We start from the raw sequence: 43,094 nt of genomic DNA on the forward strand, positions 1-43,094 counted from the left end.
TCCTCTGTCGTCTGCGCATATGTAAAATTTGCCACGAAAAGAAGCACCATGAAAATCCACTTCTTGCACATAATAAACGGTTTATTAACTATAGTAGCAAGCTAAGTATTTTTTGCAACAAAGTCAAATTAATTCGGTAAAAAATAAGTTAGATTTTTATGAAATTTTAAGGTATAACCTCTGTTTCTCACATTTGATTCGTTAGGTTCGAAAAATAAAAGGATAGGAGAGGAGCTTTACCACTGATAAAACACAGCTAATTCAGCTTTTTTACATTGGATATAGCTCCGGATATTGTTTAGGGAATTCGGTAAATGGTCCTAAAAATCGTATCTTGTGAACCTTTGTAAGCGTTTTTAGATATTCAAATCATGTCAAAACTTATCAATTTAACTGTCTTTAGAGAGTTCTTAAAATCCAGCTTTGCAGGCGGAATTATACTTTTTTCCTGTGTTATTCTGGCATTGATCGTAGCAAATACATCATTGTATGCCAGTGTAATGGAATTTCTGAACCGGGAAGTAGGCTTTGAGAGCGATCATATTCATTTAAAATATTCGTGGTTGTTGTGGCTCAACGATGGTTTGATGGCGATTTTCTTTTTACTGGTGGGCCTCGAGATAAAACGTGAAATTGTAGAGGGTGAACTCTCATCGCCAAGTAAAGCAATTCTGCCCATTTTGGCTGCGGTTGGTGGGGCGCTTTTGCCTGCCATCATTTATTTTGCATTAAATCAGGGAACCGATACTGCAAACGGCTGGGGAATCCCTATGGCAACGGATATTGCATTTGCTTTAGCAGTTATCACGCTTCTGGGAAATAAGGTACCTGCCAGTCTTAAGATCTTTTTGGCTGCGCTAGCGATTGTTGACGACCTACTTGCCATATTGGTTATTGCGATCTTTTATAGCAATGGTATTCATGCGACCTATTTATTTATTGCTTTAGGTATATTTCTATTTTTGATCGTGTTAAATAAATTGGGCGTTAAAGCGATATGGGCTTACCTGATTCCGGGACTATTTATTTGGTACTTTGTTCACCACTCGGGTATTCATGCAACAATAGCTGGCGTGCTGGTGGCCATGACGCTGCCGACAACACCGGATGCGGAAGAATCTCCCTTGGAAAAACTTGAGCATCTATTGACCAAACCTGTCAATTTCATTATCATTCCTTTGTTTGCATTTGCGAATACGCTTATTCCAATCCATGGGGAAATGATTGGTGGTTTGACTTCAAAATTGGGGATCGGTATTATCCTTGGCCTAATCGCTGGTAAATCAATTGGGATATTTTTGATCTGTTTTATTGCTAAAAAATTGAAGATTGCGCAATTACCGGAAGGGGCTGGCTGGAAACAGATTTTTGGTGTAGGTTTGTTGGGGGGAATCGGTTTCACGATGTCGATCTTCATCTCGATACTATCTTTTGATGATAGCATGCTGATTGAAGAAGCAAAGTTCGCGGTTCTGATCGCTTCTTTATGCGCTGGCTTGCTAGGCTATGTTGTTTTGAGCGCAGTGTCAGCCGCAAAGAAAACAGCGGTTATTGATTAGATTTTGAATAGATAGCAGTCGTATGCTTGGCTTACGGGAATGTGTAGGACAGTTGTTTTTGGTCAAATTAATTACTGATTCTCTCATGGATTATTCCTATCTGGACATCTATTTGAAAGCGGATAACGAGCTATAGGTATTAATTTTAGACTTTTATGAATTAGATTTAGTAATTTAGGGCACAACAATAAAAACAATACGTTGAGATTTGATGAATTTGGCTTTGTTCCAGCTTTGGAAGAAGGTTTAGAAAGTATGATGTTTGAGGAGGCTACGCCGATCCAAGAACAGACCATCCCGATTATTAAAGAGGGAAAAGATATGATTGCCTGTGCACAGACAGGTACAGGTAAAACAGCAGCTTATATGTTGCCGATCCTCGATGCAATAGCACGGAATTCAAGGGAATCTATCCTCGCTATTATCCTTGTTCCGACCCGGGAACTTGCTATGCAAATTGACCAGCAGATTATGGGCATGTCTTATTATACGGGTGCAACATCCATAGCCATTTATGGTGGTGGTGATGGTATGGGGTATGAACAGCAAAAACGGGCCATACGAGAGGGGGTAAATATTATTGTTGCTACGCCGGGAAGGTTGATAAGCCATCTTACCTCCATGAAGATTGATCTCTCTCATTTAAGGCACTTTGTTTTGGATGAAGCCGATAGTATGCTGGATATGGGATTTCAAGACGATATCTTACGTATTGTAAGTTATCTACCGAAGAAAAAGCAGATGCTTTTGTTTTCGGCGACGATGCCGATGAAGATCAGGTCTTTTGCCCGAAAAATTCTGCAAGAGCCTGTGGAAGTCAATATTGCCATTTCTAAACCTTCGGAAGGGATAGATCAACGTGTATATCTTGCCTATGATCAACAGAAAATGGAGCTTCTAAAGAATATACTGAAGGATCCCAACTATGTATCTGTTATTATTTTTGCATCCCAAAAAACTACAGTCAAACTTCTCGCTCAGGAATTACAGAAGCAGGGGATTGATGCGGAGGGTTTCCATTCGGATCTCGAGCAGTCGAAACGGGAAGATATCATGGCCAGATTTCGGTCTCGTCAGGTACGGGTACTGGTAGGGACAGATGTGATATCTCGCGGTATCGATGTGGTGGGGATCAGTTTGGTCGTTAATTACGATGTTCCACCGGATCCGGAAGATTACGTACACCGTATTGGACGTACTGCGCGGGCAGCAACTACAGGAACAGCCATTACCTTTGTCAATGAGAAAGACCAAAACCGTTTCGCTCAGATTGAGAATTTAATAGGTTATCCGATTGAACAACTTCCATTGCCAGAGGGGTTTGAAGCGGGACCTACTTACAATCCTGCCAAAAAGAATCCACAGCATAAGAAGAAGCGTTTCAATAGGAATAAAAATAAAAACTATCAGAAAGCTAAAAGAGCCTGATCTTAAAATACAAAGCCCCCATATGAGAAAAATATGGGGGCTTTGTATTTGAGTATATACTGTATTCAACTATTATTCAACAGTCCATACGGCCAATTCATATCCGTCAGGATCCTGGAACTGAAATCTTTTTCCTCCGGGAAAGCTAAAAATATCTTTTAATATAGTCCCGCTAGCACGGATAATCTGATCACGCGTAGCCTGCAGATCGTCGGCATAGATAACGACGAGAATACTGCCATTTATGGGGTCACCAAGTGTAAAACCACCATCAACATATTTTCCGCCAAAAGCCGTATATGCTGGCCCATAATCCGTAAACTCCCAACCGAAACTCGTTGAGTAGAATGCTTTGGCACGTTCAAGGTCGCTTGATACAAACTCAAGGTATTGGATCTGCTGGTTGACAAATTTGTTTTCTGTACTGCTATTGCTCATAACGGAACTATCTATTTAATGTATATATAATAAATTGCTTGACCGGTTGTGCCGGTTTTGGAATTAAAACCCGAACCGTCTCATAAATATAAGGCTTTGTTGAAAATGACACACATTTTTCTTTTCAACATGTTTTTTCGGGGCTACCTGTTTATCGGGGCTACCTGCTTGGCAAAAGGAGGAAACAATATTCATTTCCCAATCTTCGTTGGACTGGGAAATGAATGGAGGTTGTTAAGCGCTCTTTTTACTGCTGATCCAATACTGCAATAACACAGATGAAACAACCAAAAACAGTCCAACATAGAAGGATAGGTTTAATTCTCTTGCTTCATTAAGAAGTAAAAAAGCAATCAAAATAGCATATACTGGCTCAAGATTTAAGCTTAAGTTCAATGTAAATGCTGATATCTTCTTTAAGATTTCTGTAAATGCGAGATAGACTCCCACAGTGCAACATAAAGATAGGATGATCAGATAGAAAATATCCAGGGCATTGGGAATGAAAGTGCTGATTGGATAGTGCTGAATGTAAAAAGGAAGTAGACATGCCAGCCCTATTGTTCCACCGATCATTTGATAAAAGTTAATGCATATTGCATTGTACTTTTTGGTCAATTTTTCATTGTGAACCGCATAGAGTGAGGCAAAAGCCGGAGAAATTATCCCTAAGACTATGCCAAGCTGGTGTGAGGTATCGAAGTGAAATATCAGTGCTATCCCACACAACGTAAGTCCACTCAACAGAAGTTCAGACAATCTGAATTTCGTTTTATTGATCATCGGTGCAAAAATAGCGGTAAAAAAACTTGCCATACAGTAGCAGATCACGCCGATGGAAATGTTTGAATATTTGATGCTAGCATAGAATAATAGCCAGGATGCTGTCAATAGTAGCCCATTTTTTGCAATATGCAGTTTCTCTTTGAACGTAAAATCTGTAGGTATTTTATACCATTTTAGAATAAAAAATAGGATAACGGCAGCTAAAAATACACGGTACCATGTGAGTATCCCCTCGTTGAGTGAAATCACTTTTCCAAATACGCCAGATAGTCCCAGGCACAGCACAGCAAGGTGCAGCATGAAATATGAATGTTTCATAAGAAATTGTCTTCCAGTTCCGTCCATTAAGGACGAAAGGTTTTAAATAATAAAATTGATTGTAAATAAGAAGCACAGAAAATCGGTCCATTTCTGATATTGGGCTTCAGTAATATAGAGAAAAAATATTACGCTATTGGAGGAGGAAGACAACTCGTTCTATTCATCATATTTGTATTTACCCGAAGATAGGAAATTTTGGGCGCAGCTGCAAAAAAGGAATGAAAAAACCCCTAGAAAGTCTTTGGTTCTAGGGGCATATATTTAGTCAGTTGCCTTTATTTTGTGATTCTATGGCGTATTTGGCGGTAAAGTATCTGTTCCGCCACCCAGTGCACGGTAAAGATCTATGGCTGCGTTGAGCTTTTCCCGTTTTACTGTAATACGTTCCAAATCATTTTGTAGCGCATTGTTTTGGGCAGTTATCACTTCCAAATAGTTTGCCATCCCACTTTTATAAAGTAAGGCTGCATCAGCGGTGGCTTTGGCGAGGGCATTTGATTTGGCATGGATAAGTTGCAGGCGCTGTTCCGTATGTTTGATTTTTGCCAAGGCATCCGAAACTTCTGAAACTGCAACCATAACCGACTGTTTAAACTGCAATGCTATCTTTTCGCGTTCGATGACCGATATCTCATAGTTTGTTTTTAAAGCACCTTTCTGAAAAATTGGCTGTGCAATATTCCCCGCTATTGTTTTCACAATCGAACCTGGTAGATCAAACCATTTGTTAAATTGAATGGAGTTTGTACCAATGGATGGTGTCAAGCTTAGGGAAGGGTACATCGCTGCTTTGGCGAGTCCTATTCTGCTTGTAGCAGCCACAACCGCGTATTCAGCTGCTCTGACATCTGGTCTGCGGCTCAAGAGTTCGGCCGGCACCCCTGTAGCAAGTCCGTCTCCAACAATCGTATCATCTAAACTTGCTGTACGTTGAATGCCCTGGGGGAAACCTCCGCAAAGAATGCTCAGTGCATTTTCTTCTACAGCCATGTTTTGATGGGCTAGGGGAATCAACAATTCAGCAGTTTTCTTCTGAGCTTCGGCTTGCTCCACGGCAAGCGAACTGACCAGTGATGAGTTGTATTGCAAACGTATCATATTCAGTGTGCTGTCGCTCAATTGAACATTTCTTTGTGCAATCTTAAGCTGCTCATCCAAAGCAATCAGATTATAATAGGACTGGATGACCTGTACAATCACCCGGGTTTTCAGAGCCGATAAATTTTCCTTTTGGCCAAAAAAATTGGCCATAGATTCCTCTTTTTGCATTTTTACCTTTCCCCAGATATCGGCTTCCCAAGACAATCTGAGCGTGGCACTATAATCGTCCATATAAGGTGTCCCGATAAATTGGTCACTCAGCGAGCCATTCAAGGAGTTGCTCGATAACCAGGTTCTATTCGCTCCAACGCTTAAATCAGCTGTTGGCAGTAACCCTTTCTTAGACTGCTTGTACGCGAGTTCCAATTGTTGCATGTTGAGGAGTGCAACATTGACGTCTGTATTGTTGGATAATGCCTTCTCAATGAGTGAGGTCAACAAGGGATCCTGTACAAAGTTACGCCAGGATAGTTGTAGCGTATCAGATGTTACGACAACCTCGCTGTTTTTGAAATTTTCGGGCATTGCTATCTCCTGACCTGTGTATTTTTTCCCCACGCTGCATGCGGACAACAACAGGGTAGTGCTTGCAAAAATTGTTATATAGTGATGAAATCTTTTCATTTTAATCGTTTGTATTGTGTACTGTATTGTCCGTAAGCTTTTTACCCGAAACTTTTTCTTGCAAATATTGGAACACCAGGTACAGTAATGGTATAATAATTACCCCAAGGATAACACCGCTTAACATACCCATTGCTGCTCCGGTACTGATGGAATGGTTACCTGTAGCCGTTCCGCCGGTCGCAAACATCAAGGGGACCATACCCGCAATGAAAGCCAATGAAGTCATCAAGATTGGGCGTAGACGAGCTCTTGCGCCTTCTAAAGCCGAATCAATGAGTGAGGAGCCTGCTCTTCTCCGCTGTAAAGCAAATTCAACAATCAAAATGGCATTTTTTGCCAAAAGACCGATGAGCATGATCAAGCCGACCTGGACGTAGATATTGTTGTCCAATCCAATGGCACGTGTTCCTAGGAAAGAACCGATCATACCTGTTGGGATTGATAACAGGACGGCAAGGGGCAATAAATAACTTTCATACTGTGCTGATAGTAAGAAATATACAAATAGTAAGCTTAATGCTAGGATAAGCACAGTCTGATTGCCCGAAGACTTCTCTTCCAAGCTAAGTCCCGTCCATTCGTAGCTATAGTCTCCCGGTAACTTAGTCAATACATTTTTCTCCAATGTTTCCATGATCGCACCATTACTGATACCAGGCGTACTAACCACGTTTATCGTGAGTGAATTGTATAAATTATAACGGGTTACCGACTCAGGACCATAAACTTTACGAAGTGTAACCAAAGTGTTCACCGGAACCATTTGGCCAAGATTATTCTTGACAAATATTTCGTTGAAGGCTTCTTTATCGGTTCTATAGATGCCATCTGCTTTAACTGCTATCCGATAGAATTTACCGAAACGATTGAAATTCAATGATTGGTCACCCGCAAAGTAAGTTTGAACGGACGAAAGCATTTCACTGACATCTACGCCAAGTTGGGCAGCTTTGTCTTCATCTACTTCTAACTCCATCTGTGGATAATCTGCTCTGAACATGGTATAGGCAAACTGTACCCCTGGTTGTTTCATAATCTGCGCAATAACGGAGTCAGACATTGCTTTGAGCTCTACCGGTGATTTACCAGCTCTGTCCTGCAAAACGAGTTCCGCGCCATTCATCATACCATAACCATCAACAGGAGGGGAGCGAAAGGCCATTGCGTTACCTTCTTTGACACTGGATAATTTTTGTGAGATCACTTGGTGAATCTGATCGATATCGTTCATCTCACCACGTTTCTTTTTATCTTTCAGACGTATGAATCCTGTTGCATAGGCTGCGCTGGAGTTGTTACCGATCATATTGAATCCAGTAATACTTGTATGGCTTTCAATAGAAGGGATATCGGCAAGTAGTTTTTCGATTTTTTCTACTGCTTTTGTGGTTCGATCAAGTCCCGTTCCTGGGGGCATTTCCAAACTGTATACAACAAAGTTATCATCTTCCATTGGTACAAAACTTTTGGAAGTGCTTGTCATGAGGTATCCGGCAATGCCAATTGTAGCCAGGATCAAAAGTGCCGAAATCCATTTTTTCTTTGCCAGGAATTTTAATGAACCAACGTATCGGTTGGTCATGTTTTCGAAGCCAGCATTAAACGCTTTGAAAAAACGTTGAGAAAATCCTGTTTTTGGGGTCTGCCCATCGTGATTTTCGGCGTGCGTATTTTTAAGCAATAATGCGCAGAGTGCCGGTGTCAGTGTCAATGCATTGATCGCAGAGATCACAATGGCGATAACAAGGGTATAGGCAAACTGTTTATAAAACATGCCCGATGAACCTGTCATAAATCCAATGGGAATAAAAACTGCACACATGACCAAGGTAATGGAGATTACAGCCCCTGTGATTTCACTCATGGCACTATGGGTAGCCTGCTTACCGGTTAAGTTGGAAGTCTCCATCTTTCCATGTACTGCTTCGACAACGACAATTGCATCATCGACAACGATACCAATGGCGAGTACTAAGGCAAATAACGTCAATATATTGATGGTAAAGCCAAACACCAGCAGGAAGAAAAAAGTACCTACGATGGCTACCGGAACTGCGATTGCTGGAATAATAGTCGACCGTATATCCTGCAGGAACAAAAATACAACGAGGAAAACCAAAATGAAGGCTTCAATCAATGTCGAACGTACTTGTGCCGTACTTTCATCCAAGCGTTCTTTGGTACTGATCAATTTAAAAATCTTGATCCCAGGAGGGAAAGAGCGTTGTGCTATTTCAATCTGTTTATCGATTCCGATTTCAATTTCATTGGCGTTGGAGCCTGATGTCTGGAATATACCAATGGTAACTGTATTGAGGCCGTTATTTTGCGAATTACCACTATAACTGATCGAGCCAAACTCGATACGTGCCACATCCTTTAAGCGTACGATCTGAACGTCATTGTTTTTGACGATAATGTTTTCATACTGTTCAGGAAGGTTCTTTTTCCCTTTATAGCGTATGACATATTCCAGTGGTGCTTTTGATTCTTCCCCTAATTTTCCAGGTGCAGATTCCAAACTTTGTTTGGAAATTGCAGCAATGACTTCTTGTGGCACAAGTCCATAACTCGCCATTTTTTGCGGATTCAACCATACACGCATCGAATAGTCTTTGGAACCGAATACCATAGCCTGACCAACGCCAGGTACACGCTTGATCTGTGGGATCAAGTTGATGTTCACATAATTCTGTAAAAATAGTTCATCATATTTTTTATTATCTTCTGTATAGATATTAAATATCATGATCATACTATTTTGTTGCTTGGAGGTCGTTAATCCCATTCGGACAACTTCCTGTGGCAGGATAGGAGTAGCCTGTTGTACTCTGTTTTGCACATTAACGGCTGCCTGATCTGGATTTACACCTGCTTTAAAGACAATGCGTACAGAGAATGTACCGTCATTACTTGCAGTAGATGTAATGTATTCCATGTCCTCCACACCATTGATTTGCTCTTCAAGGGGTGTAACAACTGATCTCAATACTGTTTCGCTATTTCCTCCGGGATAGCTTCCGGTAACTTGAACCGTGGGCGGGGCGATATCCGGGAATCGCGTTTGAGGCAGCCTAAAAAGACCGATGACCCCCAGTATGACAAATATGATAGATATAACAGTTGCCAAAACTGGCCTGTCAATAAATTTCTTTAACATTTTAGTTTAAATTTTATAAAGCTTTTAGTACCGTTTTTTTCCAAAAGTGAATACTGAATGTATAGGCTTGTTGCCTTGCCTTTCTTTGAGCAGTTCAGCTTTTGCTATACCTGCTATCCTTGTTACATGGTGGATTTTTTAGTCGGTTGAACTTGCATTCCATCATTAAGCATATCAATTCTATTCATAACGATTTTTTCACCAGCTGTGAGTCCCGATTTTAGTAAATAGGCGTTAGCGGTATTTCCTGCAATTTCAATCTGTTTCATGGAAATTTTATTTTTCTCACCAATAACATAAACGAAATAGCGGTCTTGAATATCCTTGACAGCGGCCATAGGTACCAACAATACGTTTTCATGCGCTTTTTTCAAGATTACTTTTGCTGAGCCACCCGAACGGAGAATTTTTTCGGGATTGATGAAACTTGCTTTAAGTGCCATGCTTCCTGTTGTTCTGTCGATGTTACCACTGGCTAACTCTACTTTCCCCGAATGGTTGTATGCTGTTCCATCAGCCAGTAAGAGCGTTGCTTGTTGATTGGATGATTTGTTATTCTGATCTTTGATAAAGGCTATAAAGTCGGCCTCACTCAATGAAAAATACACATTTACGGTATTGATTTCAGATAGCGTTGTTAAAGGTGTCGCATCTGCTGCGGTAATTAAATTTCCGATCCGATTAGGAATACGGCCGATATAACCACTCACTGGCGCATTGATCAACGTAAATTTGGCATTTATTTGAGATGAACCGAGTGCAGCTTGTGCTTGTGCTACCTGTGCTTTAGCTGCAGCATAATTGGCCTCTGCAGTTTTTAACTGTAATTCGGTATACACTTTACCTTCAACAAGTGGTTTGATTTTTTCAATCTCCAATTTAGCGTTTTGTTCTGCCGATAAAGCAGCTTGGTAAGCTGCCTTGCTGTTGTTTACTTGTTCGTTGTAGACATCAGCTTTTATTTTGAAAAGGGGTTGACCCTGGGATACATAGTCTCCTTCTTTGACATAAATCTGCTCGAGATACCCCGTTACCTGCGCTTTGACATCGACGTTGACGGTCCCCTCTAATGTACCAGGATATTTTTTTTCGGTCTCCGCGTGGGTAGGAGATAATTCGATAAAGTCAACAGTAACTGCCTGCTCTTGCGGTTGTTCTTGGTTGCCTCCACAGGACGATAATAATGCTGCTGCTGTAATAAGTGTAAGGAAAGGTTTTAAAGTCATCGTTCTTTGTGCCATTTTATCATTTTATAATGAAACAAAGAAAAGAATTCTTTTAAGCCGTAAGGCAAAGAAATCTACCGAGACGTTACAATTGCTTACTGAAACGTATCAGTGATGATCTGAATTTTACGATATTAAATGGTCCGATCCGATTGTGTTGGAAATATTGGTCTTACCGATTGACATCCCCTTCTTCATCGCGAAAAACTTACTTTACCTTTCTGACGAAAAAAGGAGTAAGCGGATCAGTTTTAATATTAATAGTCTAACCAATTTTTTAGCAGTTGAGCCTTTTCTCTGCTCACAAGGATTTCCACTTGATCGTTATTTTTAATTTCTATTTTTAGTTTTCCGTTGAAGTGGTTATGTAATCTTTTGATCGCATCTATATGCACAATGAATTGCCTGTTGGCGCGAAAAAATACTTTTGGATTTAATTGCTGTTCGAGTTCTTCCATTGTTTGAGGGACAATTTCGACAGTGCCACATTTGAGTTGCGCATGGGTAAGTTTAAATTCGGAGTAGAAGTATAATATCTCTTCAACAAGAACGGTTTTATAGCCGTCTTTGAATGGAATTAGAAAGCGTGAGCGAAAATCTTTCGGATAGATAAAATCCAATAAACCTTGAAGCGGTTGTTGGTTGATCTGGAGATCTTTTTGATAGTCAAGTTTTTGGATGGCGTTTTCCAGCTCTGTTTTTTCTACAGGCTTAAGCAAATAATCTATGCTATTGAATTTAAAGGCCCTCACAGCGTATTCGTCAAATGCTGTTGTAAATATGATTGGGCAATCTATTTTTATAGTCTCTAATATTTCAAAGCTTAAACCATCGGATAGACGAATATCCATCATCACCAGGTCGGGAAGTTCATTGCCATTGAACCAGTTGATGCTATCAGCGATATTATCCAGCACATCTAAAATAACGATGGATGGCTTTATTTCCTTCAAAAGTCGTTTTAAACGATCGGCATTGAGTTTTTCGTCCTCGATGATTAATACTTTGGTTATATTCATTATGCTTGCGCTAAAAGTGGGAGGATAACGTTAAATGTTTTGCCATCATTCTTTATTTGCAGTTTTAAGTTGGATAGCAAATCGTATCTCTTAATGATGTTTGAAATCCCGATTCCCGATGATTCGGATACATTCTCAATAGGGATTAATATATTTTCAACAACAAGTTGATTCTGGGAGTTGGTGTATACCTTTATTTTCAGCGGTTTTTTCTTATTTGTCTGATTATGCTTTAATGCATTTTCTACCAATAATTGTAAGGTAAGGGGAGGTAATTGGCAATTGCGTTTGGCGGGATTGACGTTTATTTCGAAGTTTACGCCATCGCCAAATCGGTTTTTGATGAGAAATATGTATGAATTTAGAAAGTTGAGTTCTTCTTCGAGTGAGATAATGTCCTTTTTGGAATTGACAAGAAGGTAGCGATATATTTTGGAGAAGTTTTCTGCATATTCATAGCCTAATTGTTGGTCTTCGAGGATGATTTCTGAGAGCACGCTCAGGTTATTAAAGACAAAATGGGGGTCGATCTGTAATTTTAACGATTGAAGTTCTGTTTCAAGAATGACCTGATCGAGCTTTGCTGCGCGCATGGATTCATTCTTCCAGTTGGTGATCAAATGACTACCAATATTGATCCCCATTATCATCAACGCAATCAATACACTGATTGTAATGTTTTGAATCATCCCCCTTTTTTCCTCCAAAGATGGGGCTATAGTAACATTTTGAGGTCCAAAATAATATTTGGAAATCAGGTACTCCAGCAGTAAATTGATAAAGAGTACTGCAAAAAGGTTGATGACGGTTTCAAGTAGAAGTCGCTCTGTCGGACTATCTTTCCAGGTTAAGAACTTATTAAGCTTGTCATGGACAATGATACTAAATTCGGAAATGATAAAGCTGTAAATGATCGTAAATGTCCATTCACCGAGTATTTCGAACATATTCCGTTTAAAATAGCCATCCCAGCAAGTCGAGAAAGGATCAATAATATAGGCGACGAGATAAATAAGCAGAAAGGACAGAAAGGTAAATATCAGCCTTTTTTTATTTGTACTAATTAGAGTCTTATCGTTTTTATAGATCGCTATATCCTGCATTCTTTTAACTTATATGTATCGGTGAAATCTATGCAAATTTCGTAATTCCTTTTAGTATTGGACGACAAATTTCTGCTGAAGCGTATAAAGCCCCGACTGAAATATCAATTTGATGTACTCAGACGTATATTGACGAAGGTCGATAGATTATCTTGCCTTGGCATATCAGAATATACTTTTTTATGAAATTCGGATGTTCTGTTTTTTAATGGATTGTAAATCTTGTTGTTATTGGTTTTTTGTTATCGGTTGATCTAACAGTGTCAAAGAATGACTTTGGAGATGGGGTTCGTTTTTAGCTATAAACAGAAAGGCTTGACATCATTTCGTCAAGCCTTTCTGTTTTATTGAGGTAACTATTTTTTCGATGTGTTATCCTGTAAATTATTTTGGCTCTTGATGTGTTGTTGGTGTATGGATAATATCGAAATAGATTGTTTTGTCATTAGCGTTTGGATAAACTCTATACGTGAATTCTTTCTTCGTTAATACGGTAATATCAACCACACGAGTAAACAATGTTTCACCAGCAGCATTTTTAGCAACAATTGTTCTCGTTTTACCATCTGCAGATACGGTCCAGTCGCCGTGCATTTTGGGAGAATTGTCAAGATTGAACATTGTAAATGTACCGTCAGATTTGAAATAAGCAAATCCTACAAAATTTGACACGTTAGCATCTGTTAACACTACACTTTCTCCTTTATTATTCTTTGCGTTTGTTGTTTCCCAGGGTGTACTGGCTAATATTTCACTTGGTGTAAGCTGTGGTTCAACAACAGTTTCGTCATCTTTACTGCAGCTCATCGCTACTAACGTGCTTAAGGCGATACATACCGCTAATGCAATTTTTTTTAAATCTCTCATTTTATAAAATTTATATGATGTCACAAAAGTAATCGCATTGTTTCAGCTGCATTTGTCTCTTTTATTCCAAGGTTTGAAGGATTTATAAATTGAATGAGATCGCGTTGTAGAAGAAGGTTAAACAAAAGAAAAAGCTTGCTTTTAATTTGCTTTGAAGTATGCTTCACATGGAAACAAATTAAAGGTGATGGAAGAATGCGCTTCGGATAAAAATAAAACAGGGGACCCTAAAGCCCCCCATCTACCAGATATGTATAATAAAATTAGAAAATTGCTTTTTTTACAGCATTAGTTGTTGCTCCATCCACCACCTAATGAACGATACAGGTCAACAACTGCAGAAAGCTCCGCTTTTTTTACCTGAGCAAATTCGAGCTCACTTTGCAAGATATTGCTTTGTGCTGTAATTACTTCCAAGTAAGTGGCCATTCCTGTTTCAAATAAAAGATTGGCGTGCTTCGTTGCTTCCTTTAGACGCGTCGTTCTATCCGAAGTAATTTTTTGTTTTTCTTTCAATTTTTGAATTGAAATTAAAGCATCGGAAACTTCTCCAGCTGCTGAGATTACTTTTTGCTTGAAGATCAATACGTTCTTTTCTTGTTCGACACGTGCCAGTTCATATTGAGTTTTCAATTCCTTCCGCTGTAAAATTGGCTGCGTAATACTTCCTGTAATTGCCCCAAATAATGAAGCTGGTAAGTTGAACCAATTGCTTGCCTTGAATGCATTTACTCCTGCTTCGGCGCTAATAACCAAGGAAGGATACATCCGTGCCTTTGCGTATTGTTGATAAGCTTGTGAAGCTGTAATAGCCAGTTCAGCTTGTTTTACATCCGGACGATGACTTAACAAATCGGCTGGGACGCCAGTTGCTAATTCTTCGGGGAATTGAATATTCGACAATTTCTCCGCTATTTTAATTTCCTGCGGGAGTTTTCCGCTAAGAATTTGAATGGCATTTTCCTGAATACGGATCTGTTGTTCAAAGTCTGGGATCAAGGCAGCTGCAGACAATCGCTGCGCATCGACCTGTTCCAACGCAAGCAGCGTAATGTCACCAACTTCATATTGTTGCTGGACAATGCGTAAAGTTGTATCGCTCAATTGCAAGTTTTGTTTGGCGATATCACGCAATTGATAAAGCATCAGTAGTTGATAATAACCTTGTGCAACTTGTGCAATTAATTGGGTTTGAATTACTTTTTTCGCTTCTTCTGTCTGTAGATAGGAAGCTAAAGCAGCGATATTTTGGTTTTTGATTTTACCCCATATGTCGGCCTCCCAGGATAAACCTAAGGATGCCGTATAATCTTCCACATGGTGTTGGCCTAAAAACTGCCCCAGGCTCAATCCATTCATACTATTATTGGATGGGTTGGTGCTATTTCCGCGGATCTGTAGTTGGGCCGTGGGAAGATAGTTAGCTTTTGCTTGTTTCAGGCTCAGTTGAGACGCTTCTATATTTTTTAGTGCCAGTTGCATATCTAAGTTATGTTGTATCGCACTATCGATCAAGGTTTGTAAGACTTGATCCTTAAAAAAATCACGCCATGGAATAGAACCTATGCTAGTTTCCTGCGGAGCTTTAGCCTGGTCACGGTACTGTTCGGGTAAGTTGGGGGCAAGGTGTTGATTGCTGACCAACTTATCTGTTTTGCAAGACCATGCGACAAAAGATAAGATGAAAACCGTCAGTAATTTTGATTTACTATTCATATATTTAAATGCTGTCATGATATGCTAATTGTTTGTATGCACGGGTATTTCCAACGAAACGGCATTGTTTTCATGTTGTTTTTGCTTTGGAGAGCCTCCTATTTTCTCTTGGATAAATTGGAAGAAAATAAAGAGAATAGGGATAATAAAGAGCCCTAAAACTACTCCAGTGAACATCCCGCCCGCAGCGGCAATACTGATTGAGTGATTTCCTTGCGCTGATGGACCTACCGCTGTCATCATTGGAATCATACCAACGATAAAAGCTAAAGAAGTCATAATAATAGGTCTCAAACGTAATCTCGCTGCTTTAAGTGCGGCACTAGGAATTGATAGTCCCTGTTTGCGCCCTTGGATGGCAAATTCTACGATCAGAATGGCATTTTTGGCCAATAATCCAATCAACATAACGAGTGCGACTTGTACATAGATGTTGTTGGCAATATCAGTGAAGCTAATTGCTGCGAAGACCCCAAATATACCTGTAGGAATGGAGAGAATAACCGCCAATGGAATGATATAGCTTTCATATTGTGCCGCAAGCAGAAAATAAACGAATATCAGACAGAGAATAAAAATCAATGTGGATTGGCCTCCGGAGACAATTTCTTCTTTAGTCATACCTGAGAACTCATAAGTAAATCCGGTCGGCAATTGTTGTTTTGCAACTTCTTCAACTGCACGGATAGCATCCCCGGAACTATATCCTGGTTTTGGTATCGCATTTATTCCAATCGAATTGAATAAGTTGTAACGAGATGCTGTTTCCGGACCATATACACGTTCTAATTTGACTAATGTATTGATGGGAACCATGTCTCCCAATCTGTTTTTTACAAAAATACCGTCCATTGAAGTTGGTTCACTTCTATCCTTGGCATCAGCTTGGACCATCACACGATAATACTTTCCAAAACGATTAAAATCTGAGGCTTGGGCACTACCAAAATAGGCTTGCATAGTCTGTAAGATGCTTTTTGTGCTTACGCCAAGTTGTTCTGCTTTGATATCATCTACCTGGAGTTCATATTGTGGATAATCCGCTTTAAAGGTTGTGAAAGCCATCATAATTTCTGGACGTTTCATCAATTCGCCAATAAACTTTTGGCCTATGCCACTGAATTTTCCGAGTTGTCCACCGGTCCGGTCCTGCAGTACCATATCCAGACCATCCACGTTACTGAATCCTGGGACAGTAGGGAAGGTAAAGACAAAGAAATTTGCGCCTTTGATATTTGCCAATCGCTGATTGACATCGGCCATAATAGCATTGATGTCTTTTATCTTACCACGTTCTTCATGTGGTTTAAGGAGGATAAATGCAACACCTGCTGATGGACTTGTGGATTGTGTCAAAATATTGAAACCAGCAAGTACATTTAAAGTTTTGGTAAAATCAGCATGTTGAAGTTGTTTCTCCGCTTCGGCCAATGCTCCAGAGGTACGATCCAAAGAGGCCCCTGCTGGCATAGATAAGGATACAGCAATGAATCCTTGATCCTCTGATGGGATGAATCCAGTAGGTGTTTTACGGATCATAAATACAGTCAAAAGTAGGGTAATTCCCAATCCTGCAAATGCAACCCACTTATAACGGATCAAGAAGCGTAAACTACCTAAATAATTCTTCGTCAACCGATCAAATCCAACATTGAATCCAGCGAAGAAACGCTCTTTGAAATTAAGTTTCTTGGCATCAGCATGACCATGATGCGTTGGTTTTAAGAAGAGCGCACATAACGCAGGGCTTAGTGTCAAGGCATTGATTGCTGAAATAACGATTGCAATCGCCAAGGTGAAAGCAAATTGTCTATAAAATACCCCGGTTGAACCTTCCATAAAGCCGATGGGAAGGAATACGGCAGACATCACCAATGTAATCGAGATGATGGCGCCTGTGATTTCACTCATGGCAGATGTCGTAGCAAGCTTAGGCGGGAGATTTTCATGCTCCATCTTGGCATGAACAGCCTCCACAACCACAATCGCGTCATCGACGACAATCCCAATGGCTAGTACCAGAGCAAACAAAGTCAGTAGGTTGATTGAAAAGCCGAAGAGCTGCATGAAGAAAAATGTTCCCACGATGGCTACCGGTACCGCAATCGCTGGTATCAATGTCGATCTAAAATCTTGAAGGAATAGAAAGACAACTAAAAATACCAGTATAAATGCTTCAACTAGTGTATGTTTTACTTGGTCAATAGATTGATCAAGTGCATCTTTTGTGTTGTATAAAACGAGATATTTGACACCTTTTGGAAAGCTTAAAGAGGCTTTCTCCATGAATTTTTGAATGGCAATCTGAATTTCATTTGCATTCGAACCTGCAAGCTGCATTACCCCAATATTCAATCCTGCTTTACCGTTGATGCGGGTATGACTCGCATAGGTATAAGATCCCAGTTCGACACGAGCGACGTCTTTGAGTTTTAGTACAGAACCGTCTGTATTGGAGCGGATAATAATATTTTCGTAATCACTTGGCTGGTTGAGTTTACCTTTATATTTGATTACAAATTCAAAAGCTTCACGGCTGCTCTCTCCGAATTTACCCGGAGCAGCTTCGACGTTTTTATCTTGGATGGCGGCCATTACTTCCTCAGGCGTTAATTTATAGATCGCCATTTGATTTGGATTGAGCCATACGCGCATGGAGTAGTCTTTGCTACCACCAAATGGCAATGCTTGTCCAACCCCAGGTATCCGTTTCAGTTCAGGAATAATATTGATCTGGGCGTAATTGGTAATAAAGGTCTGATCGTATTTACTCTGATCTTCCGTATAAAGATCCAATACCATGATCAAGCTGTTTTGCTGTTTTGCCGTGGTGATCCCGGCTTGTACAACCTCAGCCGGCAATTGGCTGGTTGCCTGAGCCACACGATTTTGGACGTTTACAGCAGCTTGGTCAGGGTCTGTACCAAGTTTAAAATATACCGTAATCATTAACGAACCGTCGTTACTGGCGGTAGAGCTCATGTAGCTCATATTTTCAACACCGTTGATTGACTCTTCGAGTGAGGGGGCTACGGCACGAAGGACCGTTTCGGCATTTGCCCCAGGATATAATGCCGTTACTTGCACTGCGGGCGGTGCAATATCGGGAAACTGCTGCAATGGCAGTTTGAGGATACCAATCACCCCCAATATGACAAGTAATATGGAGATAACGGTAGCAAGTACAGGTCTTTCTATAAATTTCTTAAGCATGTGATTTTCTAATATTATAATGAATTGATGCTATCTCTTGATAAGGCTTGTGGTGTAATTTTCTGACCATCCTGAAGCAAGTCAATGCCTTTGTAGACAATTCGATCTCCGGCATTTAGTCCTTTACTTACCAGATAGTTTGCACCACTTTTTCCAATGACAGTAATAGGCTGTTGAACAACTTTATTTTCTTTACCAACGGTATAAACGAAGATTTTATCCTGCATTTCAAGGGTAGCAAGCTGCGGTACCAATAATGCTTGTTCATACTTCTTCTGTAGTCTTACACGCCCCGTATTTCCATTGCGTAAAACTCCCTCCGGATTGTTGAACGTTGCACGAAGTGTAATCGCACCGGTATTTTTATCAAACTGCCCGTCCACCATATCTATTTTTCCTTTCTGATCATAAATTGTCTGATCCGAAAGAACTAGGCTGATCGGAGGGAGGTTGTGAAGCTTTTGTTGTAAGTTGCTCCCTTCTGTATTGTTTTTGAATGCAATAAAGTCATTTTCTCCCAGTGAGAAATAAACATGAAGATCTCTTACATTTGACAATGCTGTAAGTGGTTGTGCGTCTGTAGGACCAACCAAACTCCCTTGCTTGCGCTGTAATCTACCGATGTATCCTTCGGCTGAAGCCCGTATTAGGGTATATCCGACATTGATTTTTGCGGTTTCAACGGCCGATAGTGCCAATTGTACGTTTGCTTTAGCGGCATTACGCGCACTGATAGCTGTTTTTAGCTGGAAGTCTGTCAGTACTTTGGTATTCACCAGCTTTGTTTTCTTTTCGACTTCTAACTCCGCATTTTCCAGACTAGCTTTTGCTGCCAGCAAATTTGCCTTCGCTTGGTTTAATTGTTCCTGATAGGGGCGGTCGTTTATCTTGAAAAGTGCTTGACCTTTAGTTACTTTGGCTCCTTCATCGACATAGATGTTTTCCAAAATTCCCTCTACCTGAGGTCTGATCTCAATATTGGCGGAAGCTTCAATAGTCGCTGGATATTCCTGGTAAACGGTCTCGTTACCGTTCTCGATGGTAACGACCGGAAGGTTAACTGGTGGTGGATCAATGGGTTTACTTGTTCCGGTTGAGCAACTGTATAGAAAGATTGCACTCAACACATATGCTGTCTTTACGATATTAATTCGTTTAACACTGTTAAGTGCTGGAACGTAAATCTTTTTAAGACTTGGTGATAAATTTGTTTTCATGTGATATTAAAAATTGAAGTTTTGGTGTATTTAACGGTGTTAGATTTTTTAACGTTGTATTTTTTGCTGTAAAAAAATTTAGTCAGTCAGGGAGCGTGTGATGCCGTAAATAGCATCCTTTAATACTTCTTGATTGGTATTTTCGCCATTACCTTGGTTTACCAGATTGATCGAAATCAATCCATGTATAATAGACCAGTAGGTGAAATACTTTCTACAGATCAATTCTTCGGATGGATTTTTCTCTTTCATGATTTCACGGATGACATCACTTATCAATTTCCCATGGGATTCTGCACATTTATACGTTTTTTCAAATCCACAACAGGCAGTTCCCACACCGAACATTAACTGATATAATTCCCGTTCTTCGAAGGCGAAATCCCAATAGCTAAACCACATTGCTTCCAATTGCTTCTCCAGATCGGTTTCAGTTGATTTGGCTTGCTTTACTTTTTTGGCAAGCAGGAGATAGCCTTGGTTGGCAAGTTCCATCAAAATGGCATCTTTATTGGCGAAATACTCGTATATCATGGGGGCAGTATATTCAATGATATCTGCAATTTTGCGCATACTCAGGGCTTGCCATCCTTCTTCTTTGACGATTTGGAGCGCAGCATCTAGAATATTGGTTCTATTTTCATCTTTGAGCCGTTGTATGCGTTCTTTACTACCCATGCTAATGTGTAAATAATTTAACAGTGTTAGGCAAAAGTGATACTTTTAATTTTATTTATTGACATCTAAAAGTCATTAAATAAAAAGGCCTTATTTTTTCGGTTTGGAAGAAGCGTTTTCAGGGCTTGCAGCAAGGGTTACAATCTGTTTTATGCGATTCTTTTCTTTCTCAGTTAGGGGAAGTGCCTGTTCGATGATAGGGAGAATTTCCGTACTTTTTTCCGATTGTAATAACAGGTCGATGAAACCAAGATAGGTGCGGATAAGGTCTGTTTTAATGCCGAAGAAAATGCGTGGATCTACAATATATAATTCCTGTACTAATGCTAACAATAGGTTTTTTCTTTTTTTATCCTCTTCCGAGTTGTTGTAGGCGGGTAGTAGGCCCTTTCTTTCAAGATCTGTTAATTTTACAGCGACAGCGTGCTCAAGTACATATTTTTTTTGCTTTCTATCGAGTAAATCACGTAATTCAGCAAGTAAATTTCGATAAATAACTTGTTTGGCTTTCCCCGAGAAAAGATTATCTTCTGTAGATAGGAGGATATCTTGTTGTTCGAAATGATCAAAGAAAGTAGATTCCACATAGACAGAGTGGTGGAAATTGATCGCGTTATTATTGAAACTGCTAAGTACTTTGGCAATTTCCTTTTTATCACTATTAAGAAAATAATAATAATATCGATCACCAATTTGCTGGTTCCAGCGAATGTAATTGATGGTGAAATGATAAGAAGTATCACGATCCGGGCTATAGCCTGTCCACGAAAGCTGGTCTGTCTCCTGGATTAAATGATCATAAACCAACAGCTTTCCATTGACGCGTATGGCGTAATCCCTTTCCTTATTCAAGTAAAGAAACCAACCGAATTCTTGTGCGAGGAAATTGTTAAAGTCATCGCTTTCAAAAACAGTAGCATTAAGTCCAAAAACGCCTTCAAAAGTAACTTGTGTTCCTGTATTTTTATGTCCTACCGGCGAGCTTTCACTGATATCGTATTGCTCTTTACTTTCGCGATCGATTTGAATTCGGTAGTTTGAGAAATATTCATCCTTCTGAAAAACAGTATTCCAAATTGCACGCGTTGCAAAAAGCGAGAAAGAAAATCGGCCCTTTCCCTTTTTTCCTCTTGTATAGGAGCTGCGTTTGAGGCTGTTCTTTTTTATAGAATCCAAAAAGTTTCCAAATGAGGAAGAAAGTGTCTCTAGGGGTATGCCTTCACCATTGTCCTGTATGCTTATACGATTAATGTAGCCTAATTCATTACTGTCTATGGAGAGTTCGATCTGTGTGGCTTTTGCATCAAATCCATTCCAGATATATTCAGCAATGGCATGTTTAGGGTCTTTGGGAAGTCCTGCAGATTCGATACTTTGGTTGGTTATTTTTGTGCTCCTCTTCATCGTAAAGGCGGTTTAGCTTAAAACTTGTAAAAAAGATGGAAATAATTTGGTCGATTAATTCCATTTCAATGTACACTATTTTTTAGATCTCTTGATTAAAAATGTGAAAAAATAAGCAAGTCCAAATAGATAATAGGATCGAAAAGAAGACAAATAAAATTGAAACTACTTCGATTCTCAGGTTCAATTGAGCGTTTGCCGCCAATATATTCATAAAAAGGAATTGGAAAGCCCAATCTGTCATTTCCATCGGATGGACTATCGCATTTAGCGAAGAGAATGGTGGCCGCAACTGTCATTACACTAAAAATTACCCAAGTTTTCTTTGGGGAATTTGAAACTATCTTCATGGTTACTGGGCTTTAAGTAGTTTAAAATTACATAATATCATGTGGAGATGTATACTTTTCATTCGTATACATATGGCCATTGACGGCTAAAGTTGATGTGTTGATATAGAAGTTGCTTTTTTGGTAGAAAATATACCTAAATTTAGTCTATGCTTATAGAAACTTTAAAAAACCTTTTCCGACGGGACTTAAACAGGCTGCGTGATGAAATTTCTTTGTACAAACAGGAAGGAAATATATGGCTTATTGAACGTGATATTTCCAATTCAGCTGGCAACTTATGTTTACACCTGATCGGAAATCTTCAAACATATATTGGTACTGAAATAGGCAAGACTGGGTATATCAGAGATCGAGCGGCTGAGTTTTCGTTAAAAGACATTCCTCGAACACGATTATTAGATCAGATAGATGATACGATTGATGTGGTTACACGTTCTCTGGATCTGTTGTCGGAGGAGAACCTTCTTGAGATATATCCCATACTCGTGTTTGAGGAAAAAACAACAACGCAGTATTTGCTTGTTCATCTGACCACCCATCTAACTTATCACCTTGGCCAAATAAACTATCACCGGCGACTGCTGGATCAACCTGAGGTATAGTTAATGTATTGGTAAACCTATTCTTGTTCTACAACATAGGAAACAAATTTATAGTATGGACATAAGAAAAGCGGTATTATCTGATGCTCCGGATCTCGCAACCTTGACCGAACAGCTGGGTTATCCAGCCGATATTGAAGGAACGAAAACTATTTTGGAGGATCTGTTGCGGAAGCAGGAGTATGCTGTATTTGTGGGGATTATTGACAATAAAACAGTTGGCTGGATTCAACTTCATCAGGTCATCAGTATGGAGACTGGTGTTTATGTAGAAATCATTGGCTTGGTTGTCGATGAAGAATATCGAGGTCGGGGGCTAGGCCGATTATTATTGCATGCGGCATCCGATTGGTCTAGGTCCCTCGATTGCTACCGTTTGCGTGTAAGATGCAATATCATTCGGACCGAGAGCCATAAGTTTTATCAAAATAGTGGTTTTATACTAAAAAAGGAGCAGAAAGTTTTTGATTCTTTGCTTTAAAAGGTGAACTTTAGCCCAATTAGATATCGAGACCATCAAACATTCTACCTGTATCGACTGTTGATTTCTCGAAGACCCGACTTAGATAAAATGAGAAGAATCTTTACATTAATTGCCTGTTGCTGTGTTTTTAATTCGCATGCACAACGTATGGACAGTATTACCACGGTGATCGCACCTGAATATGACCGAGTGGGTTTACTGCATCGATTTTGGCTTGGAGATAGTTACCGTAAATTATATAATACTCCTGTTAAGATGCGTGTGATGGATCTCGCTACAGAGCGGGGCGGGCTTCAGATTGTTAAGTTGGGTGGTGGCATGCAGACACAGTCACTTCGACTGGTAGATTCTATGGGTAGGGAGTGGGTTCTTAGGTCTATTCAGAAATACCCTGAACGTAGCCTACCGGAAAGCCTTCGAAAGACATTTGCAAAAGATATAGTACAAGATCAGATTTCGATACATCATCCATTTGGTGCATTGACCGTTCCGCCATTTAATAAAGCCTTAGGTATTCCTTCAGCTTCGCCAGAACTGGTTTTTGTAGGAGATGACCCTAGGTTCGGCGAGTATCGTGAGGTATTTAAAAATAGGGCCTACATGTTTGAGGCGCGCACCCCTTTTGAGGATCAAAAAACAGATAATAGCGCAAAAGTAATGCGTAAAGTGTTGGAAGACAACGATACGCAAATTGATCAGAAGCTCACACTACGTGCGCGGATGCTCGATTTTACGCTTGGGGACTGGGATCGTCATCAGGATAATTGGCGTTGGGATCCCGAAAAGGAAAAAGGTAAAAAGATCTATACTCCCGTCCCAAGGGATCGGGATAAGGTATATTATAAAACTTCGGGGGTATTTCCCACATTACTTTCCTATCAATGGCTGAAGGCTCATTTGCAACCCTTTAGTCCACATATTCGAAATGTGCCCCATTGGAATTTTAATGCGAGTACTTTTGATCATTTTTTTCTCACTCATCTTACAGAGGATGAATGGATTGACGAAATACAGTTTGTTCAGAAAACACTGACGGATTCGTTGATTCATCAAGCGATGTTAACGATGCCTGATACAATTGTGAAAATGAGTGCGAATGAATTGGAAACAAATATTCGTTCAAGAAGGGACGAGCTGATGGAAAGCGGACTGACCTATTATCGATTTCTTGCGCGTGTCGTTGAACTACCATTGTCCGCTAAATCTGAATTTGTGGATGTCGATTACAATAAGGATGGCTCGGTCACTGTCAATATCCACAACAAGAAAAAAGATGGTACCGAAGGACGAAAATTGCTAAAACGCACCTTTGTACCTGATCAGACCAAAGAAGTTCGTATATATGGCATATCGGGCACTGACGAATATAAGTTACATGGATCGGGCAAATCGCCCATAAAGATCCGGCTAATTGGGGGGGATGGACAGAATCTATATCGTACAACTGATAAATTTGCCAATGGTAGCAAAGTTTATATCTATGATGGTAAAAATCAGGTGCCGGGTGCTATGCAGGTTGATGATGCTATTCATCTGAAGTTGAGCAAAGACAGCGCTGTCCATAAGTTTGACTATGAAAATTTTATCTATGACCGTAAAGGGGTCGTTTTTAACCTAGATTATGGGGTTGATCGTGGACTTATTTTTGGACTGGGGTATATGATCGAGAATCAGGGGTTCAGAAAGAAGCCTTATGCCTATCGGCATCAGTTTCTAGGCAGTTATTTGACCGGTCGCGAATCATTTATGTTTGATTACAAAGGGAATTATAAAGATCTCATTGCAGGGCATGATCTTTATATTCATCTTTCGTCCCTTGGTCCCAAAAACCTGAGTAATTTCTTTGGATATGGAAACAATACTATTTTCGATAAATCGGATTCAAAGCGCATTTCGTATTACCGAAATCGATTTGATCTTGTGAGCGGTGACATTTTTCTGGAAAAGTACCTAGAACCTAAATTCAAGGTGTTCTATGGATCTTCTTCCGAATATTATACGAGTAAAGAATCGAATAATGTTGGACGTTATTTTGAGGAATTCCATCAAAAATATCCATCGGAACCTATCTATGGGAGTAATTTCTTCACTGGGCTTACTGGCGGGATAGATTATGATACACGTGATAATATGGCCAATCCTAAATCTGGAGTACACGTACATACCAGGCTGGGCTGGAATGCTGAAATTGGAGGGGAGGGCCGCAACTATACAAAATTGCAGCATTCCATGAGTTTTTATAAAACGGTTGCCGATAACTATATTACTTTCGCAAATCGTGTGGGATTTGATGCGGTATGGGGAGATCCCTATTTTTATCAGCATGCGCAAATTGGAGGGGAAATGAGCTTAAGAGGGTATAATTCCCGACGGTTCACTGGGAAAACAGCGCTTTATAATAATTTTGACATGCGATTAAAATTATTTAGCTACTCTTCTTATATCGTCCCAGGAACAGTCGGGGCAATTGGTTTTTATGATGTCGGAAGGGTATGGATGAGTCATGAAAATTCCAATGACTGGCATATGGGGTACGGCGGTGGAATTTATTTTATGCCTGGAGACCTGCTCACTATTCAGGGGGTAATTGGTTTTAGTAAAGAAGCAACATTGCCTTATCTTCGGGTTGGACTTTCTTTTTAAAGACCTAAAATGAAGCTTTTTAAGTGTGAAATGAAATGAAATCGGAGATCAAAAAAAAATTAGATAAGAATTTTTCGGAGCGTGGACTACGAAATAGCAGCATTGATTTGTCTGTGCTAAAACACTATAAGAGTTACGCAAAAACTTTTGCCGACATTCATAATGGTATAGCTGTACTGAGTGACCTGACAGCGAACTGGAGTTATACATATTTAGGGACAATTGCGGAGCGACTTCATCTTCCTGCAGATGAAAAGAAACTGGAAATAAACGGTATTTGGGAAGATTTTCTTCTCGAACGTGTTTACCCCGACGATTTGGCCATCAAGCATGCTTTGGAGCTTCAATTTCTTGACTTGGTCAAAAAAATGGATCTGGCGGAGCGATTTAATTATCAAGCAAACAGTGTCCTGCGGGTCGAGGGGAGAGAGGGGCAAATCATGCAGCTGTCCCATCAAATTTTTTACTTGGACACCCCGGGACCGGAATTTCCACAGTTGGCTTTATGCTGTTATACCCTATTACCAGAAACTGAAACATCAGTCAATCTCCGAAATTATATTCTCAATCAGGTAACGGGCGTGGTTCATCACCTGGATGGTTATGGCGCAAAAACTTCGATTAGCACACGCGAGAAAGAAATTTTAAGCTGTATCAAGGAGGGAATGATTAGCAAGCTAATTGCCGAAAAACTAGGTCTGAGTATAAATACAGTTAATCGGCATCGGCAAAATATACTCCAAAAGCTTCGTGTACGAAATTCATATGAAGCAGTGAGTGTGTTTAACAAGATGCAGCGGGATCATACTGACTAGATTTAAGACAACGCCCACCTGAGGCAGCCTTATAGATGGGCGTCGGTATTTTTAGTTTGAATTATTCTCTTTCAGCCATTTGCTTCGACGTTGGTCTGCAAGGTGTTTGATCGTAAAATAATCAAATTTGGCCTGAAAGCCATTGCCGTCTGGTGAAGCTGCCATTAGACCGACCATAACAGGGTGATTATCCTGTAGCCAGGCATTTCTCATCATAATATACTCCTTGTCATCAAAGGAATAGAAAAATTCTACAGCATCTAATCGACGTATCGCTTTGATCCAGATGTAGGAGATTTCCTTATCGATCGGAACAATGCTCCAATCACTTGTTTTATGCGTAACGACTGTACTTAAATTGTATTTTCCGTCAACAAATTCGATTCCTGCTTTTATATAGTTTTCATGATCAATGCGTAGCATAATACCTGCTTGATCGAACCGGGTTTGATAGTTCGCCGAGATCTTCGCCTTGACTTCAAACTCTCCCCCGCGTAGCGTATAGAAAAAGGGCGCGTCATCTACTGTAAATCCATAATGAGAGATACGCCAATAATCGCTTTTAGGCGTAACAAACATCGAAAGCGAATTGTCTTTGATGTTCCATTCTGTTGGTTCGTTAAACCAAAGCATCTTATCCAATTTTTGTGCACTGGCCCGTATCGTAAGCAATGGAAATAATGAAGCTGCTAAAAATGTCTTTATAGTTTTCATGTTTTTGTTTTTGTGATGATATTCATTTTTCATCAGCAAAGATATTTAAGCATAGCACAGGTTTTCAATACTGATAAATAACCATGATTTCAATAATTCATCCTATTGTAATTTATTTGCAATTTAATTGCATTTAATGTTTTTGCTACATAGTTGCAATAGTGAAAAATACTATCTTGGCTGAGTTGACTTTTAATCCATTGTAGTACCGAATTGGTAAAGCTAACAGGATCGATTTCAATTTTAAACAATATAAGCAACAGTAGTATGGAATTTTGGGAACGTAATTTTATAGAGAAGCAAGAAATGTGGGGGTATGAAGCCGCAAAGTCTACAACGTTTGCAGTAGGCTTTTTTTTGGAACACAACATCAAAAATATACTGATTCCTGGGTTCGGCTACGGTCGCAATGGTCGCCCTTTTTCGGAAAACGGAATAAAAATTACAGGCATTGAGATCTCGAAAACGGCAATAGAGCTCGCCCGGAAATCCTTTGGGGCAGATACGGTTATCCATCATGGTTCGGTTAATGAAATGCCTTTTGATCAGGATATATATGAGGGTATATTTTGTTACGGGCTTATTCATCTATTGGATGCTGAAGAACGTAATGCGTTAATCCAGCATTGTTTTGACCAATTGGCTGAAGGAGGTTATATGATTTTTACGTCCGTATCAAAGCAAGCAAGCATCTACGGAAAGGGGGAGGCCATAGGCACTGATCGATTTGCAATGTTTGGTGGAGTACATATGTTCTTTTACGATGTTGATTCCATTCATGCCGAATTCGACCCCTATGGATTAATGGAAATTAGGGAAGTGGAGGAAAATTTTCCATTCTACTTCATCATTTGTCAGAAAAGGATTAATATTTAATAATGTATATATGAAAGATGATAGAAGCTATGAGGTAATTATTGTTGGGGGAAGTTATGCGGGGCTTTCTGCAGCGATGGCATTGGGACGTTCCTTGCGGAATGTGTTGATTATCGATAGTGGGCTACCTTGTAATCGACAGACGCCGCACTCCCATAATTTCATCACGCATGATGGTGAAAAGCCGCTCAGTATAGCGAAAAAAGCAAGGGAAGAAGTTCTGAACTACCCGAGTGTCAAGTTCCAGAAAGGGCTTGCTGTGAGCGGCACGAAGACAGCTACAGGGTATGAAATAACCACCGAAAATGGGGACGTTTTTCAGGCTAAAAAGCTCATTTTTGCGACTGGTGTGGAAGATATTATGCCTAGTATACAAGGATTTTCAGCCTGTTGGGGAATTTCGGTTATCCATTGCCCATATTGTCACGGTTATGAATTTCGAAAAGGAAAAACTGCTATTATGGCCAATGGAGAGCGTGCACTTCATGTAGCGGGATTGGTCAATAATCTCTCGAACGACTTAACGCTATTGACTTCGGGTAAGGCTAGTTTTGATGTTAAGCAGAAAGCAAAACTGAAGTTACACGGTATTTCGATTATTGAAGAAGAAATAGGTAAAATCCAGCACAAGAATGGATGGGTTCAGCAGGTACAATTAAAAGACGGTCGTGAACTTGCCTTTGATGCTGTTTATGCGGCCATTCCTTTCAGGCAACATTCGGCTATTCCTGCCGCACTAGGTTGTGAAATAACGGAACAGGGACATATCAAAATAGATAATTTTCAAAAAACTTCACTTGCAGGAGTTTTTGCCTGTGGAGATAATTCTAGTATGATGCGTTCGGTGGCGAATGCTGTTGCGACAGGAAACCTAGCTGGAGCAATGGTTAATAAAGAACTTGTCGACGAGGTTTTTTAGTGGCCGCATTGATCGGTTTTCCGGCTGTGATCGCACTTTGTTAATTTATCAGGAAGTTTATATCACAAAAACTTCCTGATGCGTAAATGCTGTCTTTAAGCGTGTCCCTAGTTCGATGCTTGTCTTAAAAGAAATTCAAATGGACCGTTCTTAAATTTTTTTGTCCAAATTTTGCTAAAATAATAGCTGCCGATAAAATAGGTCGATGATAGGAAGAGAATCATCCCTGGTGATAAGGTTGCTTGTTGGTCGATTACTTGATGAAACACCCCCTTGCTGGCCAAAAAAGAAAATAATAAGATGCCCAATGTTAAATGGGATATATAATGCGTTAATGTCATCTGGCCAGTTTTCGCGAGACAGTTGACAAATGTATTGGGAGTAATAAAGCGGCTAATGTACATGAAGGTGCTAATAAGTAGCAGGCTAAAACCTATTGTACTGATTAAAAATGGAAGTACCGGAGGAAGATAATCCGCATTTAGAAAGGAGTAAGCTGTTATGCCAATGAGGTTTTGAGGAATACATTGTGCAATTTGTACTGCCAGGTATAATACCAATCCTATGAGAAACAGTTTTTTTTGAACGATGACGTTGGTCCAGTCCAGTTTACCCAGGTACATACCGATCATGAAATAAGACATCCATGGAAAAATAGAATTCCAGCCATTATATAAAGAGTTTCTGATAAAACCCTTTAGGCTCCAATTGTCGATATAAGTTAGTGTATCAAAATTCCATCCAGTTTCATAAGGAATTAAAATGAGCAAAAGATGAAAAATGATCGCGAAGAAAACTGCTCCATATATGTAGTATTGTTTATCAACGAATAGCAAGAAGGAGGCGATAAACATGTAAAATCCATAAAAGTGAAGGATATCTGCAGGCCACCAAATAGATAATAATAATCCGAGAACAAATAGAAAACCTGCTTTTTTCTGCACAATAGTCTTTAGTTTAACTTGTTCTTGCGGAGAAGCGTAAATAGATTTTTCTGTTCGCAAAGTAAGTCCCATGCCTGATAGGACAACAAATATTGTACTCGAATTACCGCTAAAGAGCGTGAGAAACTGACCTAGCCAACTGGTATGTTGTGGATCTCCAAGAACGAGATTAAAATTGACGATATACATCCCAAAGATTGCGTAAGCTCTCAGGATATCAAATCCTAAAAATCTGATTTTTTCTGCCATGATAGTTGATTTTCAAAATGTACTGCAAATTTTGAAAGATGTACTGGTTTGGCATTTGACTTAAATCAAATAATTAGATTTTTGTGCGGACCCTGCTTAATGTTTCCAGGGAAATTCCCAGATAAGAAGCAATATAGGTAAGCGGTATATGGCGTATGAAATCTGGTTGCTCCTTAAGGAGTAGCTTATACTTTTCCATGGCGCTGAGGGTGTGAAATTCAAAAAGACGCTTTTCTAACCACATTGTATAGTATTCTGTCATTAAAAGATCGAGTTGAATGAGTTGAGGATGATTTATTTTGAGATACTGAAAGGCGTTTTTATCCATACACGAGACAGTAACGTCTGTAATTGCCTGAATAAACTCCCTGCTAGGCTGATTCGAAACATAACTGCTAAAGGCGACTGCGAGATCATGTTTAAAAAGTAGCTCAGTCGTTACTTCTTTTTTCTCATTCATATAGTATTTCCTCGTAATACCTTCCTCTATCCAAAAACTAGTCTTACAGACCTCACCTTGATATAAAAGAAATTCGCCCTTTTTGTATTTTTTGGTTTTGGAAATGGCCTGTAATGCTGAGTCTGTTTCCGCATCAAAACCGTCAATTAAAGTATTGATTTTTTTTAGATGCTCATTCATTTTGGCTGATTTGAGTGATCGAAAGTTGCTGATGTTACATTTGTTGAATCCGTTCGGTCCGACCGGCTGTTTCTCTTCCCCATTCTGCGATCGACTCAAGTAGTGGAACAAGTGTTTTCCCGAATTCTGTCAGTTCGTAATCTACTTTCAAAGGAGCTTTGTCGGTATGTACTGTACGCTTTACTAAACCATCAGCCTCAAGTTCCTTTAATTGTAAGCTTAATGTACGCTCTGTAATTAAGGCGCATTCTTTTCTCAGTTCATTATAGCGTTTTTTTTCAATTAAATGAATCAAAATCACTGCCTTCCACTTGCCGCCTATGTATTTCATAGTCAGGCTGGTACTGCATGGGTATTGTTTGTTGTCTATCAAATACATCTGTTACTATCAAGTTTGACCGTTATTGCAAATATATAACACTATATTTAAGTTTGCAACTATAAAAAATATAGTTAATTTAATCTTGTATGTTATGGCTTTTTTAGAAATTGCAAAGCAACGTTACACAACGAAAAAGTATAATTCAGAAGCGCTAATTCCGGAGGAGAAAATCGCTGAATTAAAGGAAATAATCCGATTGAGTCCATCTTCCATCAATAGCCAGCCATGGAAGTTTTTCTTTGTTTCTTCTGCGGACATGAAACAAAAACTCGCTGCCGCATCCTATTGGAACGCACAGAAGATAAATGAGGCAAGTCATCTGGTTGTGTTTAGTGCACTTACCGATGTAGATCGCTTTGAAGAGCAAATCGCAAACACGCTTCCAGAGGGATCGATTAATTACTATAAGCAATTTTTGCAGTCGAAAGGGGAGGTCCATGTTCAATCCTGGATGAAGCAACAAGTGTATCTTTCTTTGGGATTTTTCCTTGCAGCCTGTGCTGCAAATCATATTGACGCAACCCCAATGGAAGGAATTGAAAATTCCGTCTACGATGAAATACTGGAACTCGATGGCTATCAGACGCTGTTTGCAGTTGCTATTGGCTATCGACATGTGGAGGATGCAAATCAGCCTGCCATTACCGCAAAATCACGCTTGACAATTGCAGATATAATTGAAGAACTCTAGGTAAAAAAAGATGAAACCACTATCGGTTTCATCTTTTTTACATTAGTTTAAACTTATCTTTTTGCCCTGTTCGGGGAAAATATAATTTACTTTAAGTGGATTATTCTTGAGCAATTCGTTTTTAATGATTTCAGGGTTGTTACCAGTTGGTTTTCGGTGTGTGACCACTATGCTTAGCCCTTCCAAGTTTTTCAGTCCCGTTTTTTCTTTGAGCTTTAGCAGTTCTTCTAACAACAAACTGGGGGTTAGGTGACCAAAGAGTAAATTTTCCGGTTGATTATTTGGAAAGGAGACTTCAATCAATATACTGTTTAATTGTTTGTTTTTGATCAGTGGGGCAATGGTATTCCAGAGCTTATCTAGCTGATCGGATTTTTCCACCCGATCGGCACCGGTATCACCAAGGTAAAGGAGATAGTGGTTGTCGTAGTGGACGAGGGCAGCACTACTTTTATATGGATTTACATGGCTCAGCTCGTATGCCGTCAAAGATAATGTCGTATTTGGTACTTGCGTTTCCAGCCCCTCTTGTAAACTGTTGTAATGATACTTTCCTAGTATGGGTTTTTGGCCCTGGTCGCCAAAATTGATCCAGGTATCCGTGATAAAATAGTGATTTTGTAGAATTTGAAGGACCGGATCAATAGCAAAAATGTTCTTTTTGCTATCGGCAGGAGAATTAATAATAAGACCCGATAAATGATCGAGATGTCCATGGGAAATGAAATATCCCTTTATTTGGTTATGTAAAATTGTTTCGACCGAACCATTTAGACTTTTCAATGCAATGGCTTTTCTGATGCCTGTATTTATGGTTCCGGCATCGAGGCAAAGGAAGGCCGTGTCTTTTGGAGTTCCTACTAAATAAGCAGAAAGATTGTCTTCTTGTTCGCCACCATATATTCCCAGCGGGACAAGGTCAAAATGCTGTGCATGACAGGTCATGGTCACAAGAAATGTAAAAATGGAAAGCGCTAGTTTTTTCATGATTATTAAACTAAAAACCCATCCTTTATTATAGGATGGGTTCAAATTTACACTATTTTTTGTTTATTGGTTGAATCGGTAACGTACACCCAGCTGAATTCTCCAGCGTGAAGTTTCATCCACACTGTTCGAGAACGTGTTGGTTAAAGGAATCTGATTTGTTGCATCTAAATACGGGAATGAGAATGTTGGTTGTCCCTGAGCATTCGATCCTTTGTAATTTAAGATACCGTTTGCTTTGTTGGCAAATTGGGCAACTCCCCAGCTTTTGTTGATCATATTACCGAAATTAAATACATCAAAAGTAATCTGCAATTGATGTTTCTTTCCGCTGGTATTTAAAAACACATCTTGCGCGATACGAATATCCAGTGTTCCGATCATTTTTCCTACCAATGCGTTACGTTTCGCGTATTGGCCTCTGTGTGCATTCAGGTAATTGTCCTGATTAATGTAGCCGTTCAATTGAGACCATAGTTGATCAGCTGTCCGAGTGTCTTGCGCATTGTCGCCAACAAGAGCAATTTCAGCTTTACTATTCGGGATATAGATCAAGTCATTGCCCGACAAACCATCATTATTCAGGTCACCGCCATAGGTATAGGAATAACGAGGCCCATCCTGTAGTTGATAAAATAAGGAGAATGTCGTTCCTAAATGATCCAGGTATTCTTTACGGTAAGAGAAGTTGGCAATAAATCTATTTTTAACCAGATAAGTTGAATAAGAAAGATCGGCACTATTTGGATTGCCCGAAACATAACGATCACGCCACATTGACTGCGCAATAGATCCTCCATCGTTCACAGATCTTGAATCTGTATAGGTATAACCGATATTTGCAAAGAAACCACCTTTGAATTCTTTCGATAATGTTCCTGTAAGGGTGTAGCTATAGCCTTTTGATGTATTGGACATCACAATAGCGTCGGAAATGTTAGGATTTTCAGGAGTCGGTTGTGCGGCGCCATAGATACGTGGTGTTGTATAGCGCATACGGTTATCGGCACCAGCTAAAGCTTTTCCGTCCGTCGTATTTAGATTGACGTTACGGAAATAAACCGAATTGATATCTTTCGAATACATGGCTTCAAAAGTACCAATAACACCGCCCGGTAATTTTTGGTCAACGGCAAGGTTCGTTCTCCAAAGCTGCATAAATTTGAAGTTATTATCCGTTACCGCCAAGTTATAACTGGAGTTGTTGGCTGCAGTTTGGTGGTTCACGTTGCGATAAGCATCCACATCAGGTGTAAACGGTCTATTTGTTGGATTATTGATGGATTCAGAACCAAACATGACACCATTATTGCCGGCCTGATTAGAAATCCATACTAATGGCGGACGACCTGTAAAAATTCCCGATCCACCACGTACCTGCGTTTGATTTGTTCCATTGACATTCCAATTAAATCCAATTCGCGGCGACCAAAGAATTGCACTCTTTGGATATTTTGATACATCGATCTTTTCACCTTGATCAAAATTTAACTTGGTTACATTATCATTTTTCAGATCATTGGGAGATGATATGTTCGTCAAATCGGCTCTCAATCCAGCAGTCAATTTAAAATGCTCATTTACAGCATAGGCATCCTGTGCATATAGGCCAAACATACGTGCTGAAATCTCTGCATAAGGAAATGATCCATCAGGTAAAACAGAATACTGGATTTGGTATTTGGTTGCGTTAGAAACATTATTTTTTGCAGAGTTGTAGAAATCATCTAAACTGGCAAATGTATAGGCTCCATAATAGTTCGGGGCAAATCCATTGGTGGTTTTGTAGTTTTCAAAATTGGCTCCCAATGTAATCTCATGTTTTCCGGCATAAATATTAAAGTTGTTTGTAGCTTGAAATACCTTCGTCTTTAAACTATTAAATGCTGTAAATGGTTCGTAACCAAATGCTGTCATGCTACTACCGTCGGGGTTCATGATGTCTACCAAAGGAAATGGCTGACCACCTTTGGATTCCCTAAAATCGTTCATGACATTGTAACCTACGGTCAATGAATTTGAATATTTGCTACTGATACGTGTGCGTAATTCTAAATTCACATTGTCCATGTTGTTGTTTATACCGTAGCCTGCTGAGCTGAAAGGTAGGCCAAGGTTGGACGGTTGCCGATTATTTTTTGGCGCACCACTATTGGATGGTAGGATGTCGCGATAGGAACGAAAGTAGAAATATTTGGCGCTTAAAGTATTTTTTTGATCGATATTGTAATCTAATTTAACGGAAAATTTGTCACTGCGTGTATCTAAAGGATAATCTTGATAAGATCCAGGATTATAGCCGATCGATTTTAGGTAGTTGGCTAGATCATCAAGTTTCTCCGCAGATACGGTTGAAACATTCGGCCCCGTATTTCCTCCACGTGAAGCTATAAAATTTGTTCCTGGGTCTGTTCTTCGCTCAAGCTCACCGCTTGCAAAAAAGAATAGCTTGTTTTTGATAATTGGCCCCCCTACGGTAAAACCATAGCCTTTCAAGCTGAAGTTGTTGACAGGTGCTCTTAACCCGGCCGAATTGTATTTGTTGACTAAATTTTGATTTCTGAAATAATAATTTAATGAACCTTGTACTTCGTTTGTACCACTTCTTGTTACAGCATTAATTGCAGCGCCGGTAAAACCATTTTGTCTGACGTCATAAGGAGCGATGTTTACTGAAATCTCCTCAAAGGCGTCCATATTGATGGGTTGCGAGTTTGTTTGACTTCCGATAGTTCCCTGTAATCCAAAAGCATTATTGAATAGCGCTCCGTCGATCGTAAAGTTATTTGCAAGGTTGCTTCTCCCTGCAAACGAAGGATTACCGTATTGCATCGAAAATTGAGGCGTCAGTTTGACAAAATCTGTAAAGCTTCGATTGAGTGTAGGTAGATTTTGAATCGCTGTTCGGGAAATGTTTTGTGCTGCACCTGTTCGGCCGGAGTTGAAGACTTATCCCTGTCTCGTTCCTACAACGACAGCTTCATCCAGCACTTGCGATGCGGACTGCATCTGAATATCTAATGTTGAGCTTTGTCCCAAAGCTAGTTTCTCGATCTGTTTGATATTGGGTGAATGACCCAGATAAGTTACGGTGATTTGATAAGGGCCACCAATTCTCATATTGGGGAGATTGTAGCGACCGTCACTTCGCGATGAAGTAACGTACTTTGTCCCAGAAGGTAAATGTATGGCTTCAATTGTCGCCCCATTGATTGGCGAATTTCCCTCTCTGACGGTTCCATTCAGAGCAGAGGTGGTTTCATTTTGCGCATAGGTAAGTGATGTACCAATTGTGCTTAGCAAAATGCTGGTAATCAAATGTTTTCTCATTTGTTTTGTAGCTGTTTAAATGACTAGGTGATTTTTAAACCGCGATAAAGGTAGGAGAGTATTATTGATTTTGTGTTAAGTAAATATTATTTAAATATTTCCACAATCGCTGCTATATGAGGCCTTCATTTGGTAATTATATAGGTTATCGTTTAATGGTTGATGATAGGTTATTTCACTGGTTGATGGCTATTTTTTAATTTTAATTGTGCCATTGCGATAGAGGTTTAAGGCGGCCGTCAGAATACTTTCGATTGTGTCTATCGGAAGATCTTCCTGTGGATCAATAGGCAATGTTTTCATCCGAAGACGCTGACCTGCTTCCAGTTGTACCTGGTCCAAATGTTTACCTTCAACCATCAGTAGGTACGGAAATGTAGTCCGTTTGTCGGTCCAAAGGTAACAGAATGCTTTTTTTCTATAGCAAAAGCAAGGCATACCGTACTTTATGGTCTCACTCACATCCGTATCCTGTTGAAGGATAATATGTCTTAATGCTAAAAGACAGCTTTTATTTGGTTCTTTCTGGTTCAGATAGAAATGTTGGATCTCCTGCATATGAATGATGTGTTGCAAATAAAGATACAAGACTTATCCTTTTTTATATGATTTAGTTACAATTTTCTTTTGTTGTTTAGTATATTCTGACCTATTTTGTGTGATCGAATTATCGATTTGCTTATGACCATAAATTTTAGAAATATAGAGTATTTGAAGAGTGGAAATAAAGTGCAAAAAAAAGCCTATCGGTTACTGAGGGATTATCAGATTATTAACCGTCTTGAGGGCTACAGTCCGATTGTAGTTGGTACGATACCGATTCAGGTAGATATTGATGGGAGCGATATAGACATTATTCTGTGTGTAGATGATTTTGATGCTCTTGAAGAAAAGCTGTCTCTTAATTTTTCGCAGCATGCACATTTTCGGTTACAGCGGGCTACCGGTCATGTAATCGTGTGCAGCTTCTCGATTGAGGAACAGCTTTTTGAAATTTATGCGACGGATAAAGCAACTGAAATTCAGAATGGATATTTACATATGCTTAAAGAGCATGAAATCATTCAATTGAGGGGGGAAGAATTCGCTGAGCAGGTCAGACAGCTCAAAAGGAGCGGGGTAAAAACTGAGCCGGCATTTTGTCAGCTATTGGGAATTGAAGGCGATGCATATACAGAACTTCTAAAGTATAATCCAGCAGATAATTCGATAAACTATGAATGATTTTAATCTAAAATAGTATGAATCCCCTAATTGAACAATTTAAAAAATATGGCTATCTCAATGAAGCGCTTGAGAAAGCGGTAGAAAATAGAACTCGTTATTTTTTTAAGAAAAAGGGTGAGCATTTTTTGAGGGAAGGGCAGCATTTATCAAGCTATTTTGTTTTGCGTAAAGGACTGATTCGTGCTTATTTCTTAAAAAATGGACGTGAAATGAACAGTTGGTTTGGTGAAGAAAACCAGATTTTTGGATCGATTTTGCCCGTTTATACTGAAAAGCCCTCTTTTGAAAATATTCAGTTTTTGGAAGACTCCGAGATCTATGCAATTTCTGTGGACGATTTGAATGAATTGTATAGGATTTATCCTGAACTAAATCTTATAGGCCGAAAGATTGCTGAGGAGGTTTGTATTATTCTTGAAGAACGGATTATGTCCCTGCATACCGAATCTGCAGTAGAACGATATCAATCTCTCATCCGCCTACAGCCAAATTTGTTAAATAGAATTAATCTTGGCCATATTGCATCATATTTAGGAATTACACAGGAAACGCTTAGCCGGATACGGCGATAAGTACACGATTTTGATATAAGTCAAAAAATGCCCCTTATATAGCGATTATCTTTGCTTTAGAAATTTAAACTATTGAAAATGAATTGGATTGCATTGATTATTGCTGGCATTTTTGAAATTGGCTGGCCGCTCGGATTAAAAATGGCTCAACAGCCAGATTCAAATAAATTTGGTTGGATTCTATTAGCTATTGTCTCCATGAGCATTAGTGGCGGATTATTATTTTATGCTCAAAAAGCTATTCCTATAGGTACAGCATATGCCGTATGGACAGGTTTAGGGGCAGTGGGCACATTAATGGTCGGAATCTTTTTTTTCGGAGATTCGGCCAATGTATTTAGACTCCTGTCTGCAACATTGATCGTCGCAGGAATTATTGGCTTAAAGATTTTTTAAAAATACTGGAAATGTTATTTATCGCAGTCTACATAAAAAAATAGAATGTGCGCTCAATTTTCTTCAATTGGATTGTTAAAAATATATAAAATCTATTTTTTTTAGTCTAAACTCATTAGAAGAGAGTAGGTTGGGATGATTTTTGCTGCGCAATTAAATTATGAGGCAAGAACTAGCTGAAAAAATAGAATTGTATAGTAAAAGGTACGGCCTATTTATGCGACCGGAGTATATTAGCTTTGCTCGGGATACAACAAGGCTGTTGCTTCGCAACGAATGTCTCCGTGAAGGTGATATAAAAGCTTATCAAGACTATATTGCCTCACATTATCCCGAAGATCTTCCCTGGGAAATGAAACAATTTCAGGAAGCGACCAAAGCATTGGAGCGCATGAGTAAGGAGACGGCTATTGCATGGGTGAATGCGCATCGAATCAAAATTTTTGAATCCGACATTTTTATCGATGATGAAGATTCAATTCTGCGCCCCATTCAATCAAAAGATGAAGACATGTTTCGCTATAATTTTAACGCCTTGGAAGAACTTATCTACAATCACCAAAGACCGGACGACTTATTTCGGCGGAATAGAGATTGTTTTTGGATAGATACAAGAATTGACTGGCGGTAGTTTACTGCTAATTGAAGTGTGGTTTCCCAAGAGCTATCTCGTTCTCCGACGAATACCTCTTGGGAAACTTTTTTATTATTTGGATTCTGCGACAAAAATTTCATTTTCTTGTCCAATGACCACAGTAGGAAACTTTTTGTTGAAGTCAATCGCAATATCTCCTTTTCCCTTTTCGCCGTCTCCGTTGGAATCCCAATCTAATGTTACGTAGTATTTTATGGGCTCAGCGTCACTGACTTTAGGCTGGATGAGCTTAAGGTGATTTTTAGGTAAATCGAGTTTGAGATCAAAAGGTATTTGGTTCGCTGTAAAACTCTTTTCCAGAATCATTGTAGCTGGTACATCTGCTATCTGGGCCGAAACTGCATACAGACGAATCTTGCCCGTTGGATTTTTAACTGCAATAGCATTTGTTGATTGAATTTTTACGGAAAGACCAGTTGTATCCGTATTCATTTTTTTCGTATTTAATGTTGTTGAACAACTGCTTGCAGCGAGTGCGACAGCAATTACTGATATTGTAAGTTTTAACATCATATTTTTTTTGTTTGTTTTGTTTTAACTGTTAATGAACCAAAATTGGATAATTTACAATTTGAAGGATATCCCGACATTTGCAATCCCAAGGTAACCGAATCCAAATTCGCCATAGACACCTAGTTTATTGCCATAACGAATGGCTATCGGTGTAAATTGATAGGATAGCGCACCGAAGCTTTCTCTATCTTCTTTTTGTCTATTGTTAAATTTTGCATAGCCCAAACCTCCTTTTCCATATAGTTCAAGTTTAGTTTTATTCAAATAGCTATATCGCATATTCAAAAGCCCCCCAAAAACATTCCATTTTGAATCCCCAAGATCATCTTTGTAAGAAACCGTATTTTTACCATAAAATCCGTCGATGCCTATAGACAGTCTTTTGTTTAAATTACGTGAATACCCGGCAGTAAATGTGCCAGTTCCGCTGGAATGTTCTACTTCTCTTCCGAGTAAACCCATAAATATTCCCTCACCGAGCATTGTACCGATCTCTTGGACCGGAATAAGTCCATACCCCACTCGAATTTCTAATTTTTTTTGCATGTTTTCTTGCCCATATCCTTCCAACGAAATCAAGGAGACTAGGACGATGAATATAATTTTCTTCATTAATATAGTTAAGTCAGGATTTTATGTGACTTACTATAGGTAACGTTTTTGAAATTTAATTCGCTACAATTTATTTTACATAGTATTTTATTTCTTATTTAATTCATATTTTGATTTTAAATTCTTTTTAACATACTAAAGGCTTGTGAAGTTTTTGGGGTGTATAAGGCATCTTTTTCAAATCAAGGTGCAGATCCTTTATTAAGGACTGAATGTCTAGCGATGGGAGAGCTTAACTCCTGACGGATTTCATTGGCAAAGACAGTCGACAAAAGGCGGGGATTGAAAGCGGAACAGGAAGATAATAGGAGGGTTAAAGCGGGATGATGGGGCTGAGGCTATTGCATAAAAAAAAGTCCTTAGCATTTGCTAAGGACTTTTTTATTATAAGGTTTTTATTTTTAGGTTTCTAAATGAAACACCTCTGGACCAATCCTGTAGTGCTAATTTCCCACTAATATGTTTACCAAACTCTGGATAATCTTTGAAATTACTATGTTTTACCAAATCTTTCCATTTAGCGGAATTAAAATCCATTTCAGCAGTGATTTTACCATTCAGGTAGAACGTTACCTTTCCGTCTTTCTGAATAATACTGGATTCATTCCAATCATCCTGTGCTTTAATATTGACAAAGTTCTGCTGCGGTAGAAATGTATAAAGACAGCCGGAACGCTTTAGCGGCTTATCAAAATCAGGATGGGAATCTGCTAACAATTGATATTCTGGTCCTGAATGGTAGGTCGCATTGATATCCGGTCTTTCCTGTACATTGACAAAAACGCCACTATTTCCCTCTTTTTCGAGCTTCCATTCAAACTTAAACTCATAATTTTTATACTCTTTGTCCGATACTAAGTCATATTTTTGGCTTTCCCTGTTTGGATTGCAGTAAATAGTCCCATTTTTAACGACCCAGGCTGTAGGAGCATTTTTACTATTATTGTAGGTATGCCAATTGTTAAGCGTGGTACCATCAAATAGAAGTTGCCAGCCGTTACTTTGCTCTTCTTCTGTTAATGTATTCGGACTGCTTTTTTCATTTTGACAGGAGAGTAAAATACAGCCCATAAAGACCGATAAGATGATTTTTTTGAAAAGGTTTAAGTTTATCATTGTTTTTATTTGTATAAGTGTCTCTTTAATAAGTTTTCCCATTTAATATGTATCCCCTAAAATAATTTTTAATATGAACTTTTGGCGATAATTTCATGTTACTTTGCAAATTTGTTACATAGTACTTCTGCTAATACTCATTCGGAGGTTCACCTATTCTCCTATTCATTTATGAATTTTTAAAACATTCTTTTCCGTCATTTTATAGAATAGACTGGTTCAAGCCCTCTATGTTTTTTGGTCACCTTTCAAGTATAAATGACAAGTTACACATTATAATGATTTGATCACATTTTCAGCATAGTCATTCTCATTTTGATAAAATAACCTTATCAAAATGATAGGATTCGCCAATGCTATTTTGTGGCTTATTTTTTATAACATCTGAATAACAGTGTGTTATGATGTTTTATGGCATAGTGGAACATTGTTTGGCTTATTGGGACAAATGAATGTAAATATGAAAACAGGACGGAAAAGAAAAGTATGTGGCAAGAGTCCTCCGAGAGGGACGATCGGTAAAGCTGCTGGTATGTAATTGAGTTTAACAAAATGAAATCGCGATTCACTAATAAAATTTAACAATGGTAATAACAATCATACTCGTCATAACTGGAATTTTGTTCTTCTGGTTATTCTATAAAATGGTCGATTTTTTCGGCAAAATATGAAAGAAATAATATGAAAGAGAAGCAAGAAAATAAAGGCAGAAGTTCCGCACATAATTTATCGGGAGACCGTATAGCGAAGATCATAGTAGTGGTGTTGATTATTGCAATGATTTTTCAACTCTATATCGGTTAGATTTTGAAGTATAGTTTTACGCACAACATGAAAAAATTAAATCAATACGGTGCAGGTTTGTATATGGCGCTCCATTATAAGGAAATCCGATCAGAGATTAATTTCTTATTGCGGAAGCACAATTTTGCAGGAGCCCTACAGGCCGTTATTAATCACCTTCGGAGCTTAATTATATTGCAAAGTACGGACAAAATTTGCCAGCATATTCATTTCCTCGGAATGATTTATGGGCGAGGAAACCATTATGTCAAATACATTCTGGAAAATCTCTTTGTAAGATCTTTAGGAGGTCTTCGGCGCATCAGTTCGGTCAATGCATGGGCGGTAATCGAAGCTCAGCTACCAATACCATTTTTAGAGGTCCTTAAAGGACAACAAATTCATAATCTATTAATATCAAAGTAAATGACAGCTTTATTTATTGTAGCACTACTGGTTTTTGCATATATCTGTTATGTACTTCTAAAGCCAGAAAAATTTTAATAACAAGATTACTCATTCTCTATCGTCGGCGATGAAATCCCGCTTTCAGTCAGTTCTTTTCGTGTTACATAGCGAAAAGAAGAGCTTGAGGTTAGATGACGATCGGTCATGATACACTTTTTATACAAATCAACTAAAGAAATGAATACAGAGATTCTTGGAATCATAGTGATGTTCATCGTAACATTACTACTCGGACTTCCCCTTGGGAAATATATAGCTAG

40 protein-coding genes are annotated in these 43,094 nt (G+C 39.2%); 16 read left to right on the top strand and 24 right to left on the bottom strand.

Annotated elements, in window-relative coordinates; translation table 11 throughout:
• The first annotated feature begins 371 nt into the window (after window positions 1-371).
• Together nhaA and AACH28_RS25255 are read left to right on the top strand one after the other, a co-directional pair.
• Window positions 372-1,559: a Na+/H+ antiporter NhaA gene (nhaA, locus tag AACH28_RS25250; protein ID WP_201667853.1), complete on the top strand. Its 1,188-nt coding sequence runs from the start codon at window positions 372-374 to the stop codon at window positions 1,557-1,559.
• 201 nt (window positions 1,560-1,760) lie between these two features.
• The gene (locus AACH28_RS25255) at window positions 1,761-2,987 is read left to right on the top strand and encodes a DEAD/DEAH box helicase (RefSeq protein ID WP_075993259.1); all 1,227 of its coding nucleotides are present in this window, start codon (window positions 1,761-1,763) and stop codon (window positions 2,985-2,987) included.
• Window positions 2,988-3,059: 72 nt separating this feature from the next.
• Here AACH28_RS25255 and AACH28_RS25260 read toward each other — a convergent pair whose 3' ends face one another.
• From AACH28_RS25260 to AACH28_RS25320, 13 genes are all read right to left on the bottom strand, one after another.
• On the bottom strand, window positions 3,060-3,425 hold the full coding sequence (locus AACH28_RS25260; protein WP_341831854.1) for a VOC family protein: 366 nt from the start codon (window positions 3,423-3,425) through the stop codon (window positions 3,060-3,062).
• A gap of 234 nt (window positions 3,426-3,659) precedes the next feature.
• Complete coding sequence (locus tag AACH28_RS25265; RefSeq protein ID WP_088163609.1) at window positions 3,660-4,529, bottom strand: DMT family transporter; 870 nt, start codon at window positions 4,527-4,529, stop codon at window positions 3,660-3,662.
• Between the two features lie 291 nt (window positions 4,530-4,820).
• Window positions 4,821-6,257 carry an efflux transporter outer membrane subunit gene (locus AACH28_RS25270; RefSeq protein WP_313262667.1) on the bottom strand — a complete coding sequence of 479 codons (1,437 nt, stop codon included), beginning with the start codon at window positions 6,255-6,257 and terminating at the stop codon, window positions 4,821-4,823.
• 1 nt (window position 6,258) lies between these two features.
• Window positions 6,259-9,420 (bottom strand): efflux RND transporter permease subunit, encoded by a 3,162-nt coding sequence (locus AACH28_RS25275; RefSeq protein WP_075993256.1) that lies wholly within the window; start codon window positions 9,418-9,420, stop codon window positions 6,259-6,261.
• Window positions 9,421-9,542: 122 nt separating this feature from the next.
• Window positions 9,543-10,661 carry an efflux RND transporter periplasmic adaptor subunit gene (locus AACH28_RS25280; RefSeq protein ID WP_248931936.1) on the bottom strand — a complete coding sequence of 373 codons (1,119 nt, stop codon included), beginning with the start codon at window positions 10,659-10,661 and terminating at the stop codon, window positions 9,543-9,545.
• A gap of 242 nt (window positions 10,662-10,903) precedes the next feature.
• Window positions 10,904-11,665, bottom strand: coding sequence for a LytTR family DNA-binding domain-containing protein (locus AACH28_RS25285; protein ID WP_075993255.1), 762 nt, complete (start codon window positions 11,663-11,665; stop codon window positions 10,904-10,906).
• On the bottom strand, window positions 11,665-12,768 hold the full coding sequence (locus AACH28_RS25290; protein ID WP_075993254.1) for a sensor histidine kinase: 1,104 nt from the start codon (window positions 12,766-12,768) through the stop codon (window positions 11,665-11,667). The genes AACH28_RS25285 and AACH28_RS25290 overlap by 1 nt, the downstream gene beginning before the upstream one ends.
• Window positions 12,769-13,152: 384 nt before the next feature.
• Complete coding sequence (locus tag AACH28_RS25295) at window positions 13,153-13,635, bottom strand: DUF4822 domain-containing protein (RefSeq protein ID WP_075993253.1); 483 nt, start codon at window positions 13,633-13,635, stop codon at window positions 13,153-13,155.
• A gap of 288 nt (window positions 13,636-13,923) precedes the next feature.
• Window positions 13,924-15,351: an efflux transporter outer membrane subunit gene (locus AACH28_RS25300; RefSeq protein WP_341831855.1), complete on the bottom strand. Its 1,428-nt coding sequence runs from the start codon at window positions 15,349-15,351 to the stop codon at window positions 13,924-13,926.
• 24 nt (window positions 15,352-15,375) lie between these two features.
• Window positions 15,376-18,564, bottom strand: coding sequence for an efflux RND transporter permease subunit (locus AACH28_RS25305; protein WP_341831856.1), 3,189 nt, complete (start codon window positions 18,562-18,564; stop codon window positions 15,376-15,378).
• A gap of 14 nt (window positions 18,565-18,578) precedes the next feature.
• The gene (locus AACH28_RS25310) at window positions 18,579-19,781 is read right to left on the bottom strand and encodes an efflux RND transporter periplasmic adaptor subunit (protein WP_145327061.1); all 1,203 of its coding nucleotides are present in this window, start codon (window positions 19,779-19,781) and stop codon (window positions 18,579-18,581) included.
• Window positions 19,782-19,859: 78 nt separating this feature from the next.
• Window positions 19,860-20,459 carry a TetR/AcrR family transcriptional regulator gene (locus AACH28_RS25315; RefSeq protein WP_088162102.1) on the bottom strand — a complete coding sequence of 200 codons (600 nt, stop codon included), beginning with the start codon at window positions 20,457-20,459 and terminating at the stop codon, window positions 19,860-19,862.
• A 90-nt stretch (window positions 20,460-20,549) separates the two neighbouring features.
• A complete protein-coding gene (locus AACH28_RS25320; protein WP_088162101.1) occupies window positions 20,550-21,863 on the bottom strand; it encodes an ATP-binding protein in 1,314 nt (437 codons plus the stop codon).
• A 499-nt stretch (window positions 21,864-22,362) separates the two neighbouring features.
• On the opposite strand from AACH28_RS25320, the gene AACH28_RS25325 reads away from it, so the two are divergent.
• The 4 genes from AACH28_RS25325 to AACH28_RS25340 all read left to right on the top strand — a co-directional run bounded on the left by AACH28_RS25325 (window position 22,363) and on the right by AACH28_RS25340 (window position 26,760).
• A complete protein-coding gene (locus AACH28_RS25325; protein ID WP_088162099.1) occupies window positions 22,363-22,818 on the top strand; it encodes a DUF1572 family protein in 456 nt (151 codons plus the stop codon).
• A 55-nt stretch (window positions 22,819-22,873) separates the two neighbouring features.
• A complete protein-coding gene (locus AACH28_RS25330) occupies window positions 22,874-23,299 on the top strand; it encodes a GNAT family N-acetyltransferase (RefSeq protein ID WP_286851808.1) in 426 nt (141 codons plus the stop codon).
• A 90-nt stretch (window positions 23,300-23,389) separates the two neighbouring features.
• Window positions 23,390-25,945 carry a BamA/TamA family outer membrane protein gene (locus tag AACH28_RS25335; protein WP_145327063.1) on the top strand — a complete coding sequence of 852 codons (2,556 nt, stop codon included), beginning with the start codon at window positions 23,390-23,392 and terminating at the stop codon, window positions 25,943-25,945.
• A 35-nt stretch (window positions 25,946-25,980) separates the two neighbouring features.
• Window positions 25,981-26,760, top strand: coding sequence for a helix-turn-helix transcriptional regulator (locus tag AACH28_RS25340; RefSeq protein ID WP_145327064.1), 780 nt, complete (start codon window positions 25,981-25,983; stop codon window positions 26,758-26,760).
• 51 nt (window positions 26,761-26,811) lie between these two features.
• Here AACH28_RS25340 and AACH28_RS25345 read toward each other — a convergent pair whose 3' ends face one another.
• Window positions 26,812-27,474 carry a DUF1349 domain-containing protein gene (locus tag AACH28_RS25345; protein WP_313261390.1) on the bottom strand — a complete coding sequence of 221 codons (663 nt, stop codon included), beginning with the start codon at window positions 27,472-27,474 and terminating at the stop codon, window positions 26,812-26,814.
• A 267-nt stretch (window positions 27,475-27,741) separates the two neighbouring features.
• Between AACH28_RS25345 and AACH28_RS25350 the strand changes: the two genes are divergently transcribed.
• Together AACH28_RS25350 and AACH28_RS25355 are read left to right on the top strand one after the other, a co-directional pair.
• Entirely contained in the window at window positions 27,742-28,350 is a 609-nt protein-coding gene (locus AACH28_RS25350) for a class I SAM-dependent methyltransferase (RefSeq protein ID WP_313261389.1), read from the top strand.
• Window positions 28,351-28,360: 10 nt separating this feature from the next.
• The gene (locus AACH28_RS25355; protein ID WP_286736154.1) at window positions 28,361-29,269 is read left to right on the top strand and encodes an NAD(P)/FAD-dependent oxidoreductase; all 909 of its coding nucleotides are present in this window, start codon (window positions 28,361-28,363) and stop codon (window positions 29,267-29,269) included.
• 107 nt (window positions 29,270-29,376) lie between these two features.
• Here AACH28_RS25355 and AACH28_RS25360 read toward each other — a convergent pair whose 3' ends face one another.
• The 3 genes from AACH28_RS25360 to AACH28_RS25370 form a co-directional block, all read right to left on the bottom strand.
• A complete protein-coding gene (locus AACH28_RS25360; RefSeq protein ID WP_341831857.1) occupies window positions 29,377-30,462 on the bottom strand; it encodes a DUF418 domain-containing protein in 1,086 nt (361 codons plus the stop codon).
• Between the two features lie 73 nt (window positions 30,463-30,535).
• Entirely contained in the window at window positions 30,536-31,102 is a 567-nt protein-coding gene (locus tag AACH28_RS25365; protein ID WP_341831858.1) for a Crp/Fnr family transcriptional regulator, read from the bottom strand.
• A 34-nt stretch (window positions 31,103-31,136) separates the two neighbouring features.
• Entirely contained in the window at window positions 31,137-31,433 is a 297-nt protein-coding gene (locus tag AACH28_RS25370) for a helix-turn-helix domain-containing protein (RefSeq protein WP_198385931.1), read from the bottom strand.
• A 142-nt stretch (window positions 31,434-31,575) separates the two neighbouring features.
• Here AACH28_RS25370 and AACH28_RS25375 point away from each other — a divergent pair, with 142 nt between their 5' ends.
• On the top strand, window positions 31,576-32,175 hold the full coding sequence (locus tag AACH28_RS25375) for a nitroreductase family protein (protein WP_145327068.1): 600 nt from the start codon (window positions 31,576-31,578) through the stop codon (window positions 32,173-32,175).
• 42 nt (window positions 32,176-32,217) lie between these two features.
• Here the strand turns inward: AACH28_RS25375 and AACH28_RS25380 are convergent, their stop codons facing one another.
• From AACH28_RS25380 to AACH28_RS25395, 4 genes are all read right to left on the bottom strand, one after another.
• The gene (locus AACH28_RS25380) at window positions 32,218-33,162 is read right to left on the bottom strand and encodes an MBL fold metallo-hydrolase (protein WP_145327069.1); all 945 of its coding nucleotides are present in this window, start codon (window positions 33,160-33,162) and stop codon (window positions 32,218-32,220) included.
• A gap of 63 nt (window positions 33,163-33,225) precedes the next feature.
• Entirely contained in the window at window positions 33,226-35,994 is a 2,769-nt protein-coding gene (locus tag AACH28_RS25385; RefSeq protein ID WP_145327070.1) for a TonB-dependent receptor, read from the bottom strand.
• 117 nt (window positions 35,995-36,111) lie between these two features.
• A complete protein-coding gene (locus AACH28_RS25390; protein ID WP_145327071.1) occupies window positions 36,112-36,492 on the bottom strand; it encodes a carboxypeptidase-like regulatory domain-containing protein in 381 nt (126 codons plus the stop codon).
• A 189-nt stretch (window positions 36,493-36,681) separates the two neighbouring features.
• Window positions 36,682-37,050, bottom strand: coding sequence for a DUF1801 domain-containing protein (locus tag AACH28_RS25395; protein WP_145327072.1), 369 nt, complete (start codon window positions 37,048-37,050; stop codon window positions 36,682-36,684).
• A gap of 123 nt (window positions 37,051-37,173) precedes the next feature.
• Here AACH28_RS25395 and AACH28_RS25400 point away from each other — a divergent pair, with 123 nt between their 5' ends.
• From AACH28_RS25400 to AACH28_RS25415, 4 genes are all read left to right on the top strand, one after another.
• On the top strand, window positions 37,174-37,716 hold the full coding sequence (locus AACH28_RS25400; protein WP_088162086.1) for a DUF4269 domain-containing protein: 543 nt from the start codon (window positions 37,174-37,176) through the stop codon (window positions 37,714-37,716).
• Window positions 37,717-37,733: 17 nt separating this feature from the next.
• On the top strand, window positions 37,734-38,291 hold the full coding sequence (locus AACH28_RS25405; RefSeq protein ID WP_145327073.1) for a Crp/Fnr family transcriptional regulator: 558 nt from the start codon (window positions 37,734-37,736) through the stop codon (window positions 38,289-38,291).
• Window positions 38,292-38,369: 78 nt separating this feature from the next.
• Complete coding sequence (locus AACH28_RS25410; RefSeq protein WP_088162084.1) at window positions 38,370-38,687, top strand: multidrug efflux SMR transporter; 318 nt, start codon at window positions 38,370-38,372, stop codon at window positions 38,685-38,687.
• A gap of 160 nt (window positions 38,688-38,847) precedes the next feature.
• Complete coding sequence (locus AACH28_RS25415) at window positions 38,848-39,318, top strand: hypothetical protein (protein ID WP_341831859.1); 471 nt, start codon at window positions 38,848-38,850, stop codon at window positions 39,316-39,318.
• 75 nt (window positions 39,319-39,393) lie between these two features.
• Here AACH28_RS25415 and AACH28_RS25420 read toward each other — a convergent pair whose 3' ends face one another.
• From AACH28_RS25420 to AACH28_RS25430, 3 genes are all read right to left on the bottom strand, one after another.
• Window positions 39,394-39,855, bottom strand: coding sequence for a hypothetical protein (locus AACH28_RS25420; RefSeq protein ID WP_145327074.1), 462 nt, complete (start codon window positions 39,853-39,855; stop codon window positions 39,394-39,396).
• Window positions 39,856-39,906: 51 nt separating this feature from the next.
• Window positions 39,907-40,467, bottom strand: coding sequence for a hypothetical protein (locus tag AACH28_RS25425; RefSeq protein ID WP_341831860.1), 561 nt, complete (start codon window positions 40,465-40,467; stop codon window positions 39,907-39,909).
• A gap of 384 nt (window positions 40,468-40,851) precedes the next feature.
• A complete protein-coding gene (locus AACH28_RS25430) occupies window positions 40,852-41,583 on the bottom strand; it encodes a DUF1080 domain-containing protein (RefSeq protein ID WP_341831861.1) in 732 nt (243 codons plus the stop codon).
• Between the two features lie 681 nt (window positions 41,584-42,264).
• On the opposite strand from AACH28_RS25430, the gene AACH28_RS25435 reads away from it, so the two are divergent.
• From AACH28_RS25435 to AACH28_RS25585, 3 genes are read left to right on the top strand one after another with little or no spacing between them, the layout of a single operon-like run.
• Window positions 42,265-42,387, top strand: coding sequence for a hypothetical protein (locus AACH28_RS25435; protein WP_257786997.1), 123 nt, complete (start codon window positions 42,265-42,267; stop codon window positions 42,385-42,387).
• Window positions 42,388-42,414: 27 nt separating this feature from the next.
• Complete coding sequence (locus AACH28_RS25440; RefSeq protein ID WP_075993229.1) at window positions 42,415-42,792, top strand: hypothetical protein; 378 nt, start codon at window positions 42,415-42,417, stop codon at window positions 42,790-42,792.
• A complete protein-coding gene (locus AACH28_RS25585; RefSeq protein ID WP_075994865.1) occupies window positions 42,793-42,870 on the top strand; it encodes a potassium-transporting ATPase subunit F in 78 nt (25 codons plus the stop codon). It abuts the gene before it with no gap.
• Window positions 42,871-43,094: the final 224 nt, after the last annotated feature.

The sequence above is a fragment of the Sphingobacterium thalpophilum genome, from assembly GCF_038396785.1.
Taxonomy (GTDB): Bacteria; Bacteroidota; Bacteroidia; order Sphingobacteriales; family Sphingobacteriaceae; genus Sphingobacterium; species Sphingobacterium thalpophilum_A.

Excerpts from the sequence above, each read along its gene's own strand:
- nhaA (WP_201667853.1), top strand. The coding sequence starts at position 372 with ATGTCAAAACTTATCAATTTAACTGTCTTTAGAGAGTTCTTAAAATCC.
- AACH28_RS25260 (WP_341831854.1), bottom strand. The coding sequence starts at position 3,425 with ATGAGCAATAGCAGTACAGAAAACAAATTTGTCAACCAGCAGATCCAA.
- AACH28_RS25265 (WP_088163609.1), bottom strand. The coding sequence starts at position 4,529 with ATGAAACATTCATATTTCATGCTGCACCTTGCTGTGCTGTGCCTGGGA.
- AACH28_RS25270 (WP_313262667.1), bottom strand. The coding sequence starts at position 6,257 with ATGAAAAGATTTCATCACTATATAACAATTTTTGCAAGCACTACCCTG.
- AACH28_RS25275 (WP_075993256.1), bottom strand. The coding sequence starts at position 9,420 with ATGTTAAAGAAATTTATTGACAGGCCAGTTTTGGCAACTGTTATATCT.
- AACH28_RS25280 (WP_248931936.1), bottom strand. The coding sequence starts at position 10,661 with ATGGCACAAAGAACGATGACTTTAAAACCTTTCCTTACACTTATTACA.
- AACH28_RS25285 (WP_075993255.1), bottom strand. The coding sequence starts at position 11,665 with ATGAATATAACCAAAGTATTAATCATCGAGGACGAAAAACTCAATGCC.
- AACH28_RS25290 (WP_075993254.1), bottom strand. The coding sequence starts at position 12,768 with ATGCAGGATATAGCGATCTATAAAAACGATAAGACTCTAATTAGTACA.
- AACH28_RS25295 (WP_075993253.1), bottom strand. The coding sequence starts at position 13,635 with ATGAGAGATTTAAAAAAAATTGCATTAGCGGTATGTATCGCCTTAAGC.
- AACH28_RS25300 (WP_341831855.1), bottom strand. The coding sequence starts at position 15,351 with ATGAATAGTAAATCAAAATTACTGACGGTTTTCATCTTATCTTTTGTC.
- AACH28_RS25305 (WP_341831856.1), bottom strand. The coding sequence starts at position 18,564 with ATGCTTAAGAAATTTATAGAAAGACCTGTACTTGCTACCGTTATCTCC.
- AACH28_RS25310 (WP_145327061.1), bottom strand. The coding sequence starts at position 19,781 with ATGAAAACAAATTTATCACCAAGTCTTAAAAAGATTTACGTTCCAGCA.
- AACH28_RS25315 (WP_088162102.1), bottom strand. The coding sequence starts at position 20,459 with ATGGGTAGTAAAGAACGCATACAACGGCTCAAAGATGAAAATAGAACC.
- AACH28_RS25320 (WP_088162101.1), bottom strand. The coding sequence starts at position 21,863 with ATGAAGAGGAGCACAAAAATAACCAACCAAAGTATCGAATCTGCAGGA.
- AACH28_RS25325 (WP_088162099.1), top strand. The coding sequence starts at position 22,363 with ATGCTTATAGAAACTTTAAAAAACCTTTTCCGACGGGACTTAAACAGG.
- AACH28_RS25330 (WP_286851808.1), top strand. The coding sequence starts at position 22,874 with ATGGACATAAGAAAAGCGGTATTATCTGATGCTCCGGATCTCGCAACC.
- AACH28_RS25335 (WP_145327063.1), top strand. The coding sequence starts at position 23,390 with ATGAGAAGAATCTTTACATTAATTGCCTGTTGCTGTGTTTTTAATTCG.
- AACH28_RS25340 (WP_145327064.1), top strand. The coding sequence starts at position 25,981 with ATGAAATCGGAGATCAAAAAAAAATTAGATAAGAATTTTTCGGAGCGT.
- AACH28_RS25345 (WP_313261390.1), bottom strand. The coding sequence starts at position 27,474 with ATGAAAACTATAAAGACATTTTTAGCAGCTTCATTATTTCCATTGCTT.
- AACH28_RS25350 (WP_313261389.1), top strand. The coding sequence starts at position 27,742 with ATGGAATTTTGGGAACGTAATTTTATAGAGAAGCAAGAAATGTGGGGG.
- AACH28_RS25355 (WP_286736154.1), top strand. The coding sequence starts at position 28,361 with ATGAAAGATGATAGAAGCTATGAGGTAATTATTGTTGGGGGAAGTTAT.
- AACH28_RS25360 (WP_341831857.1), bottom strand. The coding sequence starts at position 30,462 with ATGGCAGAAAAAATCAGATTTTTAGGATTTGATATCCTGAGAGCTTAC.
- AACH28_RS25365 (WP_341831858.1), bottom strand. The coding sequence starts at position 31,102 with ATGAATGAGCATCTAAAAAAAATCAATACTTTAATTGACGGTTTTGAT.
- AACH28_RS25370 (WP_198385931.1), bottom strand. The coding sequence starts at position 31,433 with ATGAAATACATAGGCGGCAAGTGGAAGGCAGTGATTTTGATTCATTTA.
- AACH28_RS25375 (WP_145327068.1), top strand. The coding sequence starts at position 31,576 with ATGGCTTTTTTAGAAATTGCAAAGCAACGTTACACAACGAAAAAGTAT.
- AACH28_RS25380 (WP_145327069.1), bottom strand. The coding sequence starts at position 33,162 with ATGAAAAAACTAGCGCTTTCCATTTTTACATTTCTTGTGACCATGACC.
- AACH28_RS25385 (WP_145327070.1), bottom strand. The coding sequence starts at position 35,994 with ATGCAATACGGTAATCCTTCGTTTGCAGGGAGAAGCAACCTTGCAAAT.
- AACH28_RS25390 (WP_145327071.1), bottom strand. The coding sequence starts at position 36,492 with ATGAGAAAACATTTGATTACCAGCATTTTGCTAAGCACAATTGGTACA.
- AACH28_RS25395 (WP_145327072.1), bottom strand. The coding sequence starts at position 37,050 with ATGCAGGAGATCCAACATTTCTATCTGAACCAGAAAGAACCAAATAAA.
- AACH28_RS25400 (WP_088162086.1), top strand. The coding sequence starts at position 37,174 with ATGACCATAAATTTTAGAAATATAGAGTATTTGAAGAGTGGAAATAAA.
- AACH28_RS25405 (WP_145327073.1), top strand. The coding sequence starts at position 37,734 with ATGAATCCCCTAATTGAACAATTTAAAAAATATGGCTATCTCAATGAA.
- AACH28_RS25410 (WP_088162084.1), top strand. The coding sequence starts at position 38,370 with ATGAATTGGATTGCATTGATTATTGCTGGCATTTTTGAAATTGGCTGG.
- AACH28_RS25415 (WP_341831859.1), top strand. The coding sequence starts at position 38,848 with ATGAGGCAAGAACTAGCTGAAAAAATAGAATTGTATAGTAAAAGGTAC.
- AACH28_RS25420 (WP_145327074.1), bottom strand. The coding sequence starts at position 39,855 with ATGATGTTAAAACTTACAATATCAGTAATTGCTGTCGCACTCGCTGCA.
- AACH28_RS25425 (WP_341831860.1), bottom strand. The coding sequence starts at position 40,467 with ATGAAGAAAATTATATTCATCGTCCTAGTCTCCTTGATTTCGTTGGAA.
- AACH28_RS25430 (WP_341831861.1), bottom strand. The coding sequence starts at position 41,583 with ATGATAAACTTAAACCTTTTCAAAAAAATCATCTTATCGGTCTTTATG.
- AACH28_RS25435 (WP_257786997.1), top strand. The coding sequence starts at position 42,265 with ATGAAAGAGAAGCAAGAAAATAAAGGCAGAAGTTCCGCACATAATTTA.
- AACH28_RS25440 (WP_075993229.1), top strand. The coding sequence starts at position 42,415 with ATGAAAAAATTAAATCAATACGGTGCAGGTTTGTATATGGCGCTCCAT.
- AACH28_RS25585 (WP_075994865.1), top strand. The coding sequence starts at position 42,793 with ATGACAGCTTTATTTATTGTAGCACTACTGGTTTTTGCATATATCTGT.